The organism is Bacillus aquiflavi (genome assembly GCF_019915265.1).
In the GTDB taxonomy this organism is placed as follows: Bacteria; Bacillota; Bacilli; order Bacillales; family Cytobacillaceae; genus Bacillus_BT; species Bacillus_BT aquiflavi.
Genome location: NZ_CP082780.1, coordinates 2018502 through 2076172, shown reverse-complemented (window position 1 = coordinate 2076172; position 57671 = coordinate 2018502). Strand labels below are relative to the sequence as shown.

62 protein-coding genes, 1 other RNA gene and 2 pseudogenes (1 of these 65 only partly in view) are annotated in these 57671 nt (G+C 35.5%); 61 read left to right on the top strand and 4 right to left on the bottom strand.

Going from position 1 to position 57671, the window contains the following annotated elements; translation table 11 throughout:
• From K6959_RS09940 to K6959_RS09815, 26 genes are all read left to right on the top strand, one after another.
• Nucleotides 1-137, top strand: the 3' portion of a protein-coding gene (locus tag K6959_RS09940; RefSeq protein ID WP_223086410.1) for a DUF2768 domain-containing protein. It extends 64 nt beyond the left edge of the window; 137 of the gene's 201 nt are visible here — the last part of the coding sequence; the start codon falls outside the window, past its left edge; it ends in the stop codon at nt 135-137.
• A gap of 37 nt (nt 138-174) precedes the next feature.
• The gene (locus K6959_RS09935) at nt 175-885 is read left to right on the top strand and encodes a hypothetical protein (protein WP_163239868.1); all 711 of its coding nucleotides are present in this window, start codon (nt 175-177) and stop codon (nt 883-885) included.
• Nucleotides 886-1345: 460 nt separating this feature from the next.
• Complete coding sequence (spoIVA, locus tag K6959_RS09930; RefSeq protein ID WP_223086408.1) at nt 1346-2824, top strand: stage IV sporulation protein A; 1479 nt, start codon at nt 1346-1348, stop codon at nt 2822-2824.
• Nucleotides 2825-3214: 390 nt separating this feature from the next.
• On the top strand, nt 3215-3487 hold the full coding sequence (locus K6959_RS09925) for an HU family DNA-binding protein (RefSeq protein WP_163239871.1): 273 nt from the start codon (nt 3215-3217) through the stop codon (nt 3485-3487).
• Between the two features lie 345 nt (nt 3488-3832).
• Nucleotides 3833-4405 (top strand): GTP cyclohydrolase I FolE, encoded by a 573-nt coding sequence (folE, locus tag K6959_RS09920; protein WP_223086406.1) that lies wholly within the window; start codon nt 3833-3835, stop codon nt 4403-4405.
• A 4-nt stretch (nt 4406-4409) separates the two neighbouring features.
• Nucleotides 4410-4640, top strand: a complete 231-nt coding sequence (gene mtrB, locus K6959_RS09915) for a trp RNA-binding attenuation protein MtrB (protein WP_163239875.1) — start codon at nt 4410-4412, stop codon at nt 4638-4640.
• A 339-nt stretch (nt 4641-4979) separates the two neighbouring features.
• A complete protein-coding gene (locus K6959_RS09910) occupies nt 4980-5819 on the top strand; it encodes a heptaprenyl diphosphate synthase component 1 (protein WP_262421763.1) in 840 nt (279 codons plus the stop codon).
• A gap of 4 nt (nt 5820-5823) precedes the next feature.
• Nucleotides 5824-6540 (top strand): demethylmenaquinone methyltransferase, encoded by a 717-nt coding sequence (locus K6959_RS09905; protein ID WP_163239877.1) that lies wholly within the window; start codon nt 5824-5826, stop codon nt 6538-6540.
• A gap of 74 nt (nt 6541-6614) precedes the next feature.
• Nucleotides 6615-7577: a heptaprenyl diphosphate synthase component II gene (gene hepT, locus K6959_RS09900; protein WP_223086405.1), complete on the top strand. Its 963-nt coding sequence runs from the start codon at nt 6615-6617 to the stop codon at nt 7575-7577.
• Between the two features lie 227 nt (nt 7578-7804).
• A complete protein-coding gene (gene ndk / locus K6959_RS09895) occupies nt 7805-8251 on the top strand; it encodes a nucleoside-diphosphate kinase (RefSeq protein WP_163239881.1) in 447 nt (148 codons plus the stop codon).
• Nucleotides 8252-8557: 306 nt separating this feature from the next.
• Complete coding sequence (gene aroC / locus K6959_RS09890) at nt 8558-9730, top strand: chorismate synthase (protein ID WP_223086403.1); 1173 nt, start codon at nt 8558-8560, stop codon at nt 9728-9730.
• Between the two features lie 2 nt (nt 9731-9732).
• Nucleotides 9733-10803 (top strand): 3-dehydroquinate synthase, encoded by a 1071-nt coding sequence (gene aroB / locus K6959_RS09885; RefSeq protein WP_223086402.1) that lies wholly within the window; start codon nt 9733-9735, stop codon nt 10801-10803.
• Nucleotides 10804-10822: 19 nt separating this feature from the next.
• Nucleotides 10823-11185, top strand: coding sequence for a chorismate mutase (aroH, locus tag K6959_RS09880; protein ID WP_163239887.1), 363 nt, complete (start codon nt 10823-10825; stop codon nt 11183-11185).
• Nucleotides 11186-11212: 27 nt separating this feature from the next.
• Nucleotides 11213-12298 (top strand): histidinol-phosphate transaminase, encoded by a 1086-nt coding sequence (gene hisC, locus K6959_RS09875; RefSeq protein WP_163239889.1) that lies wholly within the window; start codon nt 11213-11215, stop codon nt 12296-12298.
• A 128-nt stretch (nt 12299-12426) separates the two neighbouring features.
• Complete coding sequence (locus K6959_RS09870) at nt 12427-13533, top strand: prephenate dehydrogenase (RefSeq protein WP_223086400.1); 1107 nt, start codon at nt 12427-12429, stop codon at nt 13531-13533.
• A 42-nt stretch (nt 13534-13575) separates the two neighbouring features.
• Complete coding sequence (gene aroA / locus K6959_RS09865; RefSeq protein ID WP_223088356.1) at nt 13576-14865, top strand: 3-phosphoshikimate 1-carboxyvinyltransferase; 1290 nt, start codon at nt 13576-13578, stop codon at nt 14863-14865.
• A gap of 248 nt (nt 14866-15113) precedes the next feature.
• Nucleotides 15114-16031, top strand: a complete 918-nt coding sequence (locus K6959_RS09860; RefSeq protein WP_223086398.1) for a hypothetical protein — start codon at nt 15114-15116, stop codon at nt 16029-16031.
• A 69-nt stretch (nt 16032-16100) separates the two neighbouring features.
• Nucleotides 16101-17366: a tetratricopeptide repeat protein gene (locus K6959_RS09855; protein WP_223086397.1), complete on the top strand. Its 1266-nt coding sequence runs from the start codon at nt 16101-16103 to the stop codon at nt 17364-17366.
• A gap of 37 nt (nt 17367-17403) precedes the next feature.
• Nucleotides 17404-17949, top strand: a complete 546-nt coding sequence (locus K6959_RS09850) for a ReoY family proteolytic degradation factor (protein ID WP_163240066.1) — start codon at nt 17404-17406, stop codon at nt 17947-17949.
• A 490-nt stretch (nt 17950-18439) separates the two neighbouring features.
• Nucleotides 18440-18904, top strand: coding sequence for a YpiF family protein (locus K6959_RS09845; protein WP_163239897.1), 465 nt, complete (start codon nt 18440-18442; stop codon nt 18902-18904).
• 146 nt (nt 18905-19050) lie between these two features.
• Nucleotides 19051-19554, top strand: a complete 504-nt coding sequence (locus K6959_RS09840) for a Rieske (2Fe-2S) protein (protein ID WP_163239899.1) — start codon at nt 19051-19053, stop codon at nt 19552-19554.
• A gap of 3 nt (nt 19555-19557) precedes the next feature.
• Complete coding sequence (gene qcrB, locus K6959_RS09835) at nt 19558-20232, top strand: menaquinol-cytochrome c reductase cytochrome b subunit (protein WP_223086395.1); 675 nt, start codon at nt 19558-19560, stop codon at nt 20230-20232.
• Between the two features lie 63 nt (nt 20233-20295).
• Entirely contained in the window at nt 20296-21063 is a 768-nt protein-coding gene (locus tag K6959_RS09830) for a menaquinol-cytochrome c reductase cytochrome b/c subunit (RefSeq protein ID WP_223086394.1), read from the top strand.
• Nucleotides 21064-21209: 146 nt separating this feature from the next.
• Nucleotides 21210-21809, top strand: a complete 600-nt coding sequence (locus K6959_RS09825) for a lipoprotein heptaprenylglyceryl N-acetyltransferase LhaT (RefSeq protein WP_223086392.1) — start codon at nt 21210-21212, stop codon at nt 21807-21809.
• Nucleotides 21810-21865: 56 nt separating this feature from the next.
• Nucleotides 21866-22654: a sporulation protein YpjB gene (gene ypjB / locus K6959_RS09820; protein WP_223086390.1), complete on the top strand. Its 789-nt coding sequence runs from the start codon at nt 21866-21868 to the stop codon at nt 22652-22654.
• Nucleotides 22655-22770: 116 nt separating this feature from the next.
• Nucleotides 22771-23448 (top strand): zinc metallopeptidase, encoded by a 678-nt coding sequence (locus tag K6959_RS09815; RefSeq protein ID WP_163239909.1) that lies wholly within the window; start codon nt 22771-22773, stop codon nt 23446-23448.
• Between the two features lie 58 nt (nt 23449-23506).
• Here the strand turns inward: K6959_RS09815 and K6959_RS09810 are convergent, their stop codons facing one another.
• Complete coding sequence (locus K6959_RS09810) at nt 23507-24379, bottom strand: YitT family protein (protein ID WP_163239911.1); 873 nt, start codon at nt 24377-24379, stop codon at nt 23507-23509.
• A 179-nt stretch (nt 24380-24558) separates the two neighbouring features.
• On the opposite strand from K6959_RS09810, the gene K6959_RS09805 reads away from it, so the two are divergent.
• From K6959_RS09805 to K6959_RS09710, 22 genes and pseudogenes are all read left to right on the top strand, one after another.
• Nucleotides 24559-24897 carry a nucleotide pyrophosphohydrolase gene (locus tag K6959_RS09805; protein ID WP_223086388.1) on the top strand — a complete coding sequence of 113 codons (339 nt, stop codon included), beginning with the start codon at nt 24559-24561 and terminating at the stop codon, nt 24895-24897.
• 3 nt (nt 24898-24900) lie between these two features.
• Nucleotides 24901-25701: a 4-hydroxy-tetrahydrodipicolinate reductase gene (gene dapB / locus K6959_RS09800; protein WP_223086386.1), complete on the top strand. Its 801-nt coding sequence runs from the start codon at nt 24901-24903 to the stop codon at nt 25699-25701.
• 11 nt (nt 25702-25712) lie between these two features.
• Nucleotides 25713-26108 (top strand): methylglyoxal synthase, encoded by a 396-nt coding sequence (mgsA, locus tag K6959_RS09795; RefSeq protein WP_163239916.1) that lies wholly within the window; start codon nt 25713-25715, stop codon nt 26106-26108.
• A complete protein-coding gene (gene bshB1, locus K6959_RS09790; protein ID WP_163239918.1) occupies nt 26087-26797 on the top strand; it encodes a bacillithiol biosynthesis deacetylase BshB1 in 711 nt (236 codons plus the stop codon). The genes mgsA and bshB1 overlap by 22 nt, the downstream gene beginning before the upstream one ends.
• 30 nt (nt 26798-26827) lie before the next feature.
• Nucleotides 26828-27961 (top strand): N-acetyl-alpha-D-glucosaminyl L-malate synthase BshA, encoded by a 1134-nt coding sequence (bshA, locus tag K6959_RS09785; protein ID WP_163239921.1) that lies wholly within the window; start codon nt 26828-26830, stop codon nt 27959-27961.
• Between the two features lie 8 nt (nt 27962-27969).
• Nucleotides 27970-29166, top strand: a complete 1197-nt coding sequence (locus K6959_RS09780) for a CCA tRNA nucleotidyltransferase (RefSeq protein WP_163239923.1) — start codon at nt 27970-27972, stop codon at nt 29164-29166.
• Nucleotides 29151-30139 (top strand): annotated as a pseudogene (locus K6959_RS09775) (biotin--[acetyl-CoA-carboxylase] ligase). Before K6959_RS09780 ends, K6959_RS09775 begins: the two are co-directional and overlap by 16 nt.
• A gap of 325 nt (nt 30140-30464) precedes the next feature.
• Nucleotides 30465-31295, top strand: coding sequence for a 3-methyl-2-oxobutanoate hydroxymethyltransferase (gene panB / locus K6959_RS09770; RefSeq protein WP_163239927.1), 831 nt, complete (start codon nt 30465-30467; stop codon nt 31293-31295).
• A gap of 6 nt (nt 31296-31301) precedes the next feature.
• On the top strand, nt 31302-32147 hold the full coding sequence (panC, locus tag K6959_RS09765; RefSeq protein ID WP_163239929.1) for a pantoate--beta-alanine ligase: 846 nt from the start codon (nt 31302-31304) through the stop codon (nt 32145-32147).
• A gap of 26 nt (nt 32148-32173) precedes the next feature.
• Nucleotides 32174-32557 carry an aspartate 1-decarboxylase gene (panD, locus tag K6959_RS09760; protein ID WP_223086384.1) on the top strand — a complete coding sequence of 128 codons (384 nt, stop codon included), beginning with the start codon at nt 32174-32176 and terminating at the stop codon, nt 32555-32557.
• A gap of 142 nt (nt 32558-32699) precedes the next feature.
• Nucleotides 32700-33941: an exonuclease domain-containing protein gene (locus K6959_RS19615; RefSeq protein ID WP_316252474.1), complete on the top strand. Its 1242-nt coding sequence runs from the start codon at nt 32700-32702 to the stop codon at nt 33939-33941.
• Complete coding sequence (locus K6959_RS19610; protein WP_316252473.1) at nt 33913-35241, top strand: helicase C-terminal domain-containing protein; 1329 nt, start codon at nt 33913-33915, stop codon at nt 35239-35241. The genes K6959_RS19615 and K6959_RS19610 overlap by 29 nt, the downstream gene beginning before the upstream one ends.
• Nucleotides 35190-35501: a helicase C-terminal domain-containing protein gene (locus K6959_RS19605; protein WP_316252472.1), complete on the top strand. Its 312-nt coding sequence runs from the start codon at nt 35190-35192 to the stop codon at nt 35499-35501. The genes K6959_RS19610 and K6959_RS19605 overlap by 52 nt, the downstream gene beginning before the upstream one ends.
• A 66-nt stretch (nt 35502-35567) precedes the next feature.
• The gene (locus tag K6959_RS09750) at nt 35568-36410 is read left to right on the top strand and encodes a ComEC/Rec2 family competence protein (protein ID WP_163239935.1); all 843 of its coding nucleotides are present in this window, start codon (nt 35568-35570) and stop codon (nt 36408-36410) included.
• A 134-nt stretch (nt 36411-36544) separates the two neighbouring features.
• Nucleotides 36545-36709 (top strand): YpmA family protein, encoded by a 165-nt coding sequence (locus tag K6959_RS09745; protein ID WP_223086382.1) that lies wholly within the window; start codon nt 36545-36547, stop codon nt 36707-36709.
• A gap of 13 nt (nt 36710-36722) precedes the next feature.
• Complete coding sequence (locus K6959_RS09740; RefSeq protein WP_223086381.1) at nt 36723-37196, top strand: cell wall elongation regulator TseB-like domain-containing protein; 474 nt, start codon at nt 36723-36725, stop codon at nt 37194-37196.
• A 28-nt stretch (nt 37197-37224) separates the two neighbouring features.
• The gene (locus K6959_RS09735) at nt 37225-38412 is read left to right on the top strand and encodes a pyridoxal phosphate-dependent aminotransferase (RefSeq protein ID WP_223086379.1); all 1188 of its coding nucleotides are present in this window, start codon (nt 37225-37227) and stop codon (nt 38410-38412) included.
• A 125-nt stretch (nt 38413-38537) separates the two neighbouring features.
• Nucleotides 38538-39833, top strand: coding sequence for an asparagine--tRNA ligase (gene asnS / locus K6959_RS09730; protein WP_223086377.1), 1296 nt, complete (start codon nt 38538-38540; stop codon nt 39831-39833).
• 158 nt (nt 39834-39991) lie between these two features.
• Nucleotides 39992-40711 carry a DnaD domain-containing protein gene (locus tag K6959_RS09725; RefSeq protein WP_163239944.1) on the top strand — a complete coding sequence of 240 codons (720 nt, stop codon included), beginning with the start codon at nt 39992-39994 and terminating at the stop codon, nt 40709-40711.
• 48 nt (nt 40712-40759) lie between these two features.
• Nucleotides 40760-41428 carry an endonuclease III gene (gene nth, locus K6959_RS09720; RefSeq protein WP_163239946.1) on the top strand — a complete coding sequence of 223 codons (669 nt, stop codon included), beginning with the start codon at nt 40760-40762 and terminating at the stop codon, nt 41426-41428.
• Nucleotides 41412-41936, top strand: coding sequence for a YpoC family protein (locus tag K6959_RS09715; RefSeq protein WP_163239948.1), 525 nt, complete (start codon nt 41412-41414; stop codon nt 41934-41936). The genes nth and K6959_RS09715 overlap by 17 nt, the downstream gene beginning before the upstream one ends.
• A gap of 328 nt (nt 41937-42264) precedes the next feature.
• Nucleotides 42265-42595, top strand: a pseudogene (locus K6959_RS09710) (transposase); the annotation flags it as partial.
• Between the two features lie 107 nt (nt 42596-42702).
• Here the strand turns inward: K6959_RS09710 and K6959_RS09705 are convergent.
• On the bottom strand, nt 42703-45360 hold the full coding sequence (locus K6959_RS09705; protein ID WP_223086375.1) for a penicillin-binding protein 1A: 2658 nt from the start codon (nt 45358-45360) through the stop codon (nt 42703-42705).
• Nucleotides 45361-45464: 104 nt separating this feature from the next.
• Nucleotides 45465-46061 carry a Holliday junction resolvase RecU gene (gene recU / locus K6959_RS09700; protein ID WP_223086374.1) on the bottom strand — a complete coding sequence of 199 codons (597 nt, stop codon included), beginning with the start codon at nt 46059-46061 and terminating at the stop codon, nt 45465-45467.
• 116 nt (nt 46062-46177) lie between these two features.
• On the opposite strand from recU, the gene K6959_RS09695 reads away from it, so the two are divergent.
• The 4 genes from K6959_RS09695 to K6959_RS09680 all read left to right on the top strand — a co-directional run bounded on the left by K6959_RS09695 (nt 46178) and on the right by K6959_RS09680 (nt 48808).
• Nucleotides 46178-47152, top strand: coding sequence for a DUF2515 family protein (locus K6959_RS09695; protein ID WP_163239954.1), 975 nt, complete (start codon nt 46178-46180; stop codon nt 47150-47152).
• A gap of 414 nt (nt 47153-47566) precedes the next feature.
• Entirely contained in the window at nt 47567-47761 is a 195-nt protein-coding gene (locus K6959_RS09690; protein WP_163239956.1) for a hypothetical protein, read from the top strand.
• A gap of 75 nt (nt 47762-47836) precedes the next feature.
• On the top strand, nt 47837-48208 hold the full coding sequence (locus K6959_RS09685; RefSeq protein ID WP_163239958.1) for a YppE family protein: 372 nt from the start codon (nt 47837-47839) through the stop codon (nt 48206-48208).
• Nucleotides 48209-48277: 69 nt separating this feature from the next.
• Nucleotides 48278-48808, top strand: coding sequence for a YppG family protein (locus K6959_RS09680; RefSeq protein WP_262421762.1), 531 nt, complete (start codon nt 48278-48280; stop codon nt 48806-48808).
• A 260-nt stretch (nt 48809-49068) separates the two neighbouring features.
• On the opposite strand, the gene K6959_RS09675 is transcribed toward K6959_RS09680, so the two are convergent.
• Nucleotides 49069-49536, bottom strand: coding sequence for an Hsp20/alpha crystallin family protein (locus tag K6959_RS09675; protein ID WP_163239960.1), 468 nt, complete (start codon nt 49534-49536; stop codon nt 49069-49071).
• Between the two features lie 266 nt (nt 49537-49802).
• On the opposite strand from K6959_RS09675, the gene K6959_RS09670 reads away from it, so the two are divergent.
• The 9 genes from K6959_RS09670 to K6959_RS09630 all read left to right on the top strand — a co-directional run bounded on the left by K6959_RS09670 (nt 49803) and on the right by K6959_RS09630 (nt 57635).
• Entirely contained in the window at nt 49803-50048 is a 246-nt protein-coding gene (locus K6959_RS09670) for a spore coat protein (protein ID WP_163239962.1), read from the top strand.
• A 123-nt stretch (nt 50049-50171) separates the two neighbouring features.
• The gene (locus K6959_RS09665; protein WP_223088355.1) at nt 50172-50789 is read left to right on the top strand and encodes an SLOG family protein; all 618 of its coding nucleotides are present in this window, start codon (nt 50172-50174) and stop codon (nt 50787-50789) included.
• 87 nt (nt 50790-50876) lie between these two features.
• Nucleotides 50877-51188 (top strand): cell division regulator GpsB, encoded by a 312-nt coding sequence (gene gpsB, locus K6959_RS09660; protein ID WP_163239964.1) that lies wholly within the window; start codon nt 50877-50879, stop codon nt 51186-51188.
• Between the two features lie 59 nt (nt 51189-51247).
• An RNA gene (gene rnpB / locus K6959_RS09655) (RNase P RNA component class B) lies at nt 51248-51650 on the top strand.
• Nucleotides 51651-52082: 432 nt separating this feature from the next.
• Nucleotides 52083-53219 carry a THUMP domain-containing class I SAM-dependent RNA methyltransferase gene (locus K6959_RS09650; RefSeq protein ID WP_223086372.1) on the top strand — a complete coding sequence of 379 codons (1137 nt, stop codon included), beginning with the start codon at nt 52083-52085 and terminating at the stop codon, nt 53217-53219.
• 72 nt (nt 53220-53291) lie between these two features.
• Entirely contained in the window at nt 53292-53468 is a 177-nt protein-coding gene (locus K6959_RS09645; RefSeq protein WP_163239968.1) for a hypothetical protein, read from the top strand.
• A gap of 131 nt (nt 53469-53599) precedes the next feature.
• Nucleotides 53600-55531, top strand: a complete 1932-nt coding sequence (locus K6959_RS09640) for an ATP-dependent DNA helicase (protein WP_223086370.1) — start codon at nt 53600-53602, stop codon at nt 55529-55531.
• A gap of 851 nt (nt 55532-56382) precedes the next feature.
• Nucleotides 56383-57090, top strand: coding sequence for a response regulator transcription factor (locus K6959_RS09635; protein ID WP_163239972.1), 708 nt, complete (start codon nt 56383-56385; stop codon nt 57088-57090).
• Nucleotides 57090-57635 carry a hypothetical protein gene (locus tag K6959_RS09630; RefSeq protein WP_223086368.1) on the top strand — a complete coding sequence of 182 codons (546 nt, stop codon included), beginning with the start codon at nt 57090-57092 and terminating at the stop codon, nt 57633-57635. The genes K6959_RS09635 and K6959_RS09630 overlap by 1 nt, the downstream gene beginning before the upstream one ends.
• The last annotated feature ends 36 nt before the right edge of the window (nt 57636-57671 follow it).

Below are 57671 nucleotides of genomic sequence, written 5' to 3'. Positions count from 1 at the left end.
TTGTCTTGATTTACTTAAGTCGTTTTAAACTTAAAGGCATGTTTAAAGTTGTAACTGCAATTATTGCTTATATTTTAATGATCGTAGCGGGTATTATCATCTTTTTAGTCGTTTTCAGCGGCCCGACTCCAGACTAATAAGTAATAAATACATAGACTAAAAGGAATGAAGATGATGCGAATATGGAAATTATCGAGTAGTTTGTTTTTAGTAATGATGTTGTTAACAGGCTGTCTTTATCCTGAAGAGGAATTAGCAGAAAATCAAACACCATACAAAGAACAAGTTCAAGCGGTTCAAGCAGCCATAAATCAGTTCCAAGAGGCAAATGAGGGTGTTTTACCAATTAAAACAACTGAAGGAGATACACCGCTCTATCAAAAGTATTTAATTGATTTCAAGCGATTAGTTCCTCAATATTTATCAGAACCACCTGGAAACTCTTATGAAAATGGCGGAGTGTTCCAATATGTAATCATTAATCCAGAAACGGATGTTCAAGTAAAAATATTTGATTTAAGAATTGCTGAGAAAATTCGCGAAATCAAACTGCTTATAAAGGCCTATGGCAATCCGCCTTTTAAAGAAAAAATTGCCCAAAATGTATATTCTTTAAATTTTGATAAACTTGGGTACAAAGAGGAGCCAACTGTAACTAGCCCATATACTAATCAATCTTTATCATTTGTTGTGACAGAGAGTGGAGAGATCTATGTTGATTATCGAAACGATCTTTTACAGGCGTTGCAAGAAAAGGATCATTCGTTTAAACCTGGTGATGATATTAGAAGCATTTTAGTCGAAGACTCGATGTTTGTGCCTGCATATTCATTGCCATATACGATTGATGAAAGTTCTAAAGAACCAATCTTTTTGATGAATTAGTCATAACCTTTCTTCTACAAAATATATTGTAGGAGAAGGGTTTTTTATTTCCATTTTTATTACTCATTAAAGGACAAAGAAATTTCCTTCAACCTTAAAATGGCTGTAGATGAAGAGGGCGACTGGCACCTAAACGTTGGATTGATATCTTTCAACCGGCTTTCGGTGAAGACTATGTCATGTTAACCCTTTTTATTCATTAACTAAGGTGTGTCCTTCTATTTTGTTACAATCATTTACAATTCACAATCAGATATAGTGATGAAATGATTTCGCTATACTGAAAGTTTCGACTTTTGCTATAAAGACGGAAAATGAATATTGAATATAAGGAGGTAAAAATATTATAAAAACTGTCATAAGAGAATAGGACAACATCATAAACATATACTGTCTAAAAATACGTAAAAAAAATAAGATATTATTTATCCCACTAACTCTATGATCGGGAGGGGATCTCTTGGAAAAGGTAGATATTTTTAAAGATATTGCGGAAAGAACGGGCGGCGATATTTATTTAGGGGTCGTTGGCGCAGTTCGGACTGGTAAATCCACTTTTATTAAAAAGTTTATGGAATTAGTAGTATTACCAAATATTAATAATGAAGGTGACAGAGCTCGTGCACAAGATGAACTACCTCAAAGTGCGGCAGGAAAAACAATCATGACGACTGAACCAAAGTTTGTTCCTAATCAAGCTGCGACTGTTCATGTCGATGAAGGATTGGAGGTCAATATTCGGCTCGTAGATTGTGTCGGTTACACTGTACCAGGCGCGAAAGGATACGAGGACGAGAATGGCCCGAGAATGATTAATACGCCTTGGTATGAGGAACCGATACCATTTCATGAAGCTGCTGAAATTGGCACAAGGAAAGTAATTCAAAAACATTCAACAATCGGTGTTGTTATTACTACTGATGGCTCAATAGGTGAAATTCCACGCTCAAACTATCTAGAAGCTGAAGAGAGAGTCATTGCTGAATTAAAAGAAGTTGGCAAGCCTTTTATTATGGTCATTAACAGTGCCCATCCACATCATCCTGATACAGAAGCATTACGAGTGGAACTTTCTGAAAAGTATGATATTCCGGCTCTATCGATTAGTGTTGAAGGAATGCGTGAAACAGACGTATTAAATGTTTTACGCGAAGCATTATATGAGTTCCCAGTAGTCGAGGTGAATGTAAATCTTCCTAGCTGGGTCATGGTACTCAAAGAAGATCATTGGCTACGTGAAAGCTATCAGGAAGCGGTAAGAGAGACTGTAAAAGATATTAAAAGACTTAGAGATGTAGATCGGGTTGTCCATTTATTTAGTGAGTATGAATTTATTGATCGTGCTGGGCTGGCTGGAATGGAAATGGGGCAAGGTGTAGCTGAAATCGATTTGTACGCACCCGATGATTTATATGATCAAATTTTAAAAGAAATTGTTGGGGTAGAAATTAGGGGAAAGGATCATTTATTAGAGCTTATGCAAGATTTCGCACATGCGAAAGCGGAATATGATCATATTGCTGATGCGTTGAAAATGGTGAAACAAACTGGCTATGGCATTGCTGCACCTAGTCTTGCAGATATGAGTTTGGATGAACCTGAAATTATTCGCCAAGGAGCCCGCTTTGGTGTTCGATTAAGGGCAGTAGCGCCATCTATTCATATGATAAAAGTAGATGTTGAATCAGAGTTTGCTCCAATAATTGGAACGGAAAAGCAAAGTGAAGAGCTTGTTCGTTATTTAATGCAAGATTTTGAAGATGACCCTTTATCCATTTGGAATTCAGATATTTTTGGACGAAGCTTAAGTTCAATTGTAAGAGAGGGGATTCAAGCAAAATTATCATTAATGCCTGAAAATGCTAGATACAAACTAAAAGAAACGTTAGAAAGAATTATTAATGAAGGCTCTGGTGGGTTAATTGCTATTATTTTATAGAAAAAGCCAATATTTTTTAAAAAAAGAAGGCGTTAGACTCCAAACTGGAGTCTATTTTTTTTGAAAATGTCTATGAAAAATATGTGACATATTACAACTTTATTTCAAAATGAAAAGATTCCCACTAATTCTTGTAATTTTCTTGCTTCACTTAAATGATTATGATAACCTTTTAACAGAATTAATGTTGTGGACGTTTTCATACGTTGTATAACAAGCTTTTTTTAAAAAAATGAATTGAAATCTTTTAATTCATCATTTAAGATAAAGCATGTTAATAAAATTTGCTCCACAATGTATAGTTTTTAGCATTTTTGTTTAACAATGTAAGTAATAATAACTATTTGCTTCACTTCGATTACTTTAATTTTTTGGGAGGAGGTGAATGGCATGAATAAAACAGAATTAATAAATTCAGTTGCCGAAGCAAGTGAGCTTTCTAAAAAGGATGCGACTAAAGCAGTAGATGCTGTTTTTGATACAATCTTAAATGCATTAAAAAATGGTGATAAAGTTCAATTAATCGGTTTTGGGAATTTTGAAGTTCGTGAGCGTGCAGCTCGAAAAGGACGTAATCCTCAAACTGGTGAAGAAATCGAAATCGCAGCAAGCAAAGTACCTGCTTTTAAACCTGGTAAAGCGCTTAAAGATGCAGTAAAATAATTACATATAGATCATGTTCTTTGAGCGTATGCTTAATTTAGAAGACCGCGGATCTCGCGGTCTTTTTATTTCATAGGAATATAGCTGATGAAATATTTAAGCTAAATTAGTATACTTGGTTGTAAGAAAGATCCTGCAATTAACTTCTATCTTGCCAGCAGGAATTTTAGGAAATGGTAGAGAGGCACTTTGAAGTTTTCTGTTGTAGATAAATCGATTCCGAGCTACAGTCTAAAATATAAGTGTTTTGTCACTTTTGCAGCGAGCGTCTATTTTGCCTGTTTTTAAATGATTTGCTAATATGTAAATGTTATATACGTACGTTTTTTTATAGGAGGAAATCGTATGACAAAGGTAAACCGTGCCCAAATTGAAGAAGCGGTACGTTTAATACTAACAGCTATTGGGGAAGATCCAGAACGAGAAGGTTTATTAGATACACCAAAAAGAGTGGCAAAAATGTACGAAGAAGTATTTGCAGGATTGTCCCAAGATCCGAAAGAGTATTTTGATACAGTTTTTGGGGAAGAACATGAAGAGTTAGTATTAGTAAAGGATATTTCGTTTTACTCTATGTGTGAACATCACCTAGTGCCATTCTATGGTAAAGCACATGTTGCATATATACCTAGAAACGGGAAGGTTACAGGATTAAGCAAGTTAGCAAGAGCGGTGGAGGCCGTTGCTCGAAGACCACAGCTTCAAGAACGAATTACATCAACGATTGCAGATGCAATGATTGAAAAGCTTGATCCTCATGGTGTAATGGTAGTTGTTGAAGCAGAGCACATGTGTATGACGATGAGAGGTGTAAAAAAGCCAGGTTCAACTACAGTCACGACAGCTGTTAGAGGATCTTTTAAAGAAAATGCTGAGTCGCGGGCAGAAGTCCTTTCATTAATTAAAAAAAAAAGGTGATACAATGGAAAAACGAGCTCAATCAAGTGATTTTATAGTGATAAAAGCGTTGGAAGATGGGGTAAATGTGATCGGATTAACAAGAGGCTCTGATACACGATTCCATCACTCAGAAAAATTAGATGATGGTGAAGTGATGATCGCACAATTTACTGACCATACATCAGCGATTAAAATAAGAGGAACCGCAAAAATTTTAACAGAATTTGGCGAAGTTGAGAGTGGGAAGAAATAAAATAATATTCGTGCTTGTAGACATCGTCAATATCTGAAGCAAATACCCGAAAGAATACTTGAAAATGCTCCATTAGTACGGTATCCTTTTTCGTCTTGTAAAGACTTCGTTTTTAGCCAACTAAAGAACTATAAGGGTGACAAGGGATGATCGTTTTTAAAATTTAAATTTATTTAACTCTGCCACCATGTCACCTTTTATGTTATAATTGTCTCTGCGTTAATTTGACCGGAATATGAAAGAATACGGCCTGTTCTTGTTCCTTTGCAGGGGAATTCATGTGTATTTTCAAAATTGAAGTAGCCCATTAATAAAGTATATAATTTGGGGGAAGTAAGGGTGAGTACATTGCATAACATTGAGTCAAAATTAGCTATAATTAAAGAGCAGATTGAACAAAGGGTTCATCATCCTTATTTGCTCCGTTTTATTCAAACACCCATCATAGATGAGGACAAGTTGCTTTTATTAATTTCAATTATGGATCAGCTCGAGTTAACAGAAATGGAAATCAAAAATTACTCATTAACGACAATGTTGATTCAAATTGCCCTTGATACCCATGATTATGTTAGTAATTTGGACTTAAAAGATCACGAAAACGATGACCAAAAAAAACATCAATTAACAGTTTTAGCTGGAGATTATTACAGCGGGCTATATTATAAGCTTCTGGCCGAGACAAACAATTTAGCTCTTATTCGCACTTTAGCTGAAGGAGTTAAAGACATTAATGAGCATAAAATTTTTATATATCAACAAGAACAGAACGAGCTCGATAAAATAATGAACAGCTTTGTAAAAAACGAGGCTTCTTTAATTGAAAAGCTAAGTGATTATTTTAAAGCTCCAGCTTGGAAAGAACTATCAAATCATATATTATTTGTGAAAAGGTTGTTTGTTGAAAAAAATAAGTTTATTCAACAAGGACGCTCTATTCTTTTTGAAGTTCTTAAAAAACATGTTTTTCCGAACAATAAGAATCATTTAAGCGAATTAACAGCTGAACAAAACAAGTATTTATTAAATATTTGTGATCGCTATATTGATCATACGAAGCAAGCAATTGAAAAAGACATGAATAAAGTGCCAGCTTTGAATGAGTTGCTTGAAAAACGAATATTTTGGATCCTTAATCAACATCATAGTTTAGGGAAAACATTTGTGGAAGAAGGGTAGGCAAATGGAGCAATCAAAAGAACAGCGTGTTCACGGTGTCTTTGAAAGTATTTATGATAATTACGATAAAATGAATTCAGTTATAAGCTTTCAACAGCATAAGAAATGGCGTAAAGATACGATGCGTCGTATGAATGTTCAACAGAACTGTTCTGCTCTTGATGTTTGCTGTGGTACAGCAGATTGGACAATTGCTCTCGCTGACGCTGTTGGTCCTAAAGGAAAAGTGATCGGATTGGATTTTAGTAAAAATATGCTTAAAATTGGCGAGGAGAAAATTAAAGCGCTCCAATTAAATCAAGCAGAACTTATCCATGGCAACGCAATGGAGCTTCCATTTGAAGATAATTCATTTGACTACGTTACGATCGGTTTTGGTCTAAGGAATGTCCCTGATTATATGCAAGTTTTACGAGAAATGCACAGAGTTCTAAAGCCCGGGGGTGTTGCGGTTTGTCTTGAAACATCACAGCCGACTATGTTTGGTTTTAAGCAGCTTTACTATTTCTACTTTCGATTCATTATGCCGTTATTTGGGAAAGTTTTTGCCAAAAGTTATCATGAATATTCATGGTTACAAGAGTCAGCCCGGGACTTTCCAGGTGCAAAAAAACTTTCTCAAATGTTTGAAAGCGCCGGATTTACAAACGTATATTACAAACCGTATACTGGTGGGGTTGCTGCTGCTCATTTTGGTTATAAAAAATCGGAACAAAAATAAGAGGATGTACTCAGTTCCCGCTGTAAATCCTCAATTGTTTAAAAGTTTGACTTTATGAAGCTGGGTGAATACAAATGAAATTGAAAATGATGTATTCATTTTTGAATTCGGATTTAAATATTATTGAAAAAGAATTAAAAAAGGCGATTCAATCAAAATCGCCGTTACTGCGCCAAGCATCCTTGCACTTATTGCAAGCGGGGGGAAAAAGAATTCGCCCAGTTTTTGTTTTACTTGCAGGGAGATTTGGACAATATGATATACATGTGTTAAAAAAAGTTGCAGTTGCGTTAGAATTAATCCATACAGCCTCACTAGTTCATGATGATGTTATTGATGATGCTGAATTACGGCGAGGAGAGCTTACAGTTAAAGCAAAGTGGGATAATCGCATAGCGATGTACACTGGAGACTATATCTTTGCCCGCTCTCTAGAACTAATGACAGTTATCGACAATGTTCAAGCGCATAAAATTTTATCAAATACGATCGTAGAAGTTTGTATTGGTGAAATCGAACAAATTAAAGATAAATATAAGTTTGATCAAAATCTTCGAACATACTTGCGGCGAATAAAAAGGAAAACAGCGTTGCTTATTGCTGTAAGCTGTCAATTAGGAGCAATTGCTGCAGGTGTTGAGGAAGAGATACATAAAAAGATTTACAAATTTGGCTACTTTGTCGGGATGGCTTTTCAAATTACTGATGATGTTCTTGATTTTACTGGAACAGAAAAAGAGCTTGGGAAACCAGCTGGCGGGGACTTACTTCAAGGGAATATTACATTGCCAGTATTATTTGCAAGAGAGAATCCATCTATTCGAGCAGAGATTGAAAAAGTCCATGAAAAAATGACTAAAAAAGAAATTAATCAAGTTATTTCGTTAATTAAAACTTCAGATGCTATAGAAAAATCACTTAAAATAAGTGATCGCTATTTAACAAAAGCGCTTGCAGTTTTGGAAGAACTTCCTCCTAATAAAGCGAAAAAAACTTTAAGAGATATTGCAAAGTTTATCGGTAGACGGAAGTATTAGCGTGTTGCTAAATAACTGGAACAATGATAATATTTTCATGGATTATGAATAATAGGCTATGTCATATAACTCTGTTGTTTTATTGGCACATTCCCTGTTTAAACATTGCAAAAAGTGTGTGTAAGTGTGCTATCTCGTATGAATAATTCTACAACAGCAAAATTGTTTAACGTAGCCTAATCATATAACCAAGATACATATATCTTAATTCTTAGGAGTGAACATGAATGGAGAAGACTTTTTTAATGGTTAAACCTGACGGGGTACAACGTAACTTAATCGGAGATATTGTAGCTCGTTTTGAAAACAAAGGCTTTCAACTTGTTGGTGCAAAATTAATGAGTATTTCTAAAGAACTTGCTGAAAAGCACTACGGTGAGCATAAAGAGCGTCCTTTCTTTGGAGAATTAGTTGACTTCATCACTTCAGGTCCTGTGTTTGCAATGGTTTGGGAAGGAGAAAATGTGATTGCAACTGCACGTCAAATGATGGGGGCTACAAACCCTAAAGATGCAGTTCAGGGGACTATCCGCGGTGATTTTGGCTTAACCGTCGGCAAAAATGTGATCCACGGTTCTGATTCACCTGAAAGTGCTGAACGTGAAATTTCATTGTTCTTTCATAAAGAGGAACTTGTTCAATACAATAAATTAATGAATGAGTGGATTTACTAATATTTTTAAGCGGCTGACTCAGATGTAAAGAGTCAGCCACTTTTTATATAAATTGCTTCCATTTTTTGAATATTCCATCAAAGTTTAGATCATTGAACTAGCAAATCTCCCCAGCCTTTTTAGTATTTTAAGGTAAGGGTATATAGACCTCTTAATATTAGGGTAAAATGTAACCTTCTTTCATGGAGTCTAAATCTTCATTTTATGATAATATTCAAATAATTTTTCTAGTTTCTCTATTTTTATTTTATAACCTATGTTATATTGATACATAATTCCTTTAATGAGTTGAAGGGGGAAAGGATCATGAGATATTTAACAGCTGGTGAATCACACGGACCTCAATTAACAGCAATAATTGAAGGTTTACCGGCAGGATTGCCATTACTAGCAGAAGATATTAATAATGATTTAGCGAGGAGACAAAAGGGGTACGGGCGGGGACGCCGAATGCAAATTGAGAAAGATACAGTGAATATAGTTGGAGGAGTTCGCCACGGTTATACGTTAGGATCACCTGTTGCGCTTACGGTAGAAAATAACGACTGGAAGCATTGGACTAATATTATGGGGCAAGGTCCGTTAAATGAGGCGGAAGCAGAGGAAATAAAGCGAAAAATTACGAATCCAAGACCAGGTCATGCAGATTTAAACGGTGCATTAAAATATGGTCATAGAGATATGCGCAACGTACTTGAACGTTCTTCAGCTCGAGAAACGACTGTTCGTGTTGCTGCAGGTGCTGTTGCAAAAAAGTTGTTATCTCAGCTAGGGATCCATATTGCTTCGCACGTATTAGAAATAGGTGGTGTAAGGGCTGAAACTCCTCAATATGAAACTCTTACGGAACTAAAAGAAAGAACAGAAGCTTCTTCAGTTCGAGTGTTTGATAAAAACGTCGAAAAAGAAATGATGAATGCTATTGATGAAGCTAAAAAAAAAGGAGATTCAATTGGGGGAATTGTTGAGGTAATTGTGGAAGGCATGCCAGTAGGAGTCGGCAGTTATGTCCATTACGATCGCAAGCTTGACGCTAAACTTGCCGCAGCAATTGTTAGTATTAATGCATTTAAAGGAGTAGAATTTGGAATTGGATTTGAAGCTGCAAGAAAACCAGGCAGTGAAGTTCATGATGAAATTGATTGGTCAAAAGAGAAAGGTTACTTTCGAAAAACGAATCGATTAGGTGGATTGGAAGGCGGAATGACGACTGGTATGCCTATTATTGTCCGTGGAGTTATGAAACCAATCCCAACATTATATAAACCTTTACAAAGTATTGATATTGATTCAAAGGAGCCTTTTTTAGCCAGTATTGAAAGATCTGACAGTTGTGCAGTCCCAGCGGCGGCTGTAGTAGCAGAAAGTGTGGTTGCGTGGGAATTAGCGAATGCTTTAGTTGAACAATTTTATGGGGATCGAATGGACGTGTTAAAAGCCTCTGTCGAAGCTCAGCGGGAGTATTCAAAGGAGTTTTAAAAATGAAAACAATAAAGATTGAAACGGGCTCTAAGCAGTATTTCGTAAAAATAGGAATACATGTTTTAAATGAACTTCTTCCGTTTATAAACGAAAAATTTCCTCATGTTACTAAAATTTTTATTATTACGGATGAAACTGTCGGTAAACTTCATCTAACGCATCTTATGTCCCATTTACAAGGGAAAGATAGCAGTATATATACTGTACCGAGCGGGGAAAAAGCAAAAACGTTTAACGTTTATTATGACTGTTTAACATACGCACTTGAGCAGAAGCTTGATCGAAAATCACATCTGTTAGCTTTTGGCGGGGGAGCTGTTGGTGATTTAGCTGGCTTTGTTGCCGCTACATTTATGAGGGGGATTCCATTTATTCAAATTCCGACAACTATTTTAGCTCATGATAGTGCTGTAGGTGGAAAAGTTGCCCTTAACCACCCGTTAGGGAAAAACATGATCGGTGCTTTTCATCAGCCTGAAGCAGTCTTTTTTGATTTGTCATTTATTCAATCTTTACCAATTCGCGAAGTGCGCTCGGGGTTTGCGGAAGTAGTAAAACATGCACTTATTAAAGATAAAATGTTATATGAAACATTGTTCAATAGTGTGGCGTCGCTTGACAAGATTTCAAATGAGATGCTGGAATATGCGTTAACAAGAGGAATTGAAATAAAAGGATCTATTGTAGCTGAAGATGAAAAAGAGATTGGTGTTCGTGCTTTCCTCAACTTTGGTCATACGCTTGGTCATGCCATTGAGGCGGAAGCAGGGTATGGTGTCATTACTCATGGGGAAGCAGTTGTAATCGGTATGCTATTTGCACTACAAGTGAGTAAAGAAATAGCGGGACTCACTTTTGATTATCAATCTTTTAAAATATGGCTTGAAAGTTTAAACTATCAAACATCAATTCCTAAAAATATGAATGCTTCCCGATTAATAGAAAGAATGAAACAGGATAAAAAATCAGTTGGTCAAAGAATTAGGTTCATTTTATTGAAAGAACTTGGATACCCAATTATTTATGAGCTTGATGAAGAATATTTACTAAAAAAAATAGAGCAATTTTAAAAAAAGGGGGGGAACATGAATGATTCGCGGGATAAGAGGAGCAACTACTGTGAACGCTAATTCAGAAAAAGAGATTATACATGAAACAGAGAAGCTCCTTAGAGAAATGATAGACAGAAACCAACTTAAGTCAGAAGAAGTTGCCTCCGTATTGATATCAGTAACGGAAGAAATAACGGCAACATTTCCTGCAAAAGCAATGCGTAAAATAGAGGGATGGAAGTTTGTCCCTGTTATGTGTGTGAGAGAGATTCCCGTTCATGGTTCTTTACCAAATTGTATTCGGATTATGATGCATGTGAATACAGTAAAAACACAAAAAGAAATTTGTCACGTTTATTTAGAGAATGCAGTTGGCTTAAGGCCAGACTTGGAAAATTAGTCATTTTATATAAAGAGGTGTAGAAGGATGAAATGGAAAGAACAGCTGTTAGCGTTAACTCCGTATCAACCTGGAAAATCAATTGATGATGTTAAAAAGCAATATCAACTAGAAAAGATTATTAAGCTAGCTTCAAATGAAAATCCATTTGGCTGTTCTGGGAATGTGAAGGAACAGTTTACAAAAATTCAAGATTTTTTTGAACGCTATCCAAGTGGATATGCAGGTCCATTGCGGGAAAAGCTTGCAAGCCATTTAAATGTAGCTGTTAACCAAATTATTTTTGGAAATGGCTCAGATGAAGTGATTTTGATGATTGCTCGAGCGTTATTAACTCCAAATACAAATACAGTAATGGCAACCCCAACATTTCCGCAATATAAACATAATGCAATTATTGAGGGAGCGGAAATAAGGGAAATTCCATTAAAAGATGGAGATCATGACCTGCAAGGAATGCTTAAAGCAATAGATGATCATACCGCGGTTGTTTGGCTTTGCAGTCCTAATAACCCTACTGGCACGTATATAAAGCGCGATCATTTGATTGAATTTTTAAAAGAAGTACCGGCTGATGTCGTTGTTGTTTTAGATGAAGCATATTACGAATATGTTACCGCAGCTGATTATTACAACTCAGTTGATTTGTTAAGTGAGTTTAACAACGTGATCATTTTACGAACATTTTCAAAAATATATGGACTTGCAAGTATGAGAGTAGGCTATGGAATCGGTCATGAAAAAGTAATTCGAACATTAGAGCCTGTAAGAGAGCCTTTTAACACAAACACAATGGGCCAAATAGCTGCAGCTGCAGCATTAGAAGATCAACAGTTTGTAAGGGAATGTAAGGAACAAAATCGCCAAGGTCTTGAAACATTTTATCAATTTTGTAATGAATATAAGCTTAGCTATTATCCATCTCAAGGAAACTTTATTTTAATTGATTTTAATGTAGATGCAGATGAAGTATTTCAATTTCTACTAGAAAGAGGATTCATCGTCCGTTCTGGAAAAGCTCTCGGCTTTCCAACGTCTATACGAGTTACGGTTGGAACAAAAGAACAGAACGAAGAAATTATTAATATGATGAAACAATTTTTAGCTCATTAAATTGTAAATGTTTTCGATCATACCCTCACTAATGTAAGTGGGGGTCTTATCCCCTGTTTAAAATAATGAACATAATACTGTCAAGTTTAACAGCTTAATACTTAAGAGATAGAAAGGCAGGTGGGATTTTGCAAGGACGAGTTTTTGTAATTGGTTTAGGTTTGATTGGCGGTTCTTTGGCACTGTGTATTAAGAAAGAACATGAGTATGCAACTGTTATTGGTTTTGATGTAAATGAAAAACAACGGGAACTTGCATATAAGTTAGGGATTATAAATGAACAGTGCTACTCTATTGAAGAAGGGGCAAGAGAAGCTGACTTGATTTTAATTGCAACACCTGTGAAAGAAGCAGAATTAATTTTAGAACAGCTTTCATGTTGTGTGCTAAAGAATGATGTAATTATTTCAGATGCAGGCAGTACAAAAGGGAAAATCGTTGAAAAATCAGCATGTCTCACTAGGCAGGGAGTCACGTTTATTGGAGGGCACCCTATGGCCGGTTCACATAAGAGTGGTATCCTTGCGGCAAAAGAAAGATTATTTGAAAATGCATTTTATTTGTTGACCCCTACAGACGATGTCCAAACAGAAAAAGTAGAAACTTTAAAACGTTGGCTTCAAGGAACCCGAGCAAAGTTTTTAACTCTTAAGCCTGGCGAGCATGATCACATTACGGGAATTATTAGTCACTTTCCGCATATTGTTGCTGCATCGCTTGTTCATCAAGCAAGACAGGCAGATAATGGCGATAAGCTTGTGGAACGTCTTGCTGCAGGAGGATTCCGTGATATTACTCGCATTGCATCAAGTAATCCAGAAATGTGGCGTGATATATTACTTCATAATAAAGAAGTACTCCTGCAATTAATAAAGCAATGGCAACTAGAGATGGTTCAGGTTGAAAAGATGCTTTTAGAGGAAGACGGAGAAAATATTTTTCAATATTTCCAAAAGGCAAAACAGCTTCGTGATAGTCTCCCATCAAAAGACCGAGGAGCGATTCCTGCTTTTTATGATTTGTTCGTTGATGTTCCCGATTATCCCGGGATTATTTCAGAAATTACCGGCTACTTAGCAAAAGAAAGAATTAGTATCACAAATATTCGAATCTTAGAAACGCGAGAAGATATTTACGGTGTACTCGTGATCAGCTTTCAAACGGATGAGGATCGCCTTCGGGCAGAAAAGTGTATTCATCATTATACAGACTATGTAACTTCATACGGTCTTTAGGACATAGAGAGAAAGCTATGAAAGGGTGATTAAGTGGATTCAATCAAAAAATTGCGTACAAATGTCTCTGGATTAACTGGAACGATTCATGTACCAGGAGATAAGTCCATTTCCCACCGCTCGATTATGTTCGGTGCTATTGCAGAAGGTGTGACAAAAGTAACAAATTTTTTACTTGGGGAAGATTGTATAAATACGCTCAACTGCTTTCGCTCCCTCGGTGTAGAAATTGAGGTTGGAAAAAATGAGATTGTTATTTACGGACAAGGATTAGCTGGGCTAACTGAATCGAAGGATATTTTAAATGTCGGTAATTCAGGAACGACGATTCGATTAATACTTGGAATCTTAGCCGGAAGACCGTTCCATTCTTGTCTAATCGGTGATAACTCAATTGGAAGACGACCGATGACAAGGGTGACAACGCCATTAAAAGAAATGGGTGCCGTCATCGATGGAAGAAACGGGGGTGAGTTCACACCACTTTCTATTAGAGGTGGAAACTTAAGAGGAATTGAATATCACTTACCAGTCGCAAGTGCTCAAGTGAAATCGGCGCTTCTTTTTGCAGGTATACAAGCAGACGGTACGACCACGATTATCGAGCAAGCTAAGACGAGAGATCATACGGAACGAATGATTCGTCAATTTGGCGGTAAAGTAGAAACGAATGGTCTTACCGTTACAGTTGAAGGCGGCCAGCGTTTTAAAGGAACGGATGTCTATGTCCCAGGTGATATTTCCTCAGCAGCTTTTTTCCTAGTCGCTGCTGCGATTATACAAAATGCTGAAGTTACACTTAAAAACGTCGGATTAAATCCAACTAGGACAGGAATTCTTGATGTTATGAAAGAGATGGGGGCAGACATAACAATTATTGATCGTAATGTGAACAACGCGCATGAGCCATTTGGAGATATTATTGTTAGGTCGTCTCATCTTAAAGGTACAGTAATTGAAGGTAAAATGATTCCCCGCTTAAATGATGAAATTCCAATTATTGCATTATTGGCTACTCAAGCAGAAGGTACTACTGTAATTAAAGATGCCCATGAGTTAAAAGTAAAAGAAACGAATCGAATTGATACGGTTGTCCGTGAGCTTTCGAAGCTCGGGGCAAATATTAAAGCAACAGATGATGGAATGACGATAACAGGAAAAACAACTTTAGGTGGCGATAGAACAACAGTGTCGAGCTTTGGCGATCATCGTATTGGGATGATGCTTGCAATTGCCGCTCTTATATGTACTGATGACGTTTATATGGAACAGGCAGATGCCATTGCCGTGTCATATCCTGCATTTTTTACTGATTTGCATCAGCTTTTATAGGGTGAATCTATGACAAATTAAGCTTACAACGAAGTATTAGAAACGAAGAACGCCAGCTTTTCTCAAAGGTCTGAGGCTACAGGTTTTCTGTAGCCTTTTTCGTTAATGAAGTCAATCAGAGGATTGACCTAAATCCATTTTAGGCTAATAGACCTGTTTATTAACTGGCAACATCCTTTTTTTATATGAAGGCATATTTTAAAAATTTAAGCATAGCTTGTCTTAACAATGAAAAAAAGGGTGGTTTTATGCCATATATTATTGAAAATGTAAACATTTTACGAGGTCGGAGGCTAACGACTACATCAATTTTTGTAAAACAAAATCAGATTGCTCTTGTAAAACCTTCTTTTAAAAAATATCGCCACATGAAAATGGATGCAAATTCTTTTATTATGACTCCTTCTTATGTTATTCTTGATGGAAATATCCCCTTTGATTCTCCTTTTAATAATATTAAGGAATATTATATCCGCTCGTTTATTTTGAAAGGTTGTACAACGTTACTAACCTATTTCACAGTTCGGTATGAAAGAGAATTGAGTGACAAACTTAAACAACTGCAGGCTAATCTATTTAATTGTCCGATTGATTATGTCATTGCAATTCGGATTCCTGCTCGTGCTTTGTCGCCTTCACTCATACGAAGGTGTAAAAAAGAAAAGATCCCGGTTATCTTTGTCGACATTAGCAGTAGTGAAAAGTTATTGCAGCTGCCATGGGGCTGGATCCGTGAAGCGATGTTCCCATATAATGCACCGCTAATCCCTATTTTTCAGCTGAACAATGACAAAGCTGAAGCAACAAAACAATTATGGATAAAAATTATGAAGGAAGAAGGGATTCCCTCAATGAACGCTCCGTTAGAAAATGGTTCGCCAATTCCAAACGATGCTTTACGGAAAATTGGCATTTATCCGCTTAAAGGAACGCTTTTTAATGGGGGCGAATTAAGCTATAATTTTTACTTAAAAAATGATCGAACGAGCGGTGTTGATGAATTTGAGCTGTTTAAGTATTATAATGATAAACTGCTTGTGACAGTTCACAAAGGGACAGTTATTCGTGCAGGGAAAAACGTTTTATTCCGTCCCGGACATGGAGAGTATGTAAAAATAACGACGACCCCATCTTTTTATATTGTTTTAAAAGATATTGATTGTTAGTAGAACATAACGGTTATAGGATAAAAATATAGTTTTAAAACGATTTTGCATGAGAAAGGATTAAGAGCTATGGAAATAATAGAGCATATAGCACAGCTTTTGCAATCTGGAAAGCATGATGAAGCATTTCTGCACATAAATAAAATAATGAAAAACGGCTTAGATAATGAAAAATTTTTACTAGGTGAAACACTATTTCACTACGGTTTTCTTGAAGAAGCAAAGAAGTTATTTAAGGATTTGTTATCACGTTATCCAAATGAAGGAGAACTGTTAGTGTTATATGCTGAAATACTAATGGAAAAAGGAGAAGAAGACGAAGCGATTCTTGCCCTTGAAAAGATTGATCATAACGACGACTTCTATCCACAAGCATTACTCTTATTAGCCGATCTTTATCAAATGGAAGGTCTTTATGAAGTGAGTGAACAAAAGCTATTAGATGCAAAAAAGCTTCTTCCAGACGAACCGGTGATCGATTTTGCTTTAGGAGAACTATATGCTGCCGAAGGAAAGTTTGTTGAAGCTATTAATGCCTACGAAAGGATATTAACAGACAACTTAAACATTACGGGTGTAAATATAAACCAGCGATTGGCAGAAGTATTAAGCGCAGCAGGAAGATTTGAAGAAGCACTCCCATACTATGATAAAGCTTTAAAAGAAAACTTAGAAATTAACACTTTATTCGGATATGGATTTACTGCCCTGCAAGCAGGCTATCATAACAAAGCAATCGAAACATTCTTAGAACTAAAAGAACTAGACCATGAATACCATTCACTTTATTTATATTTAGCAAAAGCATACGCATACGAACGTGAAGAAGAGCTTGTAAAATCTTTTGAGACAGTAAAAAAAGGTATATCTTTAGATGAATTCAATAAAGATCTTTTCTTTTATGGGGGAAAGATCGCCTTAAAATTAGGAAAGCAACAAGAAGCAGAAGAGCTGCTAAGGCAAGCTATTGCTTTAGACCCGAGTTTTACCGAAGCAGTTTTAACATTAAACAAACTTTTTTTAACCGAAGAGCGGTATGAAGAGATAATTGATTTAGTGAATGAATTAGAAAAATACGGGGAAGAAGAGCCGCAATTTTATTGGGACCGGGCAATTGCTTACCAGCATTTGGAACAATATTCCTATGCATTAAATCAATACCGACTTGCATATACTTTTTTTAAGAACAATCATGATTTTCTTCATGATTACGGATATTTTTTAATTGAAGAAGGAAAAACGAAAGACGCTGGCGAAATCTTTAATAAGTTATTAAAATTAAACCCTAGTAATGATGAGTATGTACAAATACTTGAACGCTTGCTTGAAGATTAAAGGATTTTACCATGATTTGCAGAGGAGGGAACGAATGATGACGACCCCTGTATCTGTCAACGAGAAGAAAGACTTTATTCGTTGGTTTTTAAATCATTATCAATTAAAGAGACGAGAGTGTGTTTGGATTTTAAACTATTTAATGAGTCATGATCAATTAATGGAGAAGGTCCATTTTGTAGAGCAGGCTCAGTTTTGTCCGCGTGGATTAGTAATGTCAACTCATTGTGTTGACGATGTTCCATTTCGTTTTTATAAACAAAATGTCATGACAACTGACGCGGAAAAGTCATTTCACGATATCCGCTTGAATCGTGATGAAGAAATTTATATCCAACTGAATTTTCGTTCAGCCAACCAAGCTCATCAATTTGTAGCAGTTCTTGAGGAGAATCCATACATTCCAAGCGATTTACAAACAAATGAGATGGATCAATTAATCGCGGAACAATTTTTAACTAGAAGTATAAAGAAATTTAACAGAGAGAAACTTTTAAAACAAATAGACGAAGCCCTTGATAGGCATGATAAAGTGCTTTTTCAACAGCTTGCGAAGCAATTAAAAAAGTTAGAGGACGCTTAATTTAATAAAAAGTCTTTGGCTATCGAGAAAGGATTTTTGAGATTGGATAAAGATAAAGACAATACTTTAATCGATTTACTCAGAACTGATTGAAAACGCTTTGTCAGTCGAGGCACGCGGCACGAGGCGGAAGCGAATAGAACAGGTGTTTATGAGCTTACAACGAAGTGCAAGTAACGAAAGAGTCCGAGCGTTTGTCAACAGTCTGAAAAGTCCTTAAATAAAGTGCTTCAATTTTTCCACAAAGTCAATAATTGAAGCAAACGCCCTCAGACTGATTGAAAACGCTTTGTCAGTCGAGGCACGCGGCACGAGGCGGAAGCGAATAGAACAGGTGTTCATGAGCTTACAACGAAGTGCAAGTAACGAAGAATGCGAGCGTTTGTCAACAGTCTGAAGTCTTTGCTTTTAGCAAGGACTTTTTTATGCGCTCACCTATAAAAAATGTTATGATATGATGTATAGTTTTGAAAATATAGGAGTGAACAAAATGAAATGGATTCCTCAAGATATAGATTTATATGAACAAGCAAAAGAGTATGTTGATACCGCTGTTTTACCGTTATTTCCAGTATCATTTGATACAAAAATGAAAGAAACAGCTGGGATGAGCGAATTTATTAATTTATTAACAATTCAGCTTGAACGGCAATTAAAAGGAAGATTATTACTCTTACCAGGTTTTATTTATATAAAAAATAAAAATTGGGAAAAATATATCCATGAAATACATAATTGGGAACAGGAATTGCAAGCAAAAGGCTTTAAACATCTGTTTCTTGTTACTTCCGATAGCGATTGGAAAGCTGTTGAGAACCAAGTATCCAGCAAATTGATCTGGCTCCCTTCGCTTCCATTTGAGGATATGGAGGACAAGTATAAAAATTCTCTATTAGAGGATCAAGTAAAACAGCTGATGAATTTGCTTTTCCAAAAGTGGCAACAGGCTGAATAATTTGATTTTAGTCACATAGAAGCCAAGTATTTAGCGCAGGATAATATTGACCTTGTTTACAGATTGATATATCATAGTTATGTCCTAGTTTTATATTGTGTTTAAATTGTCCGATGGACTTCACTATACGATAAGGGGGGATAATGATGAGCAAACATCGAGTTTCTAGACGTCAATTTCTAAATTATACTTTAACTGGTGTAGGCGGCTTCATGGCAGCCGGAATACTTATGCCAATGCTTCGATTTGCTGTTGATCCTGTGTTAAAAGCGACAGGAAAAGGCGACTATATACCAACTAATCAAAAGATTGCTGACATTACAAGTGAACCTGTTCGGGTGAATTTTAGCTACACCCAGGTTGACGCATGGTATGAATCTGAAATCACTGAAACTGCTTGGGTTTACAAGGATGATAGCGGGGAAATAGTTGCCCTTTCTCCAATCTGTACTCATTTAGGCTGTACAGTAAACTGGAATGGAGAACCGGGTCACCCTGATCATTTCTTCTGTCCGTGCCATTACGGTCTTTATACGAAAGACGGTGTACAGGTTGCAAATACACCGCCGACAAGACCGCTTGATTTATACCCATACACGGATAAAGATGGCTTTTTACATTTAGGAAAAGCAAAACGACGGGAGGCGTAATAATTGTTAAACAAGATTTATGATTGGGTTGACGACCGATTAGACATTACGCCTTTGTGGCGTGATATTGCTGATCATGAAGTACCAGAGCACGTAAACCCGGCGCACCATTTCTCTGCGTTTGTTTATTGTTTTTGTGGTTTAACGTTTTTTGTCACGGTAATTCAAATTCTTTCTGGTATGTTTTTAACGATGTATTACGTACCGGATATAAAAAATGCGTGGCAGTCAGTTTATTATTTGCAAAATGAAGTAGCATTCGGACAGATAGTCCGCGGAATGCACCACTGGGGTGCGAGTTTAGTTATCGTCATGATGTTTTTACATACGCTCCGTGTATTCTTCCAAGGGGCTTATAAAAAACCACGTGAATTAAACTGGGTTGTTGGAGTTCTTATCTTTTTCGTTATGCTTGGCCTAGGTTTTACAGGTTATTTATTACCATGGGATATGAAAGCTCTTTTTGCAACAAAAGTAGGTTTGCAAATAGCCGAAGCAACTCCGTTAATCGGTACGCAAATTAAAGTATTACTCTCAGGACACTCTGACATTGTTGGTGCACAGACGTTAACTCGTTTCTTTGCGATTCACGTATTCTTCTTGCCGGCTGCATTGCTTGCATTAATGGGAGCGCATTTCATCATGATCAGAAAACAAGGTATTTCTGGTCCACTATAAAATTATGTTGTACAAATCAGTAGATTTCGTTCAACTTATTGGATAAAGGAGGGAGAATATTAGATGCATCGTGGTAAAGGTATGAAATTTGTAGGTGATTCCCGTGTACCTGCACGTGAACATCGAATGCCAAATATTCCAAAAGATTATTCAGAATATCCTGGAAAAACAGAAGCATTTTGGCCTAACTTCCTTTTAAGAGAATGGATGGTAGGTGCAGTATTTCTCATCGGATTTTTAAGTTTAACAATTGCTCATGAGCCTCCGCTCGAGAGAATTGCTGATCCGACTGATACTGGTTATATACCGCTTCCTGACTGGTATTTCTTATTCTTATATCAGTTGTTAAAATATTCATTTGCATCTGGACCGTATACGGTTATCGGTGCTCTTGTCATCCCAGGATTGGCGTTTGGAGCATTATTGCTAGCTCCATTTATTGATAGAGGACCTCATCGACGTCCGTCTAAGCGTCCATTCGCAACAGGATTTATGTTACTAGCTTTAGCATCCATCGTATTCTTAACTTGGGAATCTGTAGCAACCCATGACTGGGAAGCAGCAGCAAAACAAGGAGAGATTGTCGAGGGACCAGTAGTTGATAAGGAATCAGAAGAATATAAATTATATCAACCTTCTTGTGCTGGATGTCACGGCGGAGATTTTGAAGGGGTTTCAGGACCAACGCTTGTTGGCACTGGATTGTCAGCTGATGAAGTGAAAGATATTATCATCAATGGAAGAGGCGACATGCCTGCTGGCGCGTTTACTGGTTCTGATGAAGAATTACAAAAACTTGCTGAATTTATTGCAGGTCTTGAAGAAGAATAATATTACTTTTAGGCTGACGAAATTTTTTCGTCAGCCTTTGTTATATACAGTTTCAAGCCTTAAACGAGGCATAGGATCTCACTCGATTCACATGACCAAAAGTTATTTGTTTGTAATACATAATCTAAAATGAAAGAGGCTGAACAATGAAGTGGATATATCCTATTTTAATGAATCGAGCATTTTTATGGCTGTTACTAATAGTTAACATTTTAGGTACTGCTTACGGATACTATTGGTATAAATGGCAGCTTGCAGATACTCCTGCGATTTTTATCCCTTTTGTTCCAGATAGTCCTACAGCAAGTCTGTTTTTTGTCTTTGTTATCATCGCATTTTTATTAGGGAAAAATTGGCCGTTATTTGAGGCGCTAGCAATTGTTACTTTATTTAAGTATGGAATTTGGGCAGTTGTAATGAATCTACTCGTATTTAAAGTAAAGGGTGAACTTGATATGATTGCACTTATGTTAATTGGCTCACATTTTGCAATGGCTGTTCAAGGTTTATTATATGCCCCTTTTTATCGGATTAAAACTTGGCATCTTGTAGTGACTGGGATATGGACATTACACAATGATGTGATTGATTATGTGTTTAATATGCTGCCGCGTTATCATATGTTGAATTTATATACACCGCAAATTGGCTACTTTACATTTTGGCTAAGCATACTTTCTCTTGCTATGACTTACTATTTTTGTATTAGAAAGAATCGCTTTACACTAAAATTAAACATTAATTAATGGTCTATCCTTGTCCAACCTTTCATACATTCTAATAGTAATAAGGGGGGACAAGAATGAGAATAAAATCAAACATTATACTTATACTAATCTTTCTACTTATAACTCCAAAAGTAAATGCTGAAATGACAGCTACAATTGAAAAACTTGACCAAATTTCTGATGAAGCCCTGCAAATGGTTAAATTAAACCGTAATGATGATGCTAAACGGCTGCTCGAATATTTTTCTGAACAATTTTTATCAACCACTATGAAAGAACGTTTTTTCTCAATGGATGAGCTTCGAATTGTCACTGTTTCCCATAAAGAGGCTTTAGAAGCGGTGACTAATGCGACGATTAATCATAAAGAACGAGTAAATAAAGTCACAAAATTTAGGTTAGCTATAGATGCGATCACTTCAACACATCAACCGTTATGGACGGAGATGGAAGGACAGATAATGACTGCTTTTAACGATGTAAAAGAGGCTGCTTATAATGGAGAGAATGAGACATTCCATCTACAGCTGAATTCATTTTTGATGTTATATGAAATGATTTATCCAAGCTTAAAGATTAATATTCCAGTTGAAACAATTCAAAAGCTTGATGCACGGATAAATTATATCGATCATTATCGTCCCCAAGTATTATCAGAAATTTCTAGTCAACATGAATTAGAAGCTTTGGAAGCTGATTTAAAAACAATTTTTTTTGGAGTAACTGAGGATGAGGCAGACCCTTCGTTATGGTGGGTGATCATCTCGACAGGCAGCATCATTATCCTCACCTTAAGCTATGTAGGATGGAGAAAAAATAAAGGGGATAAACAAAAACAAACTAGTAAATCAAAGCATCTATAACCCCTTTAATTCATCTCTTCTCATTCCTTTCGTATAAAAAGTCTAATTAATTGACAAGATTTTATTATATGAATAAAATTGAGATAATAACTTCAGATCAATGATGGAGGTAAGCAATGGGATTTTTAATTTATTTTGCGCTAATTATTATTATTCCACTATGGGCGCAGATGAATGTAAAAGGGGCTTATAAAAAGTTTTCACAAGTTCCGTCATCTTCACAAATGCCTGGAGCTGAAGTAGCTAGAAAAATTTTAGATGCAAACGGTTTATATGATGTAACAGTTGAGGAAACGGGCGGCGTTTTAAGTGATCATTATGATCCACGTTCTAAAACCGTTAGATTATCCTCTAACAACTATCATGGGCATTCTATCGCCTCAGCAGCTGTAGCTGCTCATGAAGTAGGCCACGCGATACAAGACCAACAAGACTATGCATTTTTACGTTTTCGGCATGCTTTAGTACCTATCGCAAGCTTAGGCTCAAATTTGTCATGGATTTTAATTTTAGTGGGAATTATTTTAACTTCCCAAAATTTATTGCTATTAGGTATTATTTTTATGGCAGCTGCAGTTCTATTCCAGGTGGTTACACTACCCGTCGAGTTTAATGCGTCAAATCGAGCAATGGATCAAGTCATCTCATTAGGAATCATTCGAAATGATGAAGAACGTGAGACAAAAAAAGTTTTAAATGCCGCTGCATTAACATATGTAGCCGCTGCCGCCATTGCAGTATTAGAATTACTTCGATTTATTTTAATGTTCATTGGAATGAACCAAGACGATTAATTGAATGCCGTGCAACAAATAAAGTCCTCTTCAAGACTTTCATTTGTCGCACGGCTTTTCAACGTTCAATCGGCTTTTTGTTTTCATCTAATGTAAAGCCTTCTCCTAGTACGTCATGAACAATGCTTACTGATACGAATGCATGTGGATCGATAGATGTAATAATATTTTTTAATCGAACAATTTCATTTTTACCAACTACACAGTAAAGTACCTCTCGTTCTTGTTTCGTAAATGAGCCGTGTCCTTTCAGAATTGTAATGCCTCTTTCCATTTCATTCATTATTTTCATAGCAATTTCTTCGTTTTTCTCAGAAATAATCATCGCGCCTCTTGCGGAGTATGCTCCTTCTTGCATAAAATCAATAACTCTTGCACCGACAAAAACAGCAACAAGTGTGTACATTGCTTCTTGATATGTTAGATAAAAAATAAGTGACATCGCAATGACGACTGCATCGAAAAGAAACATTGTTTTTCCCATGCTCCAGCCGATATATTTATATAGAAGCCGTGCGATAATATCCACTCCGCCGGTAGTACCTCCAAAGCGGAAAATAATTCCTAATCCGACACCGATAAAAACACCTGCAAATAGTGCAGCAAGTGTTAAGTCTTCTTTTAGCGGCATGTCAATTTGATAGCGCTGGAAAATTTCTAAAAAGATCGAAACACCTATCGTACCAATGATTGTATATAGAAAAGCGTTACGGCCCAATAGTTTCCAGGCAAATAAAAAGAGAGGAATATTAAGTAATAAGTTAACGTAGGAGGGGTTGAAATCAAATAAAAAATAAAGCAACAATGTAATTCCAGTAAAGCCGCCTTCCGCTAAGTTATTTTGCATATTAAAATGTACAATTCCAAAAGAAAAAATCGCAGCACCTACAAAAATAAAACATATATTTTTCAATTTTAAACCAAAAATCATTTTTAATCCTCCCCTACATAAAAAGTCAAAGCGCTATCATTATATAAAATCTAATGTATTAGGGCAACAAGACTTTTTCTTTGATCTAGTAGATTTCAAAGGAGAGAAATATAAAAACATTTGTAAAAGGAATTGGTTTTAGCTAACATAAAATAAGAAAAGTAAGAGGAGATGTTAGTTTGAGTACAAAAAAAACAGTGAAAGATTTACAGCAAGAGGTAGATACATATATCAGTCAATTTAAAGAAGGTTATTTTTCTCCATTGGCGATGCTCGCGAGAATGACCGAGGAACTTGGTGAGCTTGCACGAGAAATTAACCACTATTATGGAGAAAAACCGAAGAAGAAAACAGAACAGGAAAAAAAGATAGAAGAAGAATTAGGCGATATGTTGTTTGTATTAATTTGTTTAGCAAACTCGTTAAATATTGACCTTGAAACAGCACATAATCGTGTTATGCATAAGTTTAATACGCGAGATAAAAATCGGTGGACAAAAATTGAAGGTGAGGAATAAAAGATGAAGAACATTAAAATTATTATTGCTGGCCCCCGCGGGAGAATGGGCAGAGAAGCTGTTCGACTAGTTGAAAGAACAGATCATTTCCAGTTGATTGCTGTTTTAGATTATAAAAATGACGGTAAAATGCTAGCTGACTTGGGTGATTTTCCAAACGTAAATGTACCGATATATACAGATATAGAGCAATGTTTTCAAGAAAATGACGCTGATGTGCTAATTGATTTAACAACTCCTGAAGTTGGAATGACTCATGCAGAAACAGCGCTTCGTTATGGTGTGCGTCCAGTTGTTGGAACAACGGGATTTACAAAGGAAAATTTACTTAAATTAGAGGCAGACTGTCAAGAAAAGAAAATAGGCTGTATTATCGCACCTAACTTTGCAATTGGTGCGGTGTTAATGATGAGGTTTTCTCAAATGGCAGCGAAATTCTTTAATGATGTAGAAATAATTAAACTTCATCACGATCAAAAGCTTGATGCTCCTTCAGGAACAGCTGTTAAAACGGCTGAGATGATTTCTGCTGTCAAAGAGGAGAAGCAACAAGGCCACCCAAATGAAAAAGAAACGATGAAAGGGGCAAGAGATGCAAATTATGATGGAATGCACATTCATTCAGTTCGCCTTCCTGGATTAATTGCCCATCAACAAGTAATGTTTGGTTCGAATGGTCAAACGTTAACGATTCGCCACGATTCATATAATCGTGAATCATTTATGTCTGGAGTGAAGGTTGCAGTTGAAACAGTAATGAATATTGACACTTTTATTTATGGTTTAGAAAATATTTTGGAGTAGGGGGATAAAATATGAATATTGCCTTAATAGCTCATGATAAGAAAAAGGACGATCTTGTTCAATTTATTATTGCATATAAATCGGTGTTTGCTGCTCATACTTTATTTGCAACAGGAACAACAGGTTCAAGAATAATCGAGGAGACGGGTTTATCTGTACACCGATTCCAGTCTGGTCCGTTTGGAGGCGATCAGGAAATTGGTGCACTGATCGCTAAAAATAAAATGGACGTCGTCTTCTTTTTTCGAGATCCGTTAACAGCTCAGCCTCACGAACCAGATGTATCAGCTCTTATTCGTCTTTGTGATGTATATTCAGTTCCTCTTGCAACAAATATGGGAACTGCAGAGATCATCGTTATGGGGTTAAAGAGAGGGGATCTATCATGGAGAAAAGTGAAACAATAAATGTGGATATTCTTGCGTTTGGTGCTCATGCAGATGATGTGGAGATTGGAATGGGGGCTTCAATCGTAAAATTAACAAAGGCGGGTAAAAAAGTAGCCATCTGCGATTTAACGGAAGCTGAATTATCATCGAATGGAACCGTTATGTTAAGGAAAGAAGAGGCAAAAAAAGCCGCCTCAATATTAGGGGTATCTTTTCGACAAACGATTGGCTTGCCTGACAGGGGCTTGCAATTAAAAGAAGAATACATAAAAAAAATTGTCGCGATTATTCGACGTTATCGACCTGCGACTGTTTTCGCGCCATTTTTTGAGGATCGTCATCCAGATCATGGGAATTGTGCTCGCCTTGTTGAAGAAGCTGTTTTTTCGGCTGGAATTAGAAAATATGATTGTGGCAGTAACCTTTCTTATCATAAAGTTGCTAACATTTATTTTTATATGATAAATGGTTTTCATAAGCCTGATTTTGTTATTGATGTCTCTGATGAAATTGACCAAAAGCTTGCTAGTTTACAAGCGTACGCAAGTCAATTTAATCAGGAGGCTAGTTTCAAAACTCCATTAACAAATGGATATATTGAGACTGTAAAAGCACGTGAACGTCTATTTGGGAAAGAAGTTGGTGTTGAATTTGCAGAAGGTTTTAAAGTGAAAAGACCTCTGCTTGTTAATCCTGACTGCTTATAAATAAAGAGGCGCTGATAAAGGAGAGTCTTTATGGAAAAATTAAAAATAGGTATTACATGTTATCCAACAGTCGGCGGTTCAGGTGTTGTAGCAACGGAGTTGGGGAAATTATTAGCAGAACGGGGACACGAAATTCATTTTATTTCATCAAGTATTCCTTTTCGGCTAAACAAAATGTATCATAACATTTATTATCATCAAGTAGAGGTTAACCAATATTCTGTCTTTCAATATCCGCCATATGATATTGCCCTAGCGAATAAAATGACTGAAGTTGCCAAAAGAGAAAAGTTGGATTTACTACATGTACATTACGCTATTCCCCATGCAGTTTGTGCAATTCTTGCAAAACAGATGAGTGGTTATAACTTAAAAGTGGTGACGACCTTACATGGAACAGACATCACTGTACTGGGATATGATCCTTCATTAACAAATGTCATCCGTTTCGGGATTGAGCAATCTGACTATGTAACAGCCGTTTCAAATGCTTTAGTCAATCAAACTTACGAGCTAATTCATCCTCATAAACATATAGAAACAGTTTATAATTTTGTTGATGAACGTGTTTATCGGCGGATAAATTCTAATCATTTACTGAAAGAATACGGAATTGATCCGAAAGAAAAAGTTGTCATCCATGTTTCGAATTTTCGAGCGGTGAAACGTGTATGTGATGTCGTAAAAGTTTTTAAGAAAATAAGTGAACAGCTCCCCGCTAAGTTGTTATTAGTCGGTGATGGTCCTGAAATAACTGTTATTTGTAATCTCGTGAAGCAGCTCGGTCTCGCGGGAAAAGTTTTATTTTTAGGGAAGCAAGATAATTTAGAAGAATTATATTCAATTAGTGATTTAATGCTGCTCCTTTCCGAAAAGGAAAGCTTTGGACTTGTAATCCTTGAAGCAATGTCTTGTGGGGTGCCAAGCATCGGAACAAAAGTTGGCGGTATTCCAGAAGTAATTATGGACGGAGAAACAGGCTTTATATGTGAGCTTGGGGATATTGATTGTATTGCGCGTAAATCTCTCTATATATTACAAGATGAGCAGATTCAAAAACAGTTTTCAAAACAAGCAGAGCTTTCCGTTAATGAGCGTTTTTCATCTGAGTTGATAGTCAATCATTACGAAAAAATTTATCACAACGTACTAAATGAAAGGTGACAAAAAAGATGAATCATCCTTTCTTAAAAGCAGTTCCAGTTATTGAGAAATTAGAAAAGGCTAATTTCGAAGCATACTTTGTTGGTGGTTCTGTTCGCAATTATTTGCTTCAGCGAGAAATAGAGGATATAGATATTGCCACATCAGCTACACCTGAAGAAGTGAAACGTATATTTCATCAAACAGTTGATTTAGGAATAGAGCATGGAACCGTGCTTGTCCTATTTGAAAATATGACATATGAAATCACTACTTTTCGTACGGAAGCAGAATATAAAGATTTTCGCCGTCCAAAGGGAGTTACCTTTATTCGATCGCTTGAAGAAGATTTACGAAGACGGGATTTCACGATGAATGCGATTGCTATGGATAAAAACGGTAAAATCATAGATCCGTTTGCGGGTAAAAGAGCGATCTTGAAACGGGAAATTGTAACCGTCGGCAGCGCAGAAGCGCGATTCAAAGAAGATGCTTTACGAATGATGAGAGCAGTTCGCTTTGTTAGTCAATTACAATTTACGATAGAAGAAAACACGAAGCGAGCATTAATAGAATATGGTTATTTATTGACAAAAATTGCGATAGAAAGAATAGCAAATGAATTTGAAAAACTTCTCATTGGAGAAGGTTCTGTTCAAGCTCTGCGTTTACTTGTTGAAACTCGATTGCATCATCATTTGCCGGGATTAGCAGAAAAAGGCGATGGCATCATTCGAATGACAAACTATCAATTAGACAAGCTTTCATTAGACGAACTTTGGACTCTTTTGCTATTTTCGTGTGAAATTTCTGTCATAAATGTAGAAAAGATATTAAGAAAATGGAAATTGTCACTTAAGCAAATAAAACAAGTAAAGCTATTATTATCTTCGTTACACAACCGTTTACATAACGAATGGACGAAGGAGCAATTGTATCGAACAGGGCGAGAAAATATAGAAAAAGTTGAACGACTATACTGTGTAATTACGAATCGTAACTTTTCCTCCATTTTTAAGTGGCTAAGTCAATACGATCGATTACCAATTAAAGAACGTTCTGAACTTGATGCAAATGGTAAAGATTTAATGGAATGGCTAAATCAAAAAGGCGGACCGTGGTTAAAACAATTGCTGGCGGAAATCGAGACAAGTGTAGTAGAGGGGAATCTTGCTAACCGTAAAGAAGTAATAAAGGAGTGGGTCAGAAAATGCAATCGGAGCTGAGGAAACAATTGCTTAATGCTTTTTCAAATGCGGATGGGGAGTATTTATCTGGTCAATATTTAGCTGATTTACTTGGTTGTTCCCGTACTGCTGTTTGGAAGCATATTGAAGAGCTGCGTAAAGAAGGCTTTGAGTTAGAGGCAGTTCGTAAAAAAGGATATCGTATTATAAAAACACCAGAAAAAGTAACTGCAGATGAAATCCGTCTAGGTTTAAAAACAAAATTATTAGGATCACTCATTCATTATGAGGAAACGGTTGATTCAACACAAAAAAATTGCGCAAAAAACTTGCTTATAAAGGTGTACCTGAGGGAACGGTTATCGTAGCGGAAGAGCAGCTTAAAGGAAGAGGACGACTTGCTAGAAATTGGCATTCTGCAAAATCGACGGGTATCTGGATGAGTATTATTTTACGGCCAAATATTCCAATTCCGAAAGCACCGCAGCTAACATTAATTACTGCTGTTGCTGCTGTACAAGCAATAGAAGAAGTAAGTGGTATAAGAGCACATATTAAATGGCCGAATGATATTTTAATAAATGGAAAAAAGCTTGCCGGTATTTTAACAGAGCTTCAAGCAGAAGCGGATCGAATTTTTTCAATTATTATTGGGATAGGAATAAATGCTAATCAAAAAGCGGAAGATTTCCCTGAAGAACTTCGTTCAATTGCGACATCCATTTTTCTTGAAAAAGGAGAGCCGATTAAAAGGGCCGAATTAATCAAAGTCTTTTTATCTAAGTTGGAAACACTTTATTTACTTTATTTAGAAAAAGGTTTTCATCCGATAAAATTATTGTGGGAAAGCTATGCAATCAGTATAGGCAAACAAATCATTGCGAGAACACTGTCCGGTTCAATTAAAGGAACAGCATTAGGGATCACAGAAGACGGAGTGTTGATAATGGAAGATAAACTTGGGGAAAAACACTATATTTATTCTGCAGATATTGATTTATCAGCAGATTAAAAACTGATTTCCTTTTCTTAATTTCTTAAAGCTTCAGTTCATATAGTGGGAAAATTCAGTGATTTCTTTTAATTTTTAGTTTTTTTGTAGAAAGATTAATAGAGTTTTGATATAATTCTTTTGGGCGGTATCGAATAAGAACTGCACCTTTACAGAAAATAAGAATAAAAACGGATATCTGCCTAGATCCATTTTAGGACCGGGACAGAGGGATGGAACATTAAAAAGATTGAACGGGATCCTTCTGCTTTTTTAATGGATCCCTTTTCGTGTCGTCAATTGATAAACGTTTCATTTTCTCTTTCCTAAAAAAGGAGGAAATAGAATGAAGCAAACAACAGATTTTATCCAAATGAAGAACAAAGGTGAAAAGCTAGCGATGATTACTGCTTATGATTACCCATCTGCTAAATTGGCTGAAGAAGCAGGCGTTGATCTTCTACTAGTCGGCGATTCACTAGGCATGGTCGTTTTAGGTTATGAGTCGACTGTTTCAGTCACGTTAGATGACATGATCCATCATACAAAAGCAGTTAAAAGAGGAGCAGTTAATACGTTTATCGTTGCTGATATGCCATTTATGACATACCATTTATCAATTAATGAAACGTTGAAATCAGCTGCTCAGCTTGTGCAAACAGGCGGTGCACATGCAGTTAAAGTTGAAGGAGGAGATGTAGTTATTGAAAAAATCTCCTCATTAACAAAAGCAGGAATACCAGTCATGGCTCACCTAGGTTTAACGCCACAATCAGTTGGTGTTTTAGGAGGCTATAAAGTACAAGGGAAGAGTGCCGCAGCTGCGAAAAAATTAATTGAAGATGCAAAAAAATGTGAAGAAGCTGGTGCTTTCGCACTTGTATTAGAATGTATTCCGAAGCAGTTAGCTCAAGAAGTTTCGCATACGCTTTCAATTCCGACAATTGGGATTGGGGCTGGTGCTTATACTGACGGACAAGTTCTTGTTTACCATGATTTAATTACCTATGGGGTCAACCGAGTCCCTAAATTTGTTAAACAATATGAGAACGTAAGCGAACAAATTGTAAGCAGCATAAAAAGTTATGTGGCAGAAGTGAAAGAAAGCTCGTTTCCAAAAAATGAGCATAGCTTTACAATGAAAGAAGAAGAACTTCACGCACTATACGGAGGATAATAAATAATGAAAGTCTTTACAACCATTCACGATATGCAAACAGAGATGATTAAATTAAAAAAATATGGAAAGACCATTGGCTTTGTGCCGACAATGGGATATTTGCATGATGGCCATATGTCTTTACTTAAGAAAGCAAGACAAGAAAATGATCTAGTTGTGTTAAGTATTTTTGTAAATCCGCTTCAATTTGGACCGACAGAAGATTTTTCTGCTTATCCACGCAATCTTGACCGTGATAAGGAAATTGCTCTTAACGAAAGGGTTGACTATTTATTCTGTCCATCTAGTGTTGAAATGTATCCAAGGCAGCCTTCCGTTAAAGTAGTTGTTCAAGAGCGGATAGATGTGATGTGCGGGAAATCGCGTCCCGGTCATTTTGATGGAGTAGCAACCGTATTAACTAAGCTGTTTCATATCGTAAAACCAAACCGAGTATATTTTGGTTTAAAAGATGCACAGCAAGTAGCAGTTGTTGATTGGTTGATAAAGGACTTTCATTTTCCAATCGAGTTAATTCCTTGCGAGACAGTTCGTGAAGAAGACGGATTAGCAAAAAGTTCTCGTAACACAAATTTATTGGAGCAAGAACGGGGGGAAGCCCGTCATTTATACAAAAGTTTACTATCAGCAAAAGAAATGATCGATGACGGAGAGCGGGACAGAGAAACAGTGATCCAATTTATTACTAATTATCTTTTAAACAATACGAGCGGTTCTATTGACTATGTAGAAATCTATTCTTACCCGGAGTTAAAAGAAATGACTATGCTCACAGGAACATTCATTATTGCTCTGGCTGTAAAATTTTCACATGCCCGCTTAATCGATAACATCATTATCACGATATAAAAAATTTTACGAGAGGAAGAAAATAGATGTTTCGTACGATGATGAACGGAAAAATCCATCGGGCACGTGTAACGGAAGCAAATTTAGATTACGTTGGAAGTATTACAATCGACGAAGATATTTTAGATGCTGTCGGCATGGTTGCCAATGAAAAAGTACAAATTGTTAATAACAATAATGGTGCTCGGTTTGAAACATATATTATCCCAGGAGAAAGAGGAAGCGGTGTTTTTGTTTTTAAACGGGCTGCGGCTAGGCTCGTTCAAAAAGGTGACATCGTAATCATTATTTCATATGTATTGGTTGCTGAAAATAATGTTTTAACTCATAAACCTAAGGTAGCCATTATGGACGAAAATAATCAAATTAAAGAATTAATTCATACAGAACCAGAAGCAACTATTTTATAGTATTAGCTCCCGTATTAGGGAGTTTTTCTTTTTTAACGAAAATAATGGGCGTGAAATTGAGCAGTAAAGTTTAAGATGTCTTTTACTTTTCTTCTTTTTATGATACCGTTTTGTTTGACATAATGTTTGAGGTGTAAGGAATATGAAAAATAAATTTGTTATCGTAGATTTAGAAACTACAGGAAACTCAGTAAAAAAAAGTGATAAAATTATTCAATTTGCAGCTGTTGTCATTGAACAAGGCCGTATTGTTGATACATATTCTTCTTTAGTTAATCCTGAAAAGAAAATTCCTCTTTTTATCGAAGGATTAACAAAGATTGATGATCACATGGTAAAGGAAGCACCATTGTTTTCAGAAATTGCGCCAACAATTTTATCAATGCTAGAGGGAGCCTATTTTGTCGCTCATAATGTATTCTTTGATTTAACGTTTCTTCAAGATGAATTAATAGCTGCTGGCTATAAAGACTTATCTGTTCCAATTATTGATACAGTTGAAATGGCACGAGTTGTATTTCCAACTGCCGACAGCTACCAATTAAATGAGCTTGCGATCCAAGAAGGGCTTAATCATAACCGTCCACATCAAGCTGATAGTGACGCATATGTTACGGCACAATTATTTTTAAAAATGGTCGAAAAACTTATGGTACTGCCTGAAAAAACATTGCAAATGCTAACGACACTTTCAACAAGGTTGAAAAGTGATATCCATTCACTTTTTGCAGAGCTTTTAACAATTAAAAATCGAACGATTGAACAACTGCCAAATGATCTCGAGATCTTTAATGGGCTTGCTTTAAAAAAGGAAGCTTATTTACAGGATGGGGATGAGGATCGTAATTCTTTTTTATATCCAGACAATGAAGAGGAAAAAGATGCACTGCTAAAGCCCACCTTACCATCGTTTGAACGCAGGCTGGGACAATATGAAATGATGGACGAAGTGTATGATGCATTGCAGCATAGTCATCATGCAGTCATTGAAGCGGGGACAGGTGTCGGAAAGTCTTTAGCTTACTTAATCCCTGCAGCATTTTATGCAAAACAAACAGAAAAACCGGTAATGATTAGCACGTATACGACCTTACTTCAGGAACAGCTATTGAATAAGGAAATTCCACTGTTAGAAAAAATGCTTCCTTTCCTGATAAATATTGCACTGATAAAGGGGCGAAATCACTATATTAATTTGGAAAAATTTGTCCAAACATTAAAAAATGATGACTTAAATTACGATACAACTTTAACAAAAATGCAAATTCTTGTCTGGCTTACGATGACGAAAACCGGAGATGTAGATGAATTAAATTTATCAAGTGGCGGAGAAATCTATTGGAACAAAATAAAAAATGATGAAACAAAAATATTTGAGAAATAAAGCGTGGTTATCAAGAGATTATTACTTATTAGCAAGAAAAAGAGCAAAGTCCGCCAATATCATTATTACAAACCATTCACTTCTTGTTACAGATTTATCTTCCGAGCAATCATTTTTACCTGAATATGAAGAAGCAATTATTGATGAAGCCCACCAATTTGTAAAAGCAGCTGGCAAACATTTTGGTTTTAAAGTCGATTATATTTTGTTGAAACTTCTTTTTGGCAGACTCGGCACATATGAACAAAAACAACTTTTTTATCAGCTTGAACAGATCGTTAACGAAGTAGATTTAAAAAAGAAAGATCTCATTCATTCTTTTGAAATAAATGAAATGATCACTGATGCAGTTTTTGAAGTCGAACAATTTTTTTCGACTGCAAGAGCATATGCTCTAAAGGGAGTAAGCAGCCAAAAGTCAAATATGAAGAAAGCGGCATTTCGCTTTAAAAGTGAAAATAACCGTGAGTCGTCAGCACTTTTAATCGAGGCAGAACGTTTTTATAACATGATTAAAGAACTAATTTCAAACTTAAGAAGTCGGATAAATTTAGTTATGCAACATCAATTATCAGCAGCCCAAAAATTAGTCTTGACTGAACTCGAAACAACTTTAAATGATTTAGAAAAAATAATCAATGCTGTTGACCGCTTATTCATTCATCCCGCTTGCGATTTTGTAACCTGGATTGAAATTGATATGCGGGCAAAGGATCATAAAACAATCATATATGGAGAACCGCTTAATGTTTCAAATGTTTTAAAAGATCATTTATTTACTGATAAAAAAAGTGTTATCTTAACATCAGCAACATTAACAGTAAACAACTCTTTTAAAAACATACTAAATGAACTAGGATTAACTTCTTTTAATCCGTCATTAAAACAAATTGCTTCACCATTTAATTATGACAAACAAGTTCAGCTAATTATCCCGGAGGATTTACCAGAAATCAACACTGTAAATACGGATGAGTACGTTTCAGCAATTACTGAATACATCATTTCCATTGCTGAAGCAACGCAAGGACGAATGTTAATTTTATTCACATCTCATGAAATGTTAAAAAACACACATGAGTTAATTAAAGAAAGCGGCTTTTTAGAGGATTTTGTTTTGATTGCCCAAGGAATAACTAGTGGTAGCCGAATAAGATTAATGAGGAATTTCCGGCGTTTTGAGAAAGCGATTTTATTTGGAACGAGCAGTTTTTGGGAGGGAGTTGATATTCCTGGAGAAGATTTATCTTGTTTAGTAATCGTAAGACTGCCATTTTCTTCACCAAAAATGAACCATTAACCGAAGCAAAAAGTGAACAAATTGAAAGAGAGGGTGGAAGCCCTTTTTATAAATTATCGATACCTGAGGCCGTTTTACGTTTTAAGCAAGGCTTTGGAAGACTCATTAGAAACGAAACAGATCGAGGTATCATCATTGTGTTTGATCGCAGATTGATTACGAAAAGATACGGAAAAACATTTTTACAATCGATTCCATCTGTTCCAATAACAACGAAAAAAATGAAAGAAACGATAAGCTTTATTCAAAAATGGTTATGAAACTTGGCAAATAACATACGCTATATTTATCGACATCCCCATTGACAACATTTGGAGGAATGAAAGATGAATATGTTATTTGCTGCAATACTCTTTTTGACAAGCTGGTTTTATACCCCAGTCCAAACACCAACAATACCTGTTGAAGTCGAGAGTATTGATTTAAACTTAAAAGAAAATGAGTTAGGGCTTACTTTCTTTTTCCTTTCCGATGGCGAAGCAACTCTTATTCAACACGGAAACGGAGAGAATATTCTAATTAATACCGGGGGAGAAGGAACGGAAAAAGAACTTGAGCGTCTCCTAGAGCTTTACGATGTTAAAAATATTTCGGCTATTGTGTTGACGAAAATATCAAGCTACTGTAACGTCAACTTAAAATGGCTTATTGAACAGTACGATGTAAACGAGCTCATAGCAAGTAGCTATATAGTTCAAGGCTTAAAGCAACAGTACGCTCATTTACAAATGAAAGAATTAAAAACAGGTACTAAACAACAGATTTTGCCTCATTTAGTGCTTGAAAGTTTGTTTGACGGCAATAAAAAAGACGAAGGAACAGATATATCGTTTAGATTTTTTAATCATCGAATTTTTTATATGAGCTCTACAAGTAAAAGAGCAGAGCAAAGTTTAATGGATCAACAACTTTCTGATGTGAATGTTGTTAAATTACCGGGGTTTGGTGAAGAAAGCGGTATTTCGGAAAAATTAATTAAACATATGGATCCACAAGTAGCGATATTATTTTATTCAAATGAAGTAAAACCGAGCAGTGAGCTTTTTAAAAAGCTGAGTGATACATGGATCGATGTATATTTTACAAAAAAACATGGTACTGTCAGCTTGAAATTTACGAATTCTAATTATGATATCATTACAATTTCAAATGATAATCAATTCGAATAATTATTCGAAAAAAATAAAAAAAAAAAAGATCGTAAAGAGGTTTCTCCTGTTATAATGATTGATATAAATTATTTGTAGCTAATAAAATGAAAATCATTCCAATTTTATTAGTTATGAGGAGGATTTTACGAGTAATGGAGAGAAATGTAGAAGTGTTGTCGACAATTACAATTCAAAATAGTCCTGATTTATATAAAATTGTTGATTGCTTAAATCGAACATTAAAAGAAAAGAATTTAATGTTTGGTTTAGCACTTAATAATGAAAAAAAAGCAATTTTTTCAATTTATCGTACATAAAGAAGTGAATAAAATGAAGAAGTGGATATTAATTATTTCGGCGATCGTTGTTATAGTCATTGGCGTGTTTTTTAAATTGTATTACAATGCTGTTTCGCCCATGAAGAAGGCAGAAGAAACGGCTATAATTAAAGCAAAAAAAGAGACAAAACTTGTTTCAATCGGTGATGTGTACACTTATAACGGAAAAGAAACTAGTTACGCTGTTACCGGAAAAAACGAAAAAAAAGAAGAAATTATTGTATTTATACCTGAAAAAAAAGGTAAGGCAATTGTAAAAAAAGCAAGCGAAGGAATTTCAAAGAAAGAAGCAGTCAATATTGTAAAATCAGAAAAAAACACTAAAGAAATCATTTCAGTTCGTATGGGAATGGAAAATAACGTCCCGCTTTGGGAAGTATATTATTTAGGTGATGATGGATTGTTAAATTATTATTATATACATTTTGAAACAGGTGAATGGCTTAAAAAGATTGAAAATCTATAAAGTTTTCGCGGATGGGGGAAAAGATAAAATGGAGTTCCAATTAGCAGAAAGAGTAAAAGCATTAACACCATCTTCTACTCTTGCTATTACTGCAAAGGCAAAGGAGTTAAAAGAACAGGGACATGATGTGATCGGTTTAGGTGCAGGTGAGCCAGATTTTAATACGCCACAGCATATTATCGATGCAGCGTATGCATCAATGAATCAAGGTCAAACAAAATACACTCCTTCAAGCGGCTTACCTCTTTTAAAAAAGGAAATTATCAAAAAGTTAAAAAAAGATCAAGGTCTTGAATATACAGCAAGTGAAATCATTGTTACAACTGGAGCAAAGCATGCTCTATATACATTATTTCAAGTGTTGCTAAATAAAGGGGACGAGGTGATCATACCTGCTCCTTACTGGGTAAGTTATCCTGAACAAGTTAAGCTTGCTGGCGGTATACCTGTTTATGTAACGGGCAAAGAAGAGAATCAGTTTAAAATAACTCCGCAACAATTAGAAGGAGCTATTTCAAATAAGACAAAAGCGCTCATTATTAATTCACCGAGTAATCCGACTGGGATGCTTTATACAAAGGATGAATTGACTGCTCTAGGAGAAGTTTGTTTAAAAAATAATATATTAATTATTTCAGATGAAATTTATGAAAAGCTTGTTTACGAAGAAAACAAACATGTTTCAATTGCTGAAATATCACCAAATTTAAAAGAATTAACAATTATTATTAATGGTGTTTCAAAATCTCACTCCATGACAGGGTGGAGAATTGGTTATGCTGTTGGTAACGAGCAAATGATAAAGGCAATGACAAATTTGGCGAGTCACAGCACGTCTAATCCAACGACAACAGCTCAATTTGGGGCAATAGCAGCATATAGCGGTTCTCAAGCGCCAGTTGATGAAATGCGGCAGGCTTTTGAAAAAAGACTAAATATTATATATGATCAACTCACTAAAATTCCGGGTTTTTCTTGTGTTAAACCTCAAGGAGCATTTTATTTGTTCCCTAACGTAAAGAAAGCCGCACAATTAACAGGCTACACTTCAGTTGACGAGTTTTCTAATGCATTACTCGAAAAAGCAATGGTAGCAGTTATTCCAGGCTCTGGTTTTGGTTCACCGGATAATATTCGTTTATCTTATGCGACATCACTAGATGTATTGGAAGAAGCAGTTAATAGAATGAAACAATTCGTTGAAGGACATAAATAGTAGACGATTTTTCATATAAAAACAAAGAGGCGGAAAAGTGAGTCATTAGCTTTTCCGCTTTAACATTGCTTGTATCCATATCGAAAGGTATAATAAAAAGCGATTCAGTTTTTGGAGGGAATAAAGTGACAAAGACGACAATATCAGAAGTTTATCAATATGTTGATCAAGAAGTAACAATTGGAGCATGGTTAGCAAACAAACGATCAAGCGGGAAAATCGCTTTTTTACAATTACGCGATGGTACTGGGTTTATACAAGGAGTTGTAGTGAAAAGCGAAGTAGAGGAAGAAGTTTTTCAATTAGCTAAAGCAATTACTCAAGAATCTTCAATATATGTGACTGGTAAAGTGCAAAAGGATGAACGTTCACCATTCGGTTATGAACTATCTGTAAATAAAATCGAAGTGATCCAACAAGCGGTCGATTACCCGATAACGCCAAAAAAACATGGTACAGAGTTTTTAATGGATCATCGTCATTTATGGCTCCGTGCTCGCCGCCAACATGCTATGATGAAAATTCGTAATGAAATCATTCGGGCAACATATGAATTTTTTAATGAACACGGTTTTGTAAAGGTCGATCCACCGATCTTAACTGGCAGTGCACCTGAAGGAACAACGGAATTATTTCATACAAAATATTTTGATGAGGATGCATTCCTTTCACAAAGTGGACAGTTATATATGGAAGCAGCAGCGATGGCTTTAGGAAAGGTGTTTTCATTTGGACCAACCTTTCGTGCGGAAAAATCAAAAACACGCCGTCATTTAATTGAATTTTGGATGATCGAGCCCGAGATGGCTTTTTGCAAATTTGAGGACAGTTTAGTCATTCAGGAAGAATATGTCAGCTACTTAGTACAAGCTGTATTGAAAAATTGTAACCTTGAATTACAGACACTTGGCCGTGATATTTCTAAACTTGAGAAAATAAAAGCACCATTCCCAAGGATTACATACGATGATGCGATTAAGCGATTACATGAGAAAGGTTTTAATGATATAGAATGGGGAGAGGATTTTGGTGCTCCGCATGAAACTGTCATTGCAGAAAGCTTTGATAAGCCGGTATTTATTACTCACTATCCTACATCTTTAAAGCCATTTTATATGGAGCCTCATCCCGAACGCGATGAAGTTGTACTATGTGCAGATTTAATTGCACCAGAAGGATATGGAGAAATCATTGGCGGGTCTGAACGTATTTATGATTATGATCTATTAAAGAAACGGATACAGGAGCATGGTTTAGACGTTGATGCTTACAAATGGTACTTGGATTTGCGTCAATATGGAGCCGTTCCTCATTCTGGTTTTGGGCTTGGACTTGAAAGAACAGTAGCATGGATTAGCGGGGTGGAACATGTTAGAGAAACGATCCCGTTCCCGCGTCTTTTAAATCGTTTATACCCTTAATATTTAATATTTTAATTTATATTAATTTTTATTTTTAAACGGTTAAAGGATGCTTAAGAAAAGCAGACTTTCGCCGTTTTTTCATATGATTTGGCTTAAATACGATTCGTTCTTTAGATCACTGTTCATGTTATACTAGACAAAGAGGTGTTCTAAAAATGTTGAAAAAAAGTTTGTTAGCTTGGCATGATGAAGGACAAATAACGATTCCCTATGCATTAATAACCGGTTATAAGCAGTTGGGGTTAAATGAACAAGAAGTCATCCTTCTAATACATATTTTTTCCTTTATTGAAAAAGGAAATGACTTTCCTACCCCGGAGGAGCTTTCCAACAGGATGACAATCAATTCATCAGATTGCAGTGAGATGCTTAGCCGTCTAATTCAAAAAGGATTTATAAACATAATCGATGGTTTTAATTCTGAAGGAATCCGTTTTGAAAAATATTCGTTACAGCCTCTTTTAGAAAAAGTAATCGAACAATTTCTTTATAATAAAAAACAAGAGGAAGCAGTCATTCAAAAAAATGAAGAAGCTGATTTATATACGTGCTTTGAACAAGAATTTGGCAGACCGTTATCACCGTTTGAATGTGAGACGTTAGGAATGTGGCTTGATGACGATCGTCATGATCCGACTATTATAACAGCTGCTCTTCGTGAAGCTGTTATTTCAGGTAAGCTTAATTTTCGCTATATTGATCGGATTTTGTTCGAATGGAAGAAGAACGGAATTCGTACAATTGAACAAGCGAAAATCCATGGGAGAAAGTTTCGCCAATACCAAACCCAACAGAGAAAAAAACAGTATGAGACATCAGCAACATCTAAATCGATTCCTTTTTACAATTGGCTTAGTGAGGACAGATCAGACTAAAACTATTTTTAAGATAGATTTAACAATAAAAAAATAGGTGAAAATAAAATGTTAAATAACACACAAATTAAATATTGCTTAAACAAAATGGGTGAAATGTTTCCTAATGCTCATTGCGAATTAATTCATTCTAATCCGTTTGAACTAGTTATTGCTGTTGCTCTTTCAGCACAATGTACTGATGTATTAGTAAACAAAGTAACAAAAAAACTGTTTCAAAAATATAAAACTCCAGAAGACTATTTAAATGTTCCTTTAGAGGAATTACAAGAAGACATAAGGTCAATTGGCTTATTTAGAAATAAAGCAAGGAATATCCAAAAATTATGTAAAATGTTAATTGAAGAATATAACGGAGAAGTACCAAAAGAACGAGAAGAGCTCATGAAGCTTCCAGGAGTAGGAAGAAAAACAGCTAATGTTGTCATGTCTGTAGCCTTTCACGTTCCTGCTATTGCGATTGACACACATGTAGAGAGAGTAAGTAAACGTTTAGGATTTTGCCGTTGGAAAGATTCTGTACTAGAAGTCGAAAAAACATTGATGAGAAAAATTCCTCAAGATGAATGGTCCATTACGCATCATCGGTTGATCTTTTTTGGCCGTTATCATTGTAAAGCTCAAAACCCGCAATGCGAGACTTGTCCATTACTAGATATATGTAGGGAAGGGAAAAAACGCATGAAAAGGAAAGATTCAGTTGGAACAAAAAAATAAAATCATTCCTGTCCCAGTACAATTGAAAAATTCGTTCTTTTTTCCCGATGATAAGATTGAAACAAAAATAGCTGCTGTTAAAAATCACTCTCAGATCATTCTCAATGAATTGTTTTCCTATGAGGTTGCTTATTATTCTGGAGTGAAGGGGAATAGACCGTGGGAAACACCAGAAGCGGTCATTCCTCAGCTGTTAACAGAATGGAAGCAATTAAAAAAAACTCTTATAGACATTTTTGAGAGACGTGATCGGCGGCAGGCGTTAAAACCAATGAAACGGGGTATTGCATTATTTGTACAATTTTTATTTTGGGTGCATCATTTACCAGTGAATTTACAATCTTATTATTTTAAAGAAGATCTCTTTGTTTGGAAACCAGTCAACTTTAAAGAACGGCTCGATTTTATTTTTGCAAGACCTAATGACTATCATTCATTTGTACAGCTTTCAGAATTAATGATTGAATTAGAAAAACAGTATTTTAAAAAAGAGGCATTAAAAAAATAAGGAGGCAGGCCAAAACCCATCTCTTTAGAAAAAAAGCCGGTGAAATTTTACGACAAGTAAAATTTCACCGGCTTTGATTTTTTAATAAAAAATAAGGTACACTTCTGATGAAATTAAATTACTACACAAAAACTTATGAATCAACTAGTTTTGCCTTTAGATTTAGAAGTAAAATTACAAAATAATGATACCTTCTATGTCCATCATTTAGTTGAAAGTATCCCTCATGAAGCGTTCGAACCATTTCTGCGAAATGAGGGCTGTCCTGCCTATCATCCACGCATGATGCTTAAGTTTAATTGAAAAGTCAAACCAGCTATACAATCATTCTGTCCATAATGACCGTACAGGCTTCCAACGGAAGTTCAAAATATGCCCATTTCGCACATCTTACAAAAGCATAAGAAGGCAACAATCGCAAATTAATGATGAATAAAAAATGGGAACAGTAAAAAGAATATATAAGAGCGAAGCTTTCAAAAGAGAAAGCGAGTGCCATCTATCGAAAATGCAAAATCGACGTGGATCCAGTTTTTGGATTATTGAAGGCCAATTTACGTTTTACACGATTTTCTGTACGAGGAAAATTGAAGGTAGAGAACGAAATGGGTCTTGCGTTAATGGCAGTGAATTTAAGAAAATTCACTGTCAACAACTGAGGGAATAGAGGAATATATACACAAAAATAGAGAGAGGTGAATTTGAGCGTACTCAAATTCACCTTTCTCACTATTTGAAGCTAGTTTTGTCCCAGCCTCTTTTTAGTTTACTCTCCCTGATTATTATTATTGTTATTTGAATCTCCATTAGTTGGTGGAGGAGGAGTTGTACCGCCATCTCCGTTTCCACCATTATCTCCGCCATTGTTTCCTGGATCATCTCTTTTATCGTCGTTTCCGCTATTATTTCCATTGCCGTTATTTGTCCCATCTCCTGGCTGAGGTGGCCCATTTGTTCCATCTGCTGGTTCAGCTGGTTCATTCGTTCCATCTTGAGGATTTTCATCATCTTTATCCTCATTATCTTCATCAGGGTTTTCATCTTTATCTTCATCTTCTTCATCTGTAGCTGGACCAGGAATGGTTATTGCAGCAGTGGCTGGACTACTTCGTCGGCCGTTAGCAATAGCCGTAACTTTAAATGTATAACTTGCTCCTGGCTGTGGATTTGCTACTTTTACACCTTTATCTGATGTAACAGCCAGTTGTTGTCCCTGTCCGCCATTTACGGACATCGTAACTTCAAATTCAACTTCAGAGTCTTTGTAATCCCATGATAAAGCAATTTCATTTGCTGCTTCATCATACTTTGCATTCAAGCCTTTAGGGGCATCAATTTTCTCAAATTTCTGTGAGACAGCTTTCGGTTCATGTCCTTTAACAAAATATTCGTAAGTAACCGCATCTTTTGGTGTTCCTTTACTTGGAAGCTTTGGCGGATTAGAACCTTTTTCTACACCAATTTTTACAACACTTTTTGGTACTTCGAAGTCAGGTGTTTCAACATCCTTGGAAACTTCCTCCATTAAATTTTTGAAAATGTGTTGTGCAATTTTTTGTGAATTCCCTGAAGGAATGTATTCAGAGCGATTTTCATAACCAGTCCATACGGCTAAGGAATAATTTGTTGTATAACCAGCAAACCATGCGTCAGGCACCGCTCCTTTAGGGATGTCGAACTGCCCTCGCTCTTTATCCGTATAGTTTGTTGTTCCAGTTTTACCAGCAACATGTAAATTAGGAATGTTTGCTGCTCTCCCTGTTCCATAAGGGGCGTTTAATACTTCTTTTAGCATATCAGTAATCATAAAGGCAGTGTAATCTTTCATTACAACTTGAGACTCTGGTGTTGTATCAATTACTGTGCCATCACGAAGTTCGATTTTTTTCACTGCATACGGTTCATTATAAACCCCATTATTACCAAACGCACTGTACGCACCTGCCATTTGTAACGGAGACACTCCCTCTTTAAGCCCTCCAACTGAGTATGATTCATGAATTTCTTCAAGAGGTATGCCTAAATTGACTGCGAATTCTTTAGCTTTATCAAGACCAGCTGCCTGTAATGCTTGCAAGGCTGGAATATTTCTAGATCTGCCAAGTGCTTCACGGATCGACATTTGGCCCATAAACTTATTATCCCAGTTGTTAATCGGTGTTCCATCAGAATATGCATATTGTTTATCATTGAGCTGGTGATAAGTAGACCATTTTAAATGTTCAATTGCTGGACCGTAGTCTAAAATTGGTTTTATCGTTGAACCAGGTTGCCTTTTTGTATCTGTAGCAAAATTAAATCCTCGCTGAACTTCTTGATTTCTTCCTCCGCCTAATGCTCTGATTTCACCTGTTTTTGTATCAAGGAGAGTAATCCCAGCTTGGAACTTCTCATCTGGGTATTGAATAATTTCATCTGTATCTAATATTTTTTCAACATGAGTTTGTGCTTTTGAATCTAAAGTTGTATAAACTTTTAAACCGTCAGCAAAAATATTATAGTCTCCAAGTTCTTCGACTTCATCAATCACACGATCAATAAAAAAATCAAACGGCTGTAAATCCGTTTTTCGTTCTTCTTCAGGAATTAATGAAGCAGTGACAGGGATGCTTTTTGCTTTTTCCATTTCTTCTTTAGAAATAAAGCCATGCTGATTCATTAATGTTAATACAACATTTCTTCGTTTCTCTGCACGTTCAGGATGTTTAAATGGATTATACCTGTTTGGACTTTGAAAAAGACCAGCTAGTAACGCAGCTTCTTGAACCTCTAATTCTTTTAACTCTTTATCAAAATAAACTTTAGACGCTGTGGCAATCCCATGAACACCTTGTGACATGTTATTTTTATTTACATACATTTCAAATATTTTTTTTTTTGTATATTTACGCTCTAATTGAAAGGCAAGCCATGCTTCCTGTGCTTTTCGTTTAATTGTTTTTTCAGGATTTAAAAAGGAGTTTTTGACTAATTGCTGTGTAATTGTACTTGCTCCTTCTGAACCGAATCCGCCAGTAATATTTGCAACAACAGCACCGCCGATTCGAATAATATCAACTCCACTATGTTTAAAGAAGCGAACATCTTCTGTTGCCAGTACAGCATTTTTCATTACTTCAGGTATATCTTCATAATCAACATATTCTCTTCTTTCAGTGCCAACTTCACGGATTAAATTTCCATCCTTATCATAAATTTTCGAAGAGATTGGATCTTTTAATAAGGCTTCATCAATTTTTGGAGCGTCTTTTACTAAAAATGCAAACGTTGCAGCACCAGTAAGTAATCCGATAATTCCAAGAATAACGAAAGCCATAAAAATCTTTTTAAATAGTTTTTTAGGTTTTTGTTTTCCTTTGCTTTTAGCTTTCTTATTTGCTGCAAGTCTACGGCGCTCCTCTCTACTTTGATATTTTTCTGTCATAAGCTGTTCCTTCCTTTCTATTCGTTAACGGGCGCCAGATGCGATCAATTTTTTTGGTCAACATAGAATGAGCATCAATTTTATCATAAGGAAAATAATTTCAATTAATAGTAAAGTTGATTGATTAATTTAATATAGTCGATTCTAGGTTGAAATCCAAGAGGAATATTGTATCCAAATTGAGCTATTTCTTCTTTTGTAATTGATTTCCTTCCACCTTTGACCATTCTATTCCAAAATACAAATAAATCCTTTGCTTCCAGCAAAAAAACTTCTTCAGTTGTGGAGAAGCGTAAAATGACAAAAGAAATCCCCCCATGGAAGAGTACTTCCTTCATATGACTTATTTGATGCTCATGGAAATTTTTTAAAGGAAATGAAGTAGCACTCTTCGTTTCCTTTGCCTCAAAATCAAGATATTTTCCTTTGTAAACACCGTTATAGTCTGTTGTTGAAGGTTGTTTAAAATATGCCTCCTTAATTACAGCAGCACTTCTTCGCGGATAATCAACATCAACAATTTGGACAGGCGTCGGTTTTTTATGAATGACAGCAATGCGATTGACTAAATAAAATTTATTTTTTTCATTTAAATCTTCTTCCAAAGTCATGCCGCGATTACCGTATATCAACTTTTTCCCTTTAGATTGTTGAATTCTTTTAACTTGATAAGGCTGCCCGTTTGGGTAATGAATTTTCATTTTTGCCACCTCACAAACTACTATTTATTATACCTAAAACTGAATTAAAATGGTGTATAAAAAATACCAAATCAACTCATTATAAATGTAATTGTTTTTAAAGGAGATTGAATAAAATGATGTGTTTTACAACTCCTCTTTTAGAATGTGAAAAAAAACTTCTAGATGTCATCCGTTCGAAGACAAGTAAATATAATGTTGATAATATTGCAAGAACCAACAGTTATCGAAAGTTTTTTAATCTGCATAAAAATATTAAATGGTCGTTTTTAGCAAGTATGGTCTCCCGCAATGCAGGCTGGAATATGTGTGATCTTGAAGGAAGCATCTATCGGGAAATAATCCAACCTGAAATGAGAAGACGCCTTTTTTTAACATATGAACGTGCTAACTGGCTCATCTTTCAAGATGCTTTTCCTCAATTGTTGCTCTATCATTATTCGACGAAATTGAATAGGCCAATGTTTCATTTATTACGTTATTTTCACGTATCACAATTTATGGAAAATGAATGGAACCAGTTTTGGTTATTTAAAGATGAAAATCGTTTACTCACTAGTTTAATTATTAATGAACAAAATGTAATTCAAGAAGCTGTCTTAGAACACCCTGTTTATAAAAAAAGAGTTTTTCGTTCTTTACCGTTTTTAGTTCAAGATGCTCTCCATTTTAGTGTAGTCCTTTTTCCAACGTGTAGAGGGGAATTATATGGCGCAAGTGTGAATAAATTTAATAATGTGACGAGGCGGATCGATTTGGGGAAAAGACTTGCTTCTATTTTATTTGACTTTGATTTATTTCATTTGTTTTATGAATTTTCTGAACGCACTGTTCATACAGGATCACGCTATGATTACGAACGATTTTTTCTAAAAAAGGTAGAGCGGGTAACACCATTTCTTCGGATGACATATCCAATTATTAATCACGATATCAAAAAACGCCAAGATTGGAAGGCAAAAAAGAATAAGTCAGGAAAATGGTTTAATATGCCAATTGAACATATTTATCCGATTAAGCTGACTTCGTGGTATGAAAAAAAGCAAAAGCAGCTAGCTGCATATACGGCGGTTAAACAGTTATTTAATTGAAGTAAAGCAAGGAGCAAATTTCTAAAGTCCTTGCTTAATATGTAGGGTCGGAAGATTATTGAGTAAATTTATGTTGCTGGCCTGTTTGGACCAGTCAGCTTTGGATCCCCGTATGCTGATTCTGTTGTTTTTTTGCTTTGTTTTTTTATTCGTTTATTGTCGGTACTTTTTCTTTTCAATATCTTTTACCTCCATGTTTAACATTAAAAAAATTGTGTGAACTTACTACAACTGATAGTTATTCACTTTATATAGTGTAATCCTTTTCTCACATTTCATTCATTTGTCGAATAGTGCAAAGATCCTAAAAAATGATCACTTTCTTTGCCGAATTGCTTCTAGTTTTGTCACTAAGGAAGGAAGGTGAAATGAAACCGAGAATAAGCTAATAGTATAAAAAGGGGGTAGGATAAAATGATTAGCAAAGATCAAATTGTAGCTACACTAAACGAAATTCATGAACAATTAGAAGAGCTAGAATCAACTTTGTCTATTTCGTTGAACGAACTGAGAAATGATTTATTTTACAAGCATGAAAAGAGTTTAAAGGAATGCCACAAACGTCTGTTAATTGTTGAAGAAGAATTAAATGTCATGACAGTATCATAGTAAAAATGCTTTGCTATTCATGGACAATATAGTATAATCAATTGCTCAATATGATTTAAAAGAGGTATGAGAGAAATGGTATCAAATGATAACTTGAAAAAATTAACAAACGAATTATTACAGCTTAGCCGTTATGCAGAAGAACAATTTGAGCAAGTAAAAAGTACGAAGGCAGAAGTGGATTTTTTAACTGTTGTAAAACCGTTTGTTAATCTTGTTAAGGGAAAAAGTGAAATATGGGCTGAAAATACGAAACAGTGGATCATCGATAATAAACCGAGAAACGTTCATGTAAAACAAATTGATAGCACGGTTGAAAATTTGCAGTTAGTTTCTGTACAAGCTTTTTTTCCATCTACAAGCAGAACACGCTTTATAAACTATATACGCTCTATTGACTATGTGCTAAATAGCGTCTTAAAAATGAAAGCTAATCCAAAGGAATGAAAGTTAATCACCATATAAGCGGTTTCCTCATAGATTATATTAGCCAATAAATAAGGAGGATGTTTGCCTATGCTCCGTCCAAATAAGAGAAAAGCCTATATTCCATATGGTGAAAGTTCGCTTCCTATAAATAGAATACCTTTTCAAGAACATGGCATGATGCAGCCATCTCCATTTTTACATTACCCTAAAGGAAATCCATATCACTATTCTCAACAAATGGCGAACCCTTACTATTATAATCATGAGCAGGGATTTCATCCGCACTTACAAAACTATGATCCTTATTATCAAGGAATGTCTTCACATTCTCATCATGCGCAAAGCTTATTTCAAAACCCGCTTCAGCCTAATGATGAGAAGGATCCTTTTCATTACCAGCAGATGGAGGGATATCAAAATTTAAATCCATATCCCCAGCACAATATGATCCAAAAACAGCCAGGGGGATTAAACTCAATTGTGAATTCATTTAAAAGTCAAGACGGAACAATTGATTTTAATAAAATGATGAATACAGCTGGGAGTATGATGAATGCTGTTAATCAAGTATCTTCTTTGGTGAAGGGTTTTTCATCGATTTTTAAAGCATCTGGTTGATTCATAACACGTAAAGTGGATGAAAGTAAAGCTCTATAAAAATGACTAATTTGTTAAAGGCTGTTAGAAATTATAACAGCCTCTTTTTTATTTATTCATTTGTTTATACCGCTAAAAGAGAAATAAAAAAGCAGGGTATCCCTGCAAATGTAAATATTTTCTTCAGACTTGTCGAGTCGCATATTATGAGGATTATAAAGAAAACAATCGTTCATGAGTTCGTTTGTTAACAATCAGTCTAAACACAGGGTGACACTGCATTAATCAATCGAAATTCGTTTTCCTTTTTCCTTCGGGATTCGGACTTGTAATAGGCCGTCCTTATATGAAGCTTTCACTTTATGTTCCTTAATTGGTTGCGGCAATGAAATTGTTTTTGATGCATGACCAAAAGATTGTTTCTTTACAAAAACATGATTGTTTTCATCTTCTTCAGTAATAATTTCTTTGTTATTTACGGAAATTGTAATATGGTTTTCGAAAATATGAATATCGATCTGTTCTTTATTGACGCCAGGAAGTTCAGCAGTTACGAGATGTTCATTCTCTTTTTCAATAACATCGACAGAGAAAGCAGATAACGGAAAAGGTTTTAGAAAGAAGTTATCAATATTTTGTAAAAGCCCTCTAACTGGCCTTTCTTGAAAAAATTGATTCATTGATTTCATAAGTTGTCCGAAAGGTTCATGATGTTCGCTCTGTTGTTTTTTTGGCAATTTAGAAGACATGATGATCTCTCCTTATTAAAATCTTTTACGTTATTTTATGTAAATAAACAGAAAAAGTGCAAATTTCATAACATATAAATGTAATCGGAAACATAGTAATAAAGGAGAGACAAATTACGATCATGTTATTTATAAGTTCATTTTACATATAGGAAACACAATTTGTTTTAAAATGATAAAAATAGGTATTTGCATTAGTACAAGAGTTCACCTTCCTTCATAGCCTGTTAATGTATACAGTATATGAGGAAAGGAGATTTATTCAAATGTATTGTGGACCAAATGTTATGCCTGCTATTGTACACCCGACTAAATGCTGTATGAATCATACGTTTTCAAAATCAATTGTACCGCACATTCATCCGACTCATACAACAACCGTAAACCATCATCTATATGAGCATCAGCATTATTTTCCACATTCTTATTCAGCAGCGAATGAAGTATCAAATCAACATCTTTCCTGTGGAGCTGGGCCAGGACCACGCCCTAGACCACCGTATTGGGGATGATTTGCATTTAACCAAGGGTATATTTATTTACCCTTGGTGCTTTTTTAAAATGTTTTTCCTTCTATCTAATCGCAATTAAGGTTATAATGAGAACACGAGAGAAAAAGGGGTTAACATTGATTGATTAATGTTGTCACAGTTTCTGGATACAAGCCGTTTGAACTAGGAATTTTTAAACAAAATGACATAGGTGTTACATACATAAAGAAGGCGTTGAAAAAAGAATTACTATTATTATTACATGAAGGTCTTGAATGGGTTTTAATTAGCGGACAACTTGGTGCTGAGCTTTGGACTGCCGAAGTCGTTTTTGAACTGCAAGAAGAGTTTTCAAATTTAAAGCTAGCTGTATTAACGCCATTTCTAGATCAAGAAAAAATGTGGAATGAGCAAAATAAAGAAGTGTACGAAACAGTTCTTGCAAAAGCAGATTATATTAATTCAATTACGAAGCGTCCTTATGAAAGTCCAGCGCAATTCCGCATTAAAAATCAGTTTTTAGTAGAAAAAAGTAATGCACTGCTTCTTCTATACGACCACGAAAAAGAAGGAAGTCCAAAATATTTGTTAAAAACAGCAGCAGAACAGTATCAAGAAAAGCACTCCTATGAAATAAGATTGATTAGTTTTTACGATCTTCAATTAATCGTAGAGGAAGAAGGAGTAAAAAAAAGATTAAAAGATAAAAGATTTGAACAAAAGCCCCCAAGACTGATTAAAATTTTTTTTGTAAAAAAGTAGTATGGACTTGTGAAAAGAATAATTGACAAAACAGAGTAATTTTGAAAAAATAAAGATGATGATTGGCGATACCGAGGTGAATATGGAATGCTGTCAGATAAAATAAAGTTAACGGCAAAAGATATTCTTGAAAAAGAATTTAAAATCACAATGCGTGGTTATAAGCAAGAAGAAGTTGATAAATTCCTTGATCTAATAATAAAAGATTATGAAACATTTCACCAAATAATTGAAGACTTACAACAAGAAAACATAAAATTAAGAAGACAGATGGAAGAGACTCCAAAGACTCCAAAACAACGTCAACCAGTACAACCGACTGGTACAACAAATTTTGACATTCTACAAAGACTTTCTAATCTTGAAAAGCATGTGTTTGGAAGTAAATTGTATGAGTAACTTTTAAAACCATTGTTAATTATACAGTTATTTATTATAATAGTGTATGGACATTTATAACGTTCGGGTAATCGCTGTAATAAAGCAAGCAAATGCTTATTGCAGAGGAAAGTCCATGCTCGCACGAGCTGAGATGCTCGTAGTGTTCGTGCTTAGTGAAACAATAAGCTAGGGCAGTTAAGGTATACTTAACTGACGGCAGGGAAAATGCCTAAGTCATGATAGATATGGCATGAATACCTTTAACAGTGCCACAGTGACGTAGCCTTTTCAGAAATGAAAAGGGTGGAACGAGGTAAACCCCACGAGCGAGAAACCCAAATTACGGTAGGGGCACTTTCTCTAAGGAACAACAACGAGGAGAAAGACAGGTTGAATACAATCTGTAGATAGATGATTACCGCCTGAGTACGAGACGAATAGTCACTTGCAGTACAAAGGTACAGAACATGGCTTACAGAACGTTATCAATGTATAAATTTCAAAAATGAGAAGCTCTCCTGTTAGGAAGGAGAGCTTTTGGCTTATACATAATGTCAATATTTGAGGCAAGTGCCTGAAAGACTGATTGAAAACGCTTGACAGTCAAGGCGTCGAGCAATAAGGCGGAAGCGAATAGAACAGGTGTTCAAGAGCTTACAACGAAGTGCGAGCAACGATGAATGCGACCGTTTGTCAACAGTCTGAGCTCTCCTGTTAGGAAGGGGAGCTTTTATTATCTTGTCAATCAATTTAAGACGATTTTTTGATAAAATGGCTATACTATATAACTCTGTTATATGATCGTTAGAACGATCTTTTCAGTATACTAAAAAGGCCATGTGATCCTGTAGTCTATACGTATGTCATTTAAACATTGCCTATAAAAAAGAATGAACGAATAAGGGTGACGTAATGAGTAAATACCAATTAATTGCAACATCAGCGATGGGGCTTGAAGCAATTGTAGCAAAAGAAGTACGTGCGCTTGGTTATGACTGTACAGTTGAAAATGGAAAAATTCAATTTGCAGGAGATGAACTTGCGATCGCACGAAGTAATTTATGGCTGAGGACAGCTGATCGGATTAAAATAAAAGTTGGTGAATTTAAAGCGTTCACATTTGATGAACTGTTTGAAAAAAAAAAATCATTACCATGGGAACAGTTTTTACCAGAAAACGCTGAGTTTCCGGTTATCGGTAAGTCTGTTAAATCGAAGCTTTTCAGTGTTTCTGATTGTCAAGCAATTGTAAAAAAAGCTATTGTTGAACGAATGAAAAAGTATTATAAACGGACAAGCTGGTTTGAAGAAAATGGAGGGTTCTATCGAGTTGAAGTTGCTTTACATAAAAATATTGCATCAATTACCATTGATACTAGTGGGAATGGACTTCATAAACGGGGATATCGAGTTGGTCAAGGGGGCGCACCATTAAAAGAAACCCTTGCTGCGGCACTTGTAATGTTAACGAACTGGCAGCCTGATCGTCCCTTTGTTGATCCATTTTGCGGTTCAGGTACAATTCCAATTGAAGCAGCATTAATCGGACAAAATATTGCTCCAGGGTTTAACCGGGAATTCGTATCAGAGTCATGGGAGTGGCTGAAGGCCGAGGTGTGGGGGGAAGCAAGAGCTGAAATGGAGGAATTAGCTAAATACGATCAACCTCTCTCGATTATAGGTTCAGATATTGATCATCGAATGGTTAAAATTGCATCTGAAAATGCCGCAGAAGCAGGATTAGGTGATTTAATTTCCTTTAAACAAATGCAAGTGACTGACTTTACAACAAATGATGACTACGGTGTTATTGTCGGAAATCCGCCATACGGAGAGCGTCTCGGTGAAAAAAGCTTAGTTGAACAAATGTACCGTGAAATGGGAAAAACATTTTCACTCCTTGAAACATGGTCAGTTTACATTTTGACTTCACATGAGCAGTTTGAAGAGTTATATGGAAAGCAGGCAACGAAAAAGCGGAAGCTATTTAACGGATTTATTAAAACGGATTACTATCAATTTTGGGGAGAAAGACCGCCTCGAGAATAAAGTAAAAGCATAAAAACTCTTTTAATCGAATAAAATATGATTACCATTGATATTCGATTAGGAGAGGTGGAAATGTATCGATCACAACTTGATTTCAAAAGGATTTCAAAAGCATTGTCATCTACAATGGAAATGATCCGGCAAGATCATGATTATTCCGAATCAGCTATAAGACAGTTATATGAAGCAAAGGAGCGCTATGACCAAGCATTATCTTTTTCATTAAATGCTCAAAATAGCATTCGCTAGATGAAAGGACTGTAAATGCTACAGTCCTTTTTGAATTTTAAGGTGTGTTGTTTACTTATTTAATTGACTATCCCCTTCTATTTGCTAAAATGTAAAGTGATTTTTAAATTGATCGACGACGGAGGGGTTTAATGCAAAACCGTTTACCATTTCCACTATCTAAAACCGAATCATTTTTTGATAAATTAAGTGAATGGATCGGTGATGTTTTTTATGAATGGCTCCCAGAAGCTGGCTTAGAATTGCGTGATGAACAAATTTATATAGCGTTTCAACTTGAAAAAGCCTTTAAGGAAAAAAAGGTCATGTTTGCTGAAGCAGGGGTTGGAACGGGGAAGACGATTGTTTATTTGTTATACGCGATTTGTTATGCACGCTATACACATAAGCCAGCAATTATTGCCTGTGCTGATGAAACGCTGATCGAACAGCTTGTAAAGAAACAAGGAGATGTGGCAAAGCTTGAACAAATATTACAGTTAAATATTGATGTTAGGCTCGCCAAATCACGTGATCAATATTTATGCTTAAAAAAGCTTGACCATGCAGTTGCAAGTCATGATACTACTCTCATCAGCAAAATATACAATGAGCTTCCTGAATTTATTCATGGCGGAGGTTCAATGCAAATATTTAAACCGTATGGAGATCGGAAAGATTATCCGGAGATAAATGATTTTACTTGGAAGCAAATTTCTTGGGATTCACTGCAAGATTGCTTTACTTGTGAAAAGCGACATCGCTGTGGTCAAACATTACATCGCGATTATTACCGAAATGGACAAGATTTAATTATTTGTTCCCACGATTTTTATATGGAACACATTTGGACTAAAGAAGCTAGAAAGCGAGAAGGACAGCTACCGCTTCTTCCTAATGGAAGCTGTGTCGTATTTGATGAAGGGCATTTACTTGAATATGCTGCTCAGAAAGCATTAACATATCGAATTACTGAACAAACGATCGAAACTTTGCTTACTAGGCTTTTAACAAATGATGTCCGTGAAAAAACATTACATTTAATTGAAAAAGCAATTGATGTAAATAAAGCCTTCTTTATGGAAGTAATAACAGTCTCCTCATCTGCAATGGGATCAGATAAAAAGGAAATTGATTTAAATTCTTCAGAAAAACTAATTCAAGTCGGAAACAGTCTACTGACCATCTTACAGTTAATTGAAGAAGAACTCGTATTTGAGGCTGAATTATACATAATGAACGAATATGATTTAAAAGTCGTTGAAGAACATATTGATCAAATGACATATTCTTTATCATTACTGCTTAAAAATAGACAAGCCATTACTTGGTTAGAAGAGCATAACGACGATCGAACTATCGTCATTATGCCTCGCTTAGTAGAAGAAATACTGCAGGAGGAAGTATTTTCAGAAAAGAAGCCGTTTATTTTTTCATCAGCTACTTTATCAGAAAATAAATCATTCGCTTATATTGCAAATAGTTTAGGGATTACAGATTATTTGTCATTTTCTGTTCAGTCTCCATTTGATTATAATAATAAAATGAAGCTGCAGTTGCCGATGTTTAATCAAGAAGATCACTTCAAAAAGAAAGCTCACTATGTTTTACAAGCTATTAATGAATCGGATGGGGGTGCACTCGTATTATTTACAAATAGAGAAGACTTATTTGCATTTAAAAAGTTTGTCAACTCTTACTCTTACACAAAATACCCGATATATTACGAAGGAGATGGAGAAATCAGTACTTTAGTTGATCTATTTCAAAATGATGTTCAATCTGTACTTTGCTCCGTCCATTTATGGGAAGGATTAGATATACCTGGAAGATCGCTAAGGAATGTAATTATTTTTTCATTACCGTTTCCACCATCAGATCCGGTATTTACTGCAAAAAGGGAAGCAGCTGCCACACCATTTTTACAAGTAGATATGCCTTATATGCTTCTTCGTCTACGACAAGGAATCGGACGACTCATACGAACGCACGAAGATGAGGGGACGATACATATTTTGTTGGAGGATTATGATGATCATGAGGTGATTTCAAAAGTTAAAAGTGTATTACCAGTTTCGATTTAAAAAAAGGGCTGTTCTCAAATACATTTTTCAATGACTATTGAGACAGCCCCATAGTTCTAAAACTAAAAATACAAAAGCACTTCATTGTCTACTAAAGGCAAAAAGTGCTTTTTTTTCGTTTTGAGCGTAATCATTTGAAAAGCACTATCATTTTATAAGTGTATTAAGTGTTAAATGTTTTTATAGATTGTCATGACTATGTAGAATGTATGAAAATGGTAGCGTGAAAAAAAGAGGTTTTGTGATTTTTGAAAGTCATTGTACAGTGTGTTGTAACGGTTGTGTGTTATAAACAGAATTTATTCCAAACAAATATAAATGTTACAATGAATGCTAAAGTTGTACAGGAAAAGGCTCAAGATGGAAGATAAAGTAGTTGGTTATATACTAGTTTCAACAGAAGGACGTATAGCTTAATATATCAAGTAGAAGAAATAGAATAGGATTGTAACGAAAATAAACTATAATTGCTGCGATATTTATACATTATATTTAAACAATGATCCATTTGGTCGGCTTTAGTCAGCTTTAAACAAATACTATTTAGTAAAGAAGCAATTATAATCGAGATATACAAATTAGCAGAGCTATCGATCATCAATGTTAAGATGGTCTATTGAAGAGAATGTAGAGCAAATATCACCAAAGTTCTTTCTTGTTATTCAAGATGAATCGTCAAATCAATAAGAATATCAAGATTAAAAGATAATGACATCTAACTTATCTCTAAACAATAAAAATGATGAAAAAATGAAATCAGAAGATAAAAGAGCTAATAATAAAGCATTTCTTAAATATATAGAATGGGTGCACAATGTATTTATAATGAAACATGAGGGAGGATGCTAGGCATGAGAGAGCAAGCAAAAGTGTTAATTGTCGAAGATGATACAGAAATTGCTCGTGTTATTTGCGATTACTTACGAAAACAAGGGTATGTAGTGACATGGGCTTCGACTGGAAAAGAAGGCTGGGAGGATTTTCATCATGATACATTCGATATGATTCTTGTCGATTTAATGCTTCCAGAAATGGATGGGTTTACATTATGCAAAACAATCCGTCTTGAAAGTGATGTCCCGTTATTAATTGTCAGTGCAAGACATGAAGATGAAAGTAAAGTTCTTGTTCTTGGTTTAGGTGCAGATGATTATATTACAAAACCGTTTAGTCTTGAAGAACTGAGTGCAAGAATCAATTCTCATTTACGCAGATTTCGCCGTTATCAAGGGAAGTTAAATAATGATCGCGTACTTGAGTTTGAGCACAATTTAAAAATTGATTTTTCTAAGCAAACAGTTTATCTCGATAACAAGCCACTTTTGTTGACAGCAAAAGAACAAGCGTTACTTTTCTTACTTGCAAAAAATCCTGAGCGTACTTTTTCAAAAACAGAGTTATATGAACATGTATGGCAGCAGGACGATGTTGATGGCAACAATACAGTGACTGTTCACATTAAAAGCTTGCGGTCTAAATTAAATGACCAATCACGTAAAGCAAGATTTATCCAAACTGTATGGGGGATTGGTTATCGGTTTATTGGAGTGCCAGTCTAATGAAAATAAAATCTTGGCTTTTAGCCAGCTTTTTTATCGTCATGCTTTTGCCTGTATGTGTTTTATATTTTTTGTACGTTCTCTTAACTGCCTATGATGAAAAGCAGGATATAAAAGAATTTATCGAAGTCACAAATCAGCTTTCGCAACTAGAAATAGTGTTACAAAATCCGTCTCTCTATAAAATTCAACCAGTTAAGAACTATTCTACAGTTCAAAAGGCCATTGATGAGACGATGATAGTTACTCTATATCGTGCGGATGGAGTTAAACTTTTTTCATCTAGTAACGACCCTAGGGGTAACTATATTAAGGTGAGTCGAAATGATTTATTAAAGGATTTAAATGAAATCCAAAAAAGACACCGCACCTTTCTAATTAAAAAGCCCGTTTTTCAAGATGATCTGTTAATTGGTATTTATGAATTAACGATTAGGAGAGAGGAGTGGATCGAAGGGGTAGAAAAACGTTCCCTTTTGTTACTAGGATCATTTAGTTTGTTTTTTTTTTCTATTATATTTAGTTGTTCTTATGTTGTTAAATAGAAAACTACATCGTCCTCTCGTACAGCTTCAGAAACA

Excerpts from the sequence above, each read along its gene's own strand:
- K6959_RS19615 (WP_316252474.1), top strand. The coding sequence starts at position 32,700 with ATGAAAAATAAATTTGTTATCGTAGATTTAGAAACTACAGGAAACTCA.
- ndk (WP_163239881.1), top strand. The coding sequence starts at position 7,805 with ATGGAGAAGACTTTTTTAATGGTTAAACCTGACGGGGTACAACGTAAC.
- aroB (WP_223086402.1), top strand. The coding sequence starts at position 9,733 with ATGAAAACAATAAAGATTGAAACGGGCTCTAAGCAGTATTTCGTAAAA.
- K6959_RS09680 (WP_262421762.1), top strand. The coding sequence starts at position 48,278 with ATGCTCCGTCCAAATAAGAGAAAAGCCTATATTCCATATGGTGAAAGT.
- K6959_RS09925 (WP_163239871.1), top strand. The coding sequence starts at position 3,215 with ATGAATAAAACAGAATTAATAAATTCAGTTGCCGAAGCAAGTGAGCTT.
- ypjB (WP_223086390.1), top strand. The coding sequence starts at position 21,866 with ATGAGAATAAAATCAAACATTATACTTATACTAATCTTTCTACTTATA.
- K6959_RS09640 (WP_223086370.1), top strand. The coding sequence starts at position 53,600 with ATGCAAAACCGTTTACCATTTCCACTATCTAAAACCGAATCATTTTTT.
- K6959_RS09750 (WP_163239935.1), top strand. The coding sequence starts at position 35,568 with ATGAATATGTTATTTGCTGCAATACTCTTTTTGACAAGCTGGTTTTAT.
- panB (WP_163239927.1), top strand. The coding sequence starts at position 30,465 with ATGAAGCAAACAACAGATTTTATCCAAATGAAGAACAAAGGTGAAAAG.
- K6959_RS09935 (WP_163239868.1), top strand. The coding sequence starts at position 175 with ATGCGAATATGGAAATTATCGAGTAGTTTGTTTTTAGTAATGATGTTG.
- K6959_RS09825 (WP_223086392.1), top strand. The coding sequence starts at position 21,210 with ATGAAGTGGATATATCCTATTTTAATGAATCGAGCATTTTTATGGCTG.
- K6959_RS09725 (WP_163239944.1), top strand. The coding sequence starts at position 39,992 with ATGTTGAAAAAAAGTTTGTTAGCTTGGCATGATGAAGGACAAATAACG.
- K6959_RS09840 (WP_163239899.1), top strand. The coding sequence starts at position 19,051 with ATGAGCAAACATCGAGTTTCTAGACGTCAATTTCTAAATTATACTTTA.
- K6959_RS09860 (WP_223086398.1), top strand. The coding sequence starts at position 15,114 with ATGCCATATATTATTGAAAATGTAAACATTTTACGAGGTCGGAGGCTA.
- K6959_RS09670 (WP_163239962.1), top strand. The coding sequence starts at position 49,803 with ATGTATTGTGGACCAAATGTTATGCCTGCTATTGTACACCCGACTAAA.
- K6959_RS09735 (WP_223086379.1), top strand. The coding sequence starts at position 37,225 with ATGGAGTTCCAATTAGCAGAAAGAGTAAAAGCATTAACACCATCTTCT.
- K6959_RS09850 (WP_163240066.1), top strand. The coding sequence starts at position 17,404 with ATGACGACCCCTGTATCTGTCAACGAGAAGAAAGACTTTATTCGTTGG.
- K6959_RS09780 (WP_163239923.1), top strand. The coding sequence starts at position 27,970 with ATGAATCATCCTTTCTTAAAAGCAGTTCCAGTTATTGAGAAATTAGAA.
- recU (WP_223086374.1), bottom strand. The coding sequence starts at position 46,061 with ATGAAAATTCATTACCCAAACGGGCAGCCTTATCAAGTTAAAAGAATT.
- panC (WP_163239929.1), top strand. The coding sequence starts at position 31,302 with ATGAAAGTCTTTACAACCATTCACGATATGCAAACAGAGATGATTAAA.
- aroH (WP_163239887.1), top strand. The coding sequence starts at position 10,823 with ATGATTCGCGGGATAAGAGGAGCAACTACTGTGAACGCTAATTCAGAA.
- folE (WP_223086406.1), top strand. The coding sequence starts at position 3,833 with ATGACAAAGGTAAACCGTGCCCAAATTGAAGAAGCGGTACGTTTAATA.
- K6959_RS09695 (WP_163239954.1), top strand. The coding sequence starts at position 46,178 with ATGATGTGTTTTACAACTCCTCTTTTAGAATGTGAAAAAAAACTTCTA.
- K6959_RS09630 (WP_223086368.1), top strand. The coding sequence starts at position 57,090 with ATGAAAATAAAATCTTGGCTTTTAGCCAGCTTTTTTATCGTCATGCTT.
- bshB1 (WP_163239918.1), top strand. The coding sequence starts at position 26,087 with ATGGAGAAAAGTGAAACAATAAATGTGGATATTCTTGCGTTTGGTGCT.
- gpsB (WP_163239964.1), top strand. The coding sequence starts at position 50,877 with ATGCTGTCAGATAAAATAAAGTTAACGGCAAAAGATATTCTTGAAAAA.
- K6959_RS09690 (WP_163239956.1), top strand. The coding sequence starts at position 47,567 with ATGATTAGCAAAGATCAAATTGTAGCTACACTAAACGAAATTCATGAA.
- hepT (WP_223086405.1), top strand. The coding sequence starts at position 6,615 with ATGAAATTGAAAATGATGTATTCATTTTTGAATTCGGATTTAAATATT.
- hisC (WP_163239889.1), top strand. The coding sequence starts at position 11,213 with ATGAAATGGAAAGAACAGCTGTTAGCGTTAACTCCGTATCAACCTGGA.
- bshA (WP_163239921.1), top strand. The coding sequence starts at position 26,828 with ATGGAAAAATTAAAAATAGGTATTACATGTTATCCAACAGTCGGCGGT.
- K6959_RS09830 (WP_223086394.1), top strand. The coding sequence starts at position 20,296 with ATGCATCGTGGTAAAGGTATGAAATTTGTAGGTGATTCCCGTGTACCT.
- K6959_RS09675 (WP_163239960.1), bottom strand. The coding sequence starts at position 49,536 with ATGTCTTCTAAATTGCCAAAAAAACAACAGAGCGAACATCATGAACCT.
- dapB (WP_223086386.1), top strand. The coding sequence starts at position 24,901 with ATGAAGAACATTAAAATTATTATTGCTGGCCCCCGCGGGAGAATGGGC.
- K6959_RS09650 (WP_223086372.1), top strand. The coding sequence starts at position 52,083 with ATGAGTAAATACCAATTAATTGCAACATCAGCGATGGGGCTTGAAGCA.
- K6959_RS09745 (WP_223086382.1), top strand. The coding sequence starts at position 36,545 with ATGGAGAGAAATGTAGAAGTGTTGTCGACAATTACAATTCAAAATAGT.
- K6959_RS09645 (WP_163239968.1), top strand. The coding sequence starts at position 53,292 with ATGTATCGATCACAACTTGATTTCAAAAGGATTTCAAAAGCATTGTCA.
- aroC (WP_223086403.1), top strand. The coding sequence starts at position 8,558 with ATGAGATATTTAACAGCTGGTGAATCACACGGACCTCAATTAACAGCA.
- nth (WP_163239946.1), top strand. The coding sequence starts at position 40,760 with ATGTTAAATAACACACAAATTAAATATTGCTTAAACAAAATGGGTGAA.
- panD (WP_223086384.1), top strand. The coding sequence starts at position 32,174 with ATGTTTCGTACGATGATGAACGGAAAAATCCATCGGGCACGTGTAACG.
- K6959_RS09810 (WP_163239911.1), bottom strand. The coding sequence starts at position 24,379 with ATGATTTTTGGTTTAAAATTGAAAAATATATGTTTTATTTTTGTAGGT.
- mtrB (WP_163239875.1), top strand. The coding sequence starts at position 4,410 with ATGGAAAAACGAGCTCAATCAAGTGATTTTATAGTGATAAAAGCGTTG.
- K6959_RS09815 (WP_163239909.1), top strand. The coding sequence starts at position 22,771 with ATGGGATTTTTAATTTATTTTGCGCTAATTATTATTATTCCACTATGG.
- K6959_RS09635 (WP_163239972.1), top strand. The coding sequence starts at position 56,383 with ATGAGAGAGCAAGCAAAAGTGTTAATTGTCGAAGATGATACAGAAATT.
- K6959_RS09855 (WP_223086397.1), top strand. The coding sequence starts at position 16,101 with ATGGAAATAATAGAGCATATAGCACAGCTTTTGCAATCTGGAAAGCAT.
- K6959_RS09705 (WP_223086375.1), bottom strand. The coding sequence starts at position 45,360 with ATGACAGAAAAATATCAAAGTAGAGAGGAGCGCCGTAGACTTGCAGCA.
- K6959_RS19610 (WP_316252473.1), top strand. The coding sequence starts at position 33,913 with ATGATGAAACAAAAATATTTGAGAAATAAAGCGTGGTTATCAAGAGAT.
- K6959_RS09740 (WP_223086381.1), top strand. The coding sequence starts at position 36,723 with ATGAAGAAGTGGATATTAATTATTTCGGCGATCGTTGTTATAGTCATT.
- K6959_RS09685 (WP_163239958.1), top strand. The coding sequence starts at position 47,837 with ATGGTATCAAATGATAACTTGAAAAAATTAACAAACGAATTATTACAG.
- mgsA (WP_163239916.1), top strand. The coding sequence starts at position 25,713 with ATGAATATTGCCTTAATAGCTCATGATAAGAAAAAGGACGATCTTGTT.
- K6959_RS09845 (WP_163239897.1), top strand. The coding sequence starts at position 18,440 with ATGAAATGGATTCCTCAAGATATAGATTTATATGAACAAGCAAAAGAG.
- K6959_RS09905 (WP_163239877.1), top strand. The coding sequence starts at position 5,824 with ATGGAGCAATCAAAAGAACAGCGTGTTCACGGTGTCTTTGAAAGTATT.